This is a genomic window from Legionella lansingensis, assembly GCF_900187355.1.
In the GTDB taxonomy this organism is placed as follows: Bacteria; Pseudomonadota; Gammaproteobacteria; order Legionellales; family Legionellaceae; genus Tatlockia; species Tatlockia lansingensis.
The window spans coordinates 487844-545514 of sequence record NZ_LT906451.1 but is presented as its reverse complement, the minus strand read 5'-3'; the positions used below and the strand labels follow the sequence as shown (position 1 = coordinate 545514).

Below are 57671 nucleotides of genomic sequence, written 5' to 3'. Positions count from 1 at the left end.
GCCTGGAATGGCTTTTGCATTTCGGTTACTAATGCAGTCCAACTTTTAAAATAATCCTTATTCATTATTACCTCCATTTATGTTGCGTTGCACTATTATCAGCCTAGCTTATTAATTCAAATTTTGCGAATTAAATTCCAATTTACCTATTTATATTCTTACTCTAATTTCATTGCAGGCAAAAAATCAACTAGGGAACGTCCCTAAAGTTTCTCTAACATTTCTTGCAGATACTTCACTGGCTGGACATCTATATTCATTGTTTGCTTGGGTGCATTTGCAAAAGGGACAATAGCTCTTTTAAAACCATGTTTAGCGGCTTCGCGCAAACGCTCTTGACCACTTTGCACGGGTCTTATTTCTCCAGCTAATCCGACCTCCCCAAAAATAATTGTTTCTCGATCAAAGATCCGATTGCGCAAGCTGGAAACAACTGCGGCTAGCAAAGCCAGATCACTTCCAGTTTCTGTGACTTTAACCCCACCGACAACATTAATGAAAATGTCCTGATCAAACGTTGCCACACCACCGTGCCGATGTAATACAGCGAGCAAAATGGCAAGGCGATTATGTTCCAGACCAGCAGTAATTCGCTTGGCCTGCTGACCATGTGCTTCATCGACCAAAGCCTGTACTTCAACAAGCATTGGCCTTGATCCTTCCCACGTTACCATGATCACACTTCCTGCTGTGGCTTCTGGTTGGCGTGATAAAAAGATTGCCGATGGGTTAGCCACTTCTTTTAATCCTCGATCGGTCATCGCAAAAACACCCAGTTCATTGACTGCGCCAAATCGATTTTTTATCGCCCGAATGGCACGAAAGCGACTGTCATTTTGACCTTCAAAATATAAAACACTATCTACCATGTGTTCTAACACCCGCGGACCTGCCAATGCCCCTTCTTTAGTTACATGGCCCACAATAAATACAGCGATCTGAGTCATTTTGGCAAAACGCACAAGCTGTGCCGCCGATTCTCGTACCTGTCCCACTCCACCAGGAGCAGAACTCAAGCTTTCAGTGAAGATGGTTTGTACTGAGTCAATGACCATAACACGCGGTTTCTCTTTATGTGCGTGAGCAATAATGGCTTCCACTTGGGTTTCAGCAAGTAGGCGTAAGCTTGCAACAGGCAATTGCAAACGCTTTGCCCGTAAGGCAACTTGCTGTAAAGACTCTTCGCCTGTCACATAGAGTACTTTCTGTTCCTGAGACATGCTGGCTAAAGTCTGCAATAATAAAGTGGATTTTCCTACCCCTGGATCCCCACCAATTAAAACAACTGACCCTTCAACAAGCCCTCCTCCTAAAACTCGATTTAATTCCGACAGGCCACAATCCATACGGGCTTCCCGCTCTAATACCACATCTTCTAAAGACGTTACAGCTGTTCGCTGATTGGCGTAATGTCCCAAGCGGGAACCGCGATCTCCGAGATCTGAGCGTTCTTCATTGACAGAATTCCAGGAGCCGCACTGCGTGCATTGACCAGCCCATTGTGAAAAAACGGCAGCGCATTGACTACAAATGAATTGTATTTTTGTTTTCATGACTTTACTCTTAGCCTGGGAATACAGCTAGACTTTTACCTATAGATCCTGCATGAATCCCTATCTATCTGCAAGTTTAAAAAAGAGGATAATCGTTAATGAGTCAAACAGCAGCTTTTCAGTGGGCAGTCATTGGTGCAGGACCAGCAGGTATTGCTGCGGTGGGAAAGCTACTGGATTACGGTATTTTACCTGGTCATATCTTATGGATTGACCCCTTATTTAAAGTCGGGGATCTTGGGCAATTCTGGTGTAATGTTTCAAGCAATACCACTGTAAAACGTTTTCTCGATTTTTTGAATGCCGCTCAATCCTTTGCTTATCAAGATGCTCCGGTAAATTTTACATTAAACCACTGTCATCTTGAGGATACCTGTACACTAAGTGAAATTGTCGCTCCCCTGCAATGGGTTAGCGATCATTTAAGTAAGAAAATTATTGCTAAGCGCACCATGATTCATAGCATGGCATTGTCAGAACGTTGTTGGTCATTATACTCTGACTCCCAGGTTTTTAAGGCCAGAAATGTCATTTTAGCCACAGGGGCAGTACCATCCAGTCTTAATTATCCTGGTATTGACGTTATCCCCCTTGAAATCGCTATAGATAAAGCACGCTTACAAACCGCTATTAATACTAGCCACACCTATGCAGTTTTTGGCTCCTCTCATTCAGCCATTATGATTGTCCGTTACCTAGTGGAGTTAGGTGTGAAAAGGATAATAAATTTTTATCGTTCCCCCTGCCGCTACGCAATTGATATGGGAGATTGGTTTTTGTTTGATAACACTGGACTTAAAGGTCAAACAGCTACCTGGGCCAGGAACCATATTGATGGTGTGTTGCCAGCAAACCTCGTACGTTACAATGCAACAGAAGTGAACCTCGCGCGATTTTTGCCAGAGTGTCACAAAGTCATTTATGCTGTAGGTTTTGAACCCCGGAAAAATATTACCATTGGTGATTACGAAAATATTAACCATAATCCTCATCTCGGAATTATAGGACCCGGACTGTTTGGCCTAGGAATCGGTTATCCAGAGTTAAAAGCAGATCCTTATGGCAATGTGGAGTCGCAAGTCGGTTTATGGAAATTTATGGTTTATTTAACCAGGGTGATGCCCCTATGGTTTAAATACCACGCTTGATAATCGCTTAATCAGTTGTTTGAAAATTGACTCCCAAAGGGTATACTACGTGATTTCTCCACACCAGGTTCATATTATGACCAAGGCTATTCATTTTGAAACATCCATGGCAGAACTTGAAGAAATAGTCATGCAATTGGAAAAAGGCGAACTAACGCTCGAGGAGTCATTAAAACAATTCGAAAAAGGCATCACGCTAGCACGTAAGTGTCAGCAAGTTTTAAGCGAGGCAGAACAAAAAATCGAATTGCTGGCCAATTCAGATACTAAAAGCAGTGAAACCTCTGATGATTAATGAAAATATTGCTCGCTACCTGACTCATCATGAAGCCATTCTTCATGCCCTTGTTGTTAATGCTGACATCCCAGCACAACGCATCAAAGAGGCAATGCTCTATGCATTATTTCCTGGTGGTAAACGATTAAGACCCATGTTGGTTTACTTGTGTGGAGAAATCACTGAGGTCAAACAATCAAGCTTGGACGTTATAGCGGCAGCGCTGGAACTCATTCATTGCTATTCATTGGTTCATGATGACCTGCCTTCCATGGATAATGATGATTTTAGACGTGGGAAACCCAGCTGTCATAAAGCATTTGATGAAGCAACAGCTATCTTGGTAGGGGATGGTATGCAAGCTCTAGCTGTTGATCTCTTGCTTAACGAACTACCCAAATTTTTGCATTTACCGCAAGTCCTTAACATCACTCACGAATTAGTCAAAGCCAGTGGTCCAGGAGGCATGGTAAGCGGCCAAAGTTTGGATCTTTCAGAACTATCAGGTACTATCATCACAGAATCAGAACTACGTGTGATTCACCATCTTAAAACAGGTAAATTAATTTCTGCCTGCTTTAACATGGTTCTGGCAGCCAGTCATGCATCGACAACCGTTGTGGATGCTTTGCGCAATTTTGCCGCCCATTTAGGCTTGGTTTTTCAAATGCAAGATGATTATCTCGATCATTACATGGATCCAGGCGTATTAGGTAAAGGTCGTGCTTCTGATGCCGCAAATCAAAAATGTACATTTGCCAATCTTTATAGTAAACGTGCTCTGTTTAATCTCATTGACAACTACTTTCAACGAGCTAAAGACGCACTTCTCCCTTTAGGACCACAAGCTCAGGATCTATTAGAACTAACAAATTATTTGCAACGACGCAGTCACCCATAACGGATAATACAATACCCTCCTTCAGGAGATCCTGAGCACAGCCAAGGTTCTCCCGAATCTTGAGAATGATTCTAGATAGGGGGCTACTCAGCGGGCAATATCTTCAACTTGCTTCAGCTCCAGAGAGGTGAGCTCAAAGTCTTCTAAGTTCAGGTCTTGATGCATATGTTGCTTATTCGTGGTACCTGTCAATGGCAATATTCCTATTTGCTGAGCAAAACGAAAAATAATTTGTGGTATCGTTTTATTATATTTTTGCATCAATGATTCCATAAATGAGCTTAAAAGATAGGATTGATTAGCTGTTAACAGTGAGAATCCCTGATAAATTATACCTCGCTCGTTGCAAAAATTTCGTATTTCTTTGTTCCATTCCTCAACGGCAAAACAGCGATTTTGCACAAACGTAGGCTTAACTGTTGCACCCTGGTATAAGCTTTCCAGCTGAGAAATATTTACATTTGAAATTCCAAGAAAATTCACCTTTTTTTCATGAAATAAATTTTCCATAGCATGCCATACTTCCCAATCTGCCTCGGCAAGTCCTATAGAAAAATAGGGGCCATGAAGAATATAAGAATCAATATAATCTGTATGTAGATGCTTTAATGAACTTTCAAATGACTGAAAGACCTGATCTTTAAAAGGATCAGATTCGTTATAGGGCTTTCGCCGATCTTGACCTTGAGCGAAAGTAAATTTTGTTTGCAGAAATAGATCTGCTCTTGTTTTGCCGCTTATACCCAAGAACTCTCTTATTCCAAGACCCACACCTTCTTCAAAATAGTGTTTGCGTTGATTAGCCGTGTCGATACCTGTAAAGCCTGTGTTCAGCGCCTGAAAAGTAAGTTTTTGAGTGGCTTCTTCTTTCCATGCTGTACCATAAAGAATAGGAGGAATACCGAGCCTTGTTAGCGTTTTCTTAAAACTCTCTGTCATCATTCCTCCTTGCAATATTGAATCATCAGTTCCTGAAGTTGATCAGTTTGTGTTGTTGACATTCCGCCAATAACCACCGCACATTATCCATCACCTTCTTCCATTCCACCATTCCTTTTTGTCAGCAAACTTTCATTGCCGTTATCCCACATAGACTGGATTGTCTGTTCGCAGAAAAATCTGGGTAAAATAAATTTTTCCTCTACTGTCACGAGCAAGACCTATTCCAGTTAAATTATAATGCCCCAGGATATTACGACGATGTCCTGGGCTGGTTAGCCAATTTTTTACAACATCTTTAGCATCTTTGTAGGCATAAGCCACGTTTTCTGATCCACCGCGACATTGTTTGATCGTGGTAAATAAGCGTTTTATACGTTTATCGAAATCTTTGTGGCCAAAAGAGATTTTATGAGTAGCCATTTCTCGACTATGTATTTCAGCCTCTTTTGACATGAGATTATTCATCTTAAGTGGGGGTAACCCTCGCTGAGCACGGTATTCATTAACATAGACCAAGATTGCTTTCTGCATCGGCGAACCGATGGCAACACTACTATTATTGGTGTTTGCAGCAGCAGATTGAACTAAAATAACAAAGAATACCACCCAAAGACCATATAAAATTGAATTGCATTTTTTCATTTTTTTACCTTTATCAAAGAATCAGAACTCTAATTTTTCGCGAGTATATTGTACAAAAATTTTCTGTTTGTCCAAATATTATGGGAAATGTCAAAACAGGGTCACTTTATGTAATGGTGGACCCATTCCCCTAACAATCGGCTTTGAAAAGGACGTTGTGCACCGACGAAGACTTCGCTTAATCTCTATGATAGTTCGCTGAAAACTCACTGCTTGCGAGAACATGATATTGCATAGCATCTACAACCTCATCCTTTGTCGCTGAAGCATTTAAAGGAAGCATTTGATCGAGTGCATATAACTTGAAAAAATAACGATGGGTTTCACCAGCAGGCGGACAAGGGCCTCGATACCCCATAATCCCCCAGCTATTTCTCGTACTGATAGCCCCTGCAGGTAACAGTCCCTCTGTTAAATTTCTGTTCTCTGCAGGTATATTAAATACCAGCCAATGAATCCATTTTTGACTGGATGCATCGGGATCCTCAATGATTAGAACAAACGATTTTGTATTTTCTGGAGGGTTCTGCCAGAACAAAGCGGGCGAGATATCTGCGCCATCACAGGTATATTTTTCTGGGATAAAGGTATTTGGTTCGAAAACAGGACTTGCCACCATAAAACCTTTACTAACTTCTGCAAAGCTTAATTGGCTCATAAAAAAACACAACAGTATAACAAGCCCTTTTTTCATCACCATACTCCCGTACTGCCAAATAAGAAGACTCAAATACAATAGTTCAGAAAAAATTACCCCACTTTTATAGTTTAGCCGCTAGATTATATTTTTTCCGAAGAATCAACTAGGGACGTTCCCTATACAAAGACTTCATACTTCATCTCGACCGTTAGAGTGGGTAATAACTAACCACCTCCCGTTAATCTATACTTAGCGTGGAAAGCGTGTATCGCATAATCTTTCTAGGGAGTAATTGCATGCCTTTTAGGGGCTTTTACATAGGAACTTCTGGATGGAGTTTTAAAGGCTGGATAGGTGATTTTTATCCAGATAAAATTATTGCCCGAGAGATGCTTGGCCACTATGCAAATTTTTTTGAAACCGTTGAACTGAATACGAGTTTTTATGGTACCCCAAGGAAGAAAACCATTGAATCCTGGTATGAAGCTACACCGGATAATTTTATTTTCTCCTGCAAAGCCAGCCGTTATATAACTCATCTGAAAAGACTAAAAAATACTAAGGAAAGCCTCACCTATTTATTAAAGGCATTAGAACCTTTTGGAAAAAAACTTGGCCCTATTTTGTTTCAGTTGCCTCCAAGATGGCCTGTTGATATCGAACGATTGCAGAATTTCGTCAAATTATTGCCGCAAGATCATTACTACACCTTTGAATTTAGGGACAAAAGTTGGCTCTGCCAATCTGTGTACGATGTCCTGCATCGTCATAAAATTGCTTTATGTTTTTATGATTATAAAGGCTATCAATCACCTGAATTGATTACGAGTAACTTTATTTATATCCGTCTCCATGGGCCAGAATCGCAACCCTATCAAGGTCATTACAACAGGGAATTGCTATCAGACTATGCGGATAAATTTATCCATTGGCAAGAAGAAGCTAAGCCCGTTTTTTGCTATTTTGATAATGACGAAAAAGTTTGTGCTCCCCATGACGCTATGGTCTTGATTCAAGAACTGAGTGTCCGTGTTTAAGATCAATTTCGGGCTCTGTCGCACAAATGAAACTCGATTAATAATACAATGCAATTTGAGATGGATATTTATCGAGATTCGTTATAAACATTTTTAGCGGTGCTTATCTCAAATTTAAAAAGGGTTTGGAGTCAATTTAAACGGGGTATTATAACGAGATTGAAGTGACTTCTCATATTCATCAAAACTGGCATAAGTTCGACATGACGGGAACTTATCCTGCAGAAGCTTTTCCACAGAACTGCTCGAAGCTGACAGCACTAATGGCACTGCTATACTCATAAATTCTGAACGAGTTATATTTAGATGAGAAACATCATGGACAGTAGAGCCCATCCCACCTATACTAATGCTATAAGCGAGAAGTTTATTAGTCGAAGTATCTTCCCAGGTGGTCAAAAATATGGGCGGTTTTTTATTTTTATCCTCTTCTTCTTTAACCTTTTCATCAACTGTGACTTGCTTTTTCTGTGGAGGACGAACTAATTCACTATTTTTATTTGAGATCGAATAAGTTTTTTGTCTTATTTGAGGATGGATATCCATAAGCTTGGTAGTTAGTAATTCCTCCTTGAAGGTATTCTCAGCTTTCAAGTCAGCTATTTTATTTGCATAGTCTTCACGGATTTTTTTAGCTTTTTCTGAATCTATTTCTTTAGGCATGATTGCACCTCTAACATATCGATTAATTATAACACAAGTTAAGGGAGAGAAATCCTCATTAATTAATCAGGGCAAGCTAAATTAAAGCGATTTTTCCTACTGAGCCTCAATTTCTACCTAGCAGATAAGAACTGATGGACCCGGCATCGCAGTTTTTGATAATGCATTCCTTGCCAATAGACTCTCTGACATCCCTGGCAGCGCATGAAATGCTGGTGATATTTAAATGTGAGAGGCAATAAATGTTTGGCAACCTCTTTTTTATTAACAGACTCAAGCAAACCATTGCACTCCAAACAACGCGTAAAGGGTTTGCATTGTTGGTAAAGATCAAATCGTCTTAATACTTCCCCAACTTGCTTGTCAGGATCATGATTGCGAATCCAGTAACCATGAGTGATTTTTTTATTCTTAAGCAACCCCACATCACGAGTTAATACGATTCGTTTTTCCTCTTGGCTGCGCATCACAATTGCAGCATCGGTAAAATGATTCTCATACACTACATCAAAGCCCAACAAACGCAAATGCTTTGCAAGTTTTCCAAAGTGTACGTCTAAAATGAAAGCTATTTTTCTTAATGGCTCAGGACGAATGCAAGCCATTTCACTAATGTCTAATGTTTCAAATACAGGATAAACAGATACCCAATCCCCTGCATGGATCTGATAAGTCAAATCAACCGATTGGTGATTAACTAAAATGAGGTCGATTTCCGTGTGAGGAACACCTACAGATTCAATAACATCTTTAATGGCGGTTTTAGAGGCAACCGTATGCAAAAAACATTTTTTGCGTTTTTCTATGGGGAGAAAATCATTCAATTCCTCATAGAATCGTAAATGGATATTCACTGATTTTTTATGAATGAGTATCATGTATAATTTAACAAACCAAGTTAAGTTCAGTATTTTGTGCTTGTTAACTTTCTTCCTTTGCATTTGAACGCAAACCAAGACCAGGAGTACCGATGTTAGTTTTTTCCACCTCCTCTTCTTTGCTTTCCAACTCTGCATCAGGTTTATAATGGATCGCCTGACCATAACGTTTGAAAGTGATAATGATGCCGTAAAGATTAGAGAATTCTTGGTAGAAACCCGCAGCACAAGATGAATGTTCTCCTTCACTTTTTTGTTTGGTAATAATATGCAAATCATCTACTAACATATTATTCCGTTTGTATTCTCCTTGCATGTTATCTCTCATAATGCTTTCTATTATGTACAATGACATAGTCTCTAGATTATTTTTGTATGACTTATTCACTGGGCGCGTATACCCTAACTTATTATTCAAGTACTTAACCATCTCCAGAATCGGTTTATTTAACTGTGTTCCTAGCATATCTTCACTAAGCCCCAGTATAGGATGGTCAAATAAGACGGCCTGTTTAGCCAAAGCTTCCATTTTAGTTAGAGTTTCATCACTGATGTAGTATGCACTTTCTAATAACTGTGCGTAAAACGTCTCTCCTTTACATGCCTGGATCAGTGCCTCTTTTATTTGCGGAAATTGACATAACCTTTGCATGTCGCTAGCAGAAAAAATGGTATTACGCTCTAAATCAATATCCTCGAAATACAAATTTTTTTCCCTAAAATCATCATGAGCTTCCGTATTTTTATAATCACATAAAATACCTTTTGCCCCTTGTATGAATCCAGGGGTAGAAGAGAGGAGTGCTTTACGACTTGTAAGACGGGAAATAATATCATCGACGTCGTAAGCATAGCCGCTTTCTGAAATAAATAATTTATCTTTTGGAATAAATTTTAATTCGGCCTCATTTTTAATTTTAACTTTTGAATTCGATGAAAATTCTCCCACAGGAAGCTTGACTTCCTTATCTGATGGTTCTTTTTTTGTTTTATTTTCTCCGCCCCTATTTTTAAAAAAACCAAAAATGCGCCGCATATAGCACCTTCGATTGCTGCAATTTTAAATCGTTATTTGTAAAATATAGCAAAATAAGAACAAATCATTTATTTAATGAGAAAAGGACAACTTAAATTCTTCACTAAACCACTGCTCACACATTTTTTGAGTGGTTGATTTGCGAGTAAAAAAACAGTCCACCAAATTGGTTTCTCGCAGTGTATTAATCTCTTTTTGATGCCTTTCATGCCAGTTAGCAATATCTGAAATAAATGTTGCGAAGCCTACCATGCATGGACCCGATTTTTCATTATAAAGTGTTTTTAGTAATTCGAATTTAGTCTGGGTATCTGGACTATTGGGGGCAATGCGTAACATCTCTTCCATTCGTCGGTAAAGATCATTTAGCACGCGCCGTTGAAAAGCAGGTAGGTTTTTAAAAGACGTTGGCGGGGGTGGTAAGATGTAAAAAGGTAGTTCAGGATCAGGATGAACAAGACAATAAGCCTGGTCATCGTCCCCTAATAAAAATGGTTTTCCATCATTAGCAACTAAGAATGTTTCAAGAGGTAAGTTACAAAAAAACGTCCTGGAGATATCATGAGTCACTTGTTCATCGTTACAGACGTATTTGATTAAATCAATGGCGGTATGACGGCAAGTATTTGAGAGATTAAGGACTTGCCCCCTAGCGATAATCTTGGTAGCACAAGCATTCTTCTCGTCTGATTTACTCGCTAGGACTTTTTTTCCTGTAAATTCAAGTTCTCCTTCCTCACCAGGCTTATAGCACTCAAAAGAGTCTTCAGTCTCAATTTCCTCAAGCAAAGCAACAAATTGTAAATATTGCTGGTAACTAATGGCATGAGCAGCGTAACTTATACTACTCTCCCAACCATCTGGCCTTGCAATCCCTTCATCTTCAATCTGTGCTTGTGCTTGAAAAAAAACAGCATTACAAAGCGCTTTAGGAATTAGGCATTTTCCCTTTTGCGGCTTAAATACCTTACCTACCCTGGCCAACAGATGAATTTTGCCTTTTTGTTTTATCCCTGCGAAAACAAAACTATGCCCCTCCTGTTTCGCTATCGCGATAAAAAATTCGTCTGATTGATCAATTTTTATCGTCACCATAAAAGCTGAAGGATTACTTAAAATGTAAAAGGTGTTTAAATATAACATGAGATGATCAATAAGAGGTTAACTCTTATGCATTAAATCGTTACAAAAATGTAAATATCTGTAAAATCTAGGAGCTTTAATATTGGGTTAATTATTTTGTATTACTATTCCACATTGTTTAAAATTTGACCTTGGAGAACATGCATATAATCGTCATTGACATCTCAGGGAAGACGAATGTAATCAAGGCAAGCATAACAAGCAATTCACATGAATTTCAGACTTTCATTGCGAATAGAAACCATGCTGGCGATCGTATCATCATTATTGAAAATGAAAATGCCATTAATGATTCAGATTTAATGGATATTGTCAGTAAGGAGTTAAACAATTTATCCGAGCAGTATCAAATTAAGCAAGTGAATCAATACGTGCGCATCTATAGACCCTGGAATGATCCGGGTCAAGGATATTATTTCACCCTGTCTCTAGAATCAGACCCTGATTCTGAAATCGAAGTACCATTTGAATATATGGATATAAAGGATGTAGGAAATCCTAATTACTGGAGTATTCAAGATAAATTCTATGCAATGTATGATTCATCTTCAGCGATTATACAAAAAACGCTATTACAGTGTGCTTCATACAGGAAGTTAAGGGAGCGCTGGAATGATAATGTTGTGAATGGGGAAAAGCTATTTCGCTCAGCAGAAAGGTATCACTTGTATGACCAACGTTTCAGTGAATTATATCATGCAATCAGCAACAATGATGCGTGCCTTTCTGATAAAGGTCTGATGACTTCAATCAAAACATATCATAGCCGCTGGGGCCATACCATAGCCGTGAAAGATCCTTCCATGACAGCTCAATTGTATGTAGACATTGAAAATCAACACCATATCAATCAATCGGAAGAAAATTATTTATACTTTAGAAGCGAGGTAAAACACCATAACAGTCAATTGCTCTTAGCTTATATAAGAACATTTGCAACCGAATATCATAGTAAATATGGGGAGCGATTAGAACCAGCGCAATGCGTACCCATTGATTTCGATTTTCTTGAATTAAAATCTATTTTGAATTCGAATATAAAGATGGTTAGTGTTCTTGAAGAGAAGGGAGTGTCTGAGTTGACTACCAGAGATCATTATATCCTGGTTTTCGAAAGTGCAAATGAAGCATCGGCCATGCTTGAAAAAATCCAAAAACTTGGATTATTACCAACTCCGCATAAAATGTATCATCGAATCAATCAATTCACCGATAATTATTCTCTAATGCCACTCGCAGATAGACATGGAAAAAGTATATATAGGGACGTTCAGCCGCCAGAGTTTGGTTCCTTGGAGGAACTAATAAATTGCACCGTTTATCAAAAATACAAGAAACTTGCCTTGATAAACAATCCCGAGTTGCCGTTTTTATCCATCCATGTCAATGCAATTACCAGCATGCTTGAAGCGCTGAATCATCATCTCAAAAATCAATCTGTAGCAAGCCATAGAATTAAGTTATTGAAACACAGTTATTCGTTTATTTTTGAGCATATGATGTTTGCCACGTTATATTTCAAGGATCATCGCAGATGGGTCAACACTTATGAATGGTTAATGGAAGAAATAACCTTTATTCTCGCTGTACTGGAGCCTTATGGTTTGGATGATTTCCAGTCTATTATGCGTGATAACATGAGACACTGTCACTCTGATCCAGCCCTTTTGCTCCATGTTAATCAGAATGAAATTGCCTATCACTTCGGATTGTATAACTCGGGCATGCGGGCATGCTTTGAAGCCTTATCAGCAGCAAGAGAGACTGGGGGGTCAAATGCTCCAGTCGTGGTTTATTTAGATAACATCTATTATGAAACCGCTGAAGCATTGAGATTATTTCATGCCGAAAAATGCTCATATCGGGTTCAAGGTAAAATCAATAACCCAGATGCAGATATTTATGTTATGAATATGGAGGCTTCTCTTGCAGAAAATGAAGAAAATATCTACTCCATTGATGTCAATCAGTTTATAGATGAACTATTTTTAAGTAGAGCGAATAGCTTGCCTGTAACGTTGATTCTTGATTCAACCTTGGTCGACATTGGCGGTCAGAAAGTCACAAACATATTGCTACAACAGAAGAATAAAATCATGGATGGCTCACTCAATTTAGTATTCGTGCATAGTCTGCAAAAATATGGCATGTTAGGTTCAGACAAAGTCGAAGCAGGTATGGTGTGGGCTGTTAATAATCCACAATTTTTTTCAAAGTATAATACCGTGATTTCAAGTACTGAACGTCAAAATCAGTATTTTGACAGGCAATTAGTCTGCCATATTGCGAAGCATGCTTATCAGTCACTCAGACAGGCCATGTTAACCAGTTTTAAAAATGGTCACATCATTCGTGACATTTTGCGGCACAATCAGCATAGTTATGCTATTGACGAATTAGACGATTCACCCTTTTATTTCAGTAAAACGGCTGCACAAAATACCAATCCCTATCGATATTTCTTGTGTAGAAGCAGTTTTGGATTTCCGCATACGGTAGCTACAAGGATCTCAAATACGACTGGAACGACTTTTTTTTGTGACCGCATTGCAGCCGGCATGGAAGGTGAATCAAAGCTTAACTTGTTAACCGGTATGGCTGATTATCCGCATAAAGGCAGAGCTGCGTTGATAGACCTCATCGAGTCACTCTGTATTCCCGAATTAAAATATACGGATAAGGATTCGTTTTCTCATTTATTAGAGGACGTTGTCAATGTAATCAGTGAGCCGCGATTTCGTAGTCTTTTGTGCAAGCAATATTATAAGGTAATCGTATGCATTAACGGCATTATTGAGTACGATGATGCTGTGGATAGTTTGCCGCATAAAACGCATTTATTTAACTTATTGAATATTGTATTACGTATTCATGCTGTGCCCCTTCCTCCCGAAATATATAACAAACTTCACTGTGAAATGAATGAAATTAAAACTCGAACGCTAGATGGAATTCATCGTAAATTAGTTTCTTTTTCATCTTTACCTTTATCAAGATTCATCCAGGTTAACAAAAATAGAATAGATATTAATATAATCTACCTGGACGGATTGCAACAAATATTGACTTCATATATTAATGAGCAGAACCAAACGATCATACACTCTGCTTTAAATGCGATTGATGATTATCTTTTAACGCAGGCTCACGCCAAATTACAGAGACTACCCAAAAAAATGGATCTTGCATTCAAAATCTGCGATTCGATAAGCGTTATCTGTACAGAAAAGCACTTGCATGATGATTTGAAAATGAAACTAGCCAAAATTAAGCGATCCAGTGTAGAAGAGCGGAATCCATCCATTATTGTTGTTGGAAACCCATGTCAAGGCCACAATTTAAATCGTACGGTGCATGTTTTTTTTGACAAGCTTGCCGATGCCACGCACTTTGTTAAAATGGCGGGTTTTGAAAATGGCGACACTAAACCTGCAGACCTGGTTGATGCAAACCGTAGATATTCAAGAGATCCTATTATCGCAAGCATGTATGCTCGCTATGTGATCAGTATATCCATAGAAAAATACGTAGACTTGTTTTTACAAGATGCTAATCAACCCAAGGAAAAGCGAATCCTGCCAGTGCATAATTCAAAGAAAATACTCACCCATTGCCAGGAAGCAAAGCAGTATTACAAGAATACGATGGCTCGTAATGAGCAGTCAGTGTGCAATAATACCGCATTCAGAATGAGTTGAGCATAATGCGCACTGTTGCTAACCGCAAAGGCCGTTTCTCTTATTAAAACTTAATTCAGAAACAAGCAATAACATCACAAATTATTAGATAATCTGTTGATTAGTTAGTCATTAAAGGTTAACAATGGGGCATGGAAAATTGCATTTTGGACGCTCATGCTTATTTACAAAGGTAAGGAATTAAAAAAATTTCAGGACAAGGTCGGAGGAAAGAATAAACACGAGGTGGATGGCTTTTATCGAACCTCTGATGGCGAAGAGTACTTCATTAAAAAACCGCAAGATCCCAAAGAACTTTTTGCCGAGCTATTCGCAGGATTTTTATTAGAAGAATTTAAACGTCGCGGCCTAATTCCTAAAATTTATCACAACTCATTTGTCTGCGCTGATGTCATCCCACTTGAAGATGGTTCGTATGGTCTCATCCAACCTAAAATCAAATTTACAGAACTACATAAAATTATCGGAACCGGCAATCGCAATGGTTCTGATCGCAGTCCATTTTGGGAAATGCTCTTCGGTCCAGATCATTATTTGTTGCTTACCAAACTAGAGAATTACTTTGGTCTTTCTATGGTGTTAATGTTCTCATTGCTCATTGGCGACTACAGCGTTCATAGTGGGAACGTCGTTCACCTTGAGCCCCAGGAAGGAGCGATTCAGTTTGCACGCATTGATCTGGGAGCAGCATTTCGCAATTTTGGCTACCCAGAGAATAATGAAAATCTTTTCCATCCTAAGGAATATCAAGGGTTGTTTAATATAGCAGGTTTTACTAAGGGTTACTTTTCTAATTACAGGAAAATCACTGGCCTCTTCTCGGCTATCGCAGGTAAAGCAAAAGCTCTGATTCCAGTAGTTGATGATGAATTATTAAAAGAGATTGTTTCAACGGTACTAAAAAAAATGCCTGCTAACCTTATCGACGATAGGACCAGAGAAGACTTGAGCGTATACCTTGGTATCCCATCTTTTTGTAAAGTAGGGTTGGGTAGCAATCTTAATCATGAGCCATTCTGTACGGATTTCGTTAATGTGCTAACCTTGCGATTAGCCAAACTTGCTAAACTTCGTGACTTATCACCCAAGCAGAACAACCTCTATCGTTCCATAAGCTCAGAGAATCTAACTCAATATATGGATCTGTCCGTCCACACAGATTTACCCTTTCCAGACCAATTAGACATTTGGCTACAGGGATTAGGACATTGTCAAGGAGATTTTTTTGACAAAATTAATCTTGCTGAATTGATAAAACAATTTCATTTTTTTAAGGATGTATTAATTAAACAGGCAGAACTGCTTGATCACCAGACATCTTTGCTTAACAAGGAGAACAACCATGCAGAGGCTATTAATGAGAGCGAATTATTACACCAACTGTTTACCTTAAACACTGATGGCACTCCCGCTTTTAATGGCCCACTGAGTAGGAGTATGCAAAAACCAATTGCCACGCATTGGAATGACGTTGAAAAAGTATTGGCTGTAAGTTTCAATGTCATTGTTACCATACGTGTTGCACAAGAGACAGAAGATACATCTATTGAGCACGCAAAAGAATACGCCTTTAAAACGCTTCTTTCAGCGCTCAAGGAACACTTGACTACCTTCCATGAGGTTTATAAATCCTTAATGAAACAATTTGATGTGCTTTCCCATTCCTCGTCTACAACGAGACCAAAGAATAAAAAGCAACAAAAAATAGAAGAAAGCAAAATCAGCGCTCACATCCCTTTAACAGACAAAATAGATAATCAATCCTCTGAACTTGTGGTAGCTCGTGGGATTCTACAGGAGCAAATTTCTCTTTTGCAGGAGAGAATGAAGCAAGACATCATGCTGAAAGACGCCCTTCTTAACACAAAGAAAATGCAACTATCATCAACTTTAATAAGAGACTTACTTGCTCTTAAGGAGTTTTATGATAAAAAAATTGCACTTAACACGGATGATGGACTGGGGAGGGATTATAATCATTCTTTAGATAAATTTTATCGGCAAATGTTGCATACGCGTCTTTCAGAAACCCCACTAAGAACCCAAGCAAAACTGATGCTAAAATTCGCGTATCAAGAGTTTGAGACCAGTCATGACAAGGCTGTACTCTTGGCTGATGCCTTGAGGATGATTGGCATTTTATTTGACGGTCTAGGCCTTGTTGCCGGTTTAGGACATAAAGCCTTTGATAAAAATTTTTTCTTTAATTCAGCTTTGACACCTAGAGAACCAGAACCATCTCAAGTCAGGGTAGTTAACAAAGAAAGCCTGTTGGATCCAATCAAAAAGCCTATGTAGTTAAGCACTATTTAATCGTTATTATTCGCAAAATCATGAGAGGAAGGTATAATCATCTTCTTCCAATAAACATCCACAGATGACCGTCATCGGGTTTAACATGGATCCCATCACACAGGGTGCCTTAGGAGCTGCTTGTTCTCAAGCGATCTTACATCGCTATGACAAGAAAAATGCTTGGCTTGTTGGTTTGCTTGCAGGGATGGCCGCCGATCTTGATGTCTTCATTCGCTCTGTGAAAGATCCATTACTATTTTTTATCTATCATCGCCATTTCACCCATTCCCTAAGTTTTATACCTATCGGCGCATCACTGGTAACTTTGATCTTAATCCTATTTGAACGTTTCCGCAGAACTTGGCGGCTAACCTTTTTAGCGGCTCTCATAGGCTATAGTACACATGGATTGTTAGATAGCTGCACGAATTACGGCACACTGCTGTATTGGCCCTTTTCAGATAAGCGCGTGAGCTGGGATTTCCTTTCTATCATCGATCCTTTTATTACCCTCCCTTTGTTTTTAGGAATTATTTGGACAATGATTAATGATGATAGGAAAGGGGTATTTTTTGGACTAATGTTTGCAGGTTCTCTCTCGTTATTTAATTATTTTCAGCATCACCATGCAGTCCTTGCTGTGGAAGCTTTTACGCAACAGAACCATTTGCAGCTTACACGTCTACGAGTGTTTCCAAAGATGGCTAGTTCTATCGCATGGCGAGGCATTGCGATGGAGAACCATGATTTCCTGGCATTCAATATTCTCGTTCCTTTTCCTTTCAAGCAGCAAACCAAAGTGACTCTGGTAGCCAGGTATCCATTATTACAACCTGCGATCACCCCTAACTACGTTAAAGACTCTCCTTCACTGATGCGAGATTTAGCTATTTTTACTTGGTTTTCTGATGGTTATTCCATTTTGGCAAATCCAGAGCCATTGACCCTTGTCGATGGACGTTTTCTCATGGACGACGCTGCCAAAATTGCGCTTTGGGGATTTCAGTTCTTGCCAAAACAAGAGCATGTCAAGCGAATTAACTTTATTAGAATTGGACAACAAAAATGACGATAGCCTTACTTGCCACAGGGGATGAAATCATTCATGGTGATGTATTAAACACAGACAGTCACGATCTTGCACATGCGTTACATTCCGAAGGCTTACCTTTAGGTTTGCAAGTGGCCTGTAGTGATATAGAAAATGACATCCACGAATGCCTTTCGTTCTTGGCCAGCACGCATGACATTATTATTCTTATTGGTGGGCTTGGACCAACTTCTGATGACAGAACACGTTTTGCCCTGAAACGTTTTCTAAAAACCGAGCTTATTGAATTTCCAGAGGCCATGCAACACATCCAGAATCGATTACGGCTTTATGATCGAGAATTAACTCCAGGAAATAAGCAACAAGCTCTTTTCCCTTCCGGTGCGACACTCTTACCCAATCCTAACGGCACAGCAATGGGATGCTACTATAAATTAGACGAAAAAATATTCATCCTTTTACCAGGACCGCCTAGGGAATGTCTTCCTATGTTCAACAATCATGTGCTTCCCTTACTGCAAAATGTGCAACCTCGTGATAAGACGATTTATAAGTGGCGATTATTTGGTGTAGCAGAAGGTCAGATTGCACACGAACTTGATGCAGCATTGGCCGATATCGATTGTGAAACCGGTTATCGTCTCGACGTACCATACGTTGAATTTAAGGTACGATGTAAAGAACACCTGATCTCAAAGGTCAAGCAAAGAATTGAACCGCTCATTGCACCTCACCTGATTGCAACAGTAGAGAAAAAAGCCTCTGAGCAATTGCAGGAAAAAATCCTGCAGCTAAAACAACCCATTTCTATCATTGATGAAGCAACAGGCGGGCTGCTACAAACAATTATTCAAACACCGAATAATTTTTCCTTATTAAAATTCAATAACTGTGACAACGACGCTGTTCTTCGCTTCCATTTACAAGGACTTAAGGAATATTGGAGCCAGGAACCACCAATGGGAAAAACAACGCTATCGATTGCCTACAATATGGACGATAAAAAAGGCACAGAGGTGCATGAAATCCCTTATCGTAGCGCCTATGTCATCCACTTGGCAGCGGAATGGTTAAGCTTCCGTCTCTTTCATCTCATCAATCAATTGCATCAATGAGTGACATAATTGCTGCGTCCCTTCCCCACTAATAGCAGAAATCGGGAAAACTTTGCCTCGCCAATGCAGGCCATCAATGATGGCTTGTATGGTTTTTTCTCGTTCTTTTTCATTAAAGAGGTCGATTTTATTCAGAACCAGCCACCGTGGCTTGTTAAGTAATTCAGGATCAAATTCTTCTAACTCCTTAAGAATAGCTTGCGCTGATCGAACCGGGTCACTCTCATCAACAGGTGCAATATCAATGACATGCAACAATACACAAGTTCGTGACAAATGTTTTAAAAAACGGTGACCTAAACCAGCTCCTTCCGCAGCCCCTTCAATCAGACCAGGAATATCTGCCATAACAAAGCTCTTATGTGAGGAAACCCTGACAACCCCTAATGCAGGATGCAAGGTGGTAAAGGGATAATCCGCCACTTTGGGTTTAGCACTAGACACCGCACGAATGAGGGTAGATTTTCCTGCATTCGGTAAACCAAGCAAGCCAACATCCGCTAATACGCGTAGCTCCAAGCGTAGATGACGAGACTCACCTAACGTACCGGGTGTTGTTTGTCGAGGAGCACGATTAACACTGCTTTTAAACCGAGCATTGCCCAAGCCATGAAAACCTCCTTGGGCCACCAGCAAACGCTCCGAAGCTTCGCCAATATCGCCCAGAAGCTCTCCACTATCAGCATCAAATACCACAGTACCCACCGGTACGAGAATAGTTAAATCATCGCCTTTTTTTCCTGTACAATTACCTCCCATGCCCGGTTGACCATTCGCAGCCTTATAATGACGTTGATAACGGAAATCGACCAAAGTATTAAGATCCACGCTGGCTTCAAGAAACACACTGCCACCATCACCGCCATCACCACCATCTGGACCACCGCGAGGTACATATTTTTCGCGTCTAAAACTTAGGCAACCATGGCCGCCGTTGCCAGCTTCTACCTTAATGACTGCTTCATCGACGAATTTCATGATTAATCACCTAAAAAAAAGCCCCGAATACGGGGCTGCAAATATTTAACACCTAATTCGCTTTATTCTTTAATCGCTTCAATGTTAACAAATTTACGGTTTTTACTACCTTTAACAGAGAATTGTACAATCCCAGAAACCAATGCATACAACGTATGGTCGCGGCCACAACCGACACCTTGACCTGCATGAAAACGAGTTCCTCGTTGACGCACAATGATCTCGCCAGCGTTTACCATTTGACCACCATAACGTTTGACACCAAGATACTTGGGATTCGAGTCGCGGCCGTTTCGAGTACTACCACCTGCTTTTTTATGAGCCATTTCTATCTCCCCTTCTACTTACTTATCGCAGTAATTTTTACTTGCGTGTAATGTTGTCGATGACCCATTTGCTTCATATGGTGCTTACGACGACGGAATTTAATAATTTTGATTTTCTTATGACGGCCATGAGCCATAACTTCGGCCTTGACTACTGCATTTTTAACCAATGGTGCTCCGCAAGTAAATTTATCACCATCAGCAATCATCATCACTTCAGAAAAGCTTACTTCGTTGCCGACATCAGCGGGCAGCAGTTCTAATTTAATGATGTCGCCTTCTTTTACGCGGTACTGCTTACCGCCCGTCTTAATCACAGCATACATAGCTATTCTCCAACGCGCCTCAAACGGCTTTCACAAATTCGATAAAGTGGCATATTCTATGAAATTACCGCAACGACTTCAAGTTGATTTTAAATTATACGTAGGTTGGGTCAAGGCCCAACCTACTTTTACCCGGTTAGCGAATTAACAAATTGAACAGTTAACACAGAAAAAAACAACATTTGTTACCACGTGAAGTATATTATATACTATGCCGCCCTTTCCTGCTTTTAGGGTGTTTGTCCTGGTCGCGGGCCAGACACGGGGTCTTATTTAATTATGGAGACGAGTAATGTCAACAATTGTGTTAGAAGCTGAAGTAAGAAAAGATGTGGGGAAAGGTGCGAGCCGCCGCCTGCGTCGTCTTGAAGACAAAGTACCAGCCGTTTTGTACGGTGGTGATAAGGCACCCAAATCCATTCATTTGTTACACAACAAAGTGGTCAAGGCTTTGGAAAATGAAAGCATTTATTCAAGTGTTTTTGATCTAAAAGTTGATGGTAAAGTCGAGCATGTCATCCTTAAAGATTTGCAACGCCATCCATACAAGCCTGTCATTTTACACATGGATTTGCAACGGGTATCTGCAAAAGATGTCTTGGTTAAGAACATCCCTATTCATTTTATTAATGAACAAACTTCTAAAGGGGTGAAAGCTGGTGGTATTATCACTCATACTATGACGCAAGTCGAAGTTCGCTGCAAAGTAAAAGATCTACCTGAGTTTATTGAAGTAGATATGAGTGATGTGGGCTTAGATGACGTTATCCATCTGTCTGATTTGAAACTCCCTAAAGGAGTGCAGTTCGCAGTGGATATAACGGATGGTAGCCATAATTTACCAGTAGTGAGTATCCACACGCCTCGAGTGGTAGCTATTGAAGAAGAAGAGGTTGCTGCCGCTGCTGAAGTAGAGGAGTCAGAAGAGGTAGAAGAGGAAAAAGAAGAAGGTCCTGAACAAGATAAACAAGAATAAATAATCAGGCGGGGATTCCCGCCTGATTATCTTTCATAAGTGAACGACTATTTAATAAAGCACCCATGGCCATTAAACTTATTATCGGGTTGCGTAATCCCGGCTCAGCTTATGAACACACAAGACACAATGCTGGTGGATGGTTCGTACAAGCTCTAGCTCAACGTCATGGTGCAGCGTTTAAAGTTGATAAGAAATTTCATGCAGAGTTAGCAAATTTTGAAATTAAGGGCCTTCCTTGTAAAGCATTGCTACCTTTGACATTCATGAATCATAGCGGCTTGCCTGCAAGAGAGGTTAGTCAGTTTTATCATATTGATGCCCATGAAATTTTAGTGGTGCACGATGAACTGGATTTGCCAACTGGTCGCATAAAAATTAAGACTGGTGGAGGTCACGGCGGACATAATGGTCTACGTGATCTTATTAACCATTTAGGAAATTCAGATTTCCACCGTTTACGAATTGGTATCGGTCATCCTGGACACAAAGACATGGTGCTAAATTATGTTTTGGGAAAACCCTCTGCCCAAGATCGTCAATTAATATTTGATGCCATCGACAGAGGTATTGCCGTTATGCCAACTATATTAGCTGGTAATATTGCAGGAGCAATGAACTTATTGCATAGCTAAAGCATGTAAGATTACGAATAGAGGTACGTTATGGGATTTAAATGTGGGATAGTGGGCTTACCCAATGTGGGTAAATCTACCTTATTCAATGCCTTAACCAAGGCTGGTATTGAAGCGTCTAACTATCCATTCTGTACCATTGAACCCAATGTAGGTATTGTTACCGTTCCTGATCCAAGACTAGATGCCTTAGCAGAGATAGTAAAACCACAACAAGTGGTTCCAGCGACAATGCAGTTTGTTGATATCGCTGGTTTAGTTAAAGGGGCTTCCAGTGGTGAAGGATTAGGCAACCAATTCTTAGCAAACATCCGCGAAACAGATGCAATAGCTCATGTGGTTCGCTGTTTCGAAAATACCGACATCGTTCATGTTGAGGGTAAGGTTGATCCCTTAAGCGATATTGAAGTGATCAATACAGAGTTAGCTTTGGCTGATATGGAAACGGTCGAAAAAGCACTGAATAAAGCAGGTAAGAACAGCAAAAGTGGCAATAAGGAAGCCATTTTTGAGAAACAAACTCTGGAAAAAGTCAAAGCGCATTTAGACGAAGGGAATCCTGTACGCACCCTTGGCCTAACGGCAGAAGAAGAAAACATCGTGCGTCGACTATTTTTACTCACGGCCAAACCTGTGCTCTACATTGCTAATGTGGATGATACTGGTTATAGCAATAATCCTCTTTTAGACAAAGTAACAGAACTCGCGCATCAGGAGAAAGCCAGTATTGTTGCAATATCCGCTGCCACTGAAGCTGAGCTAATGGATCTCGATGAAGAAGAACGCAAGGAGTTCATGGCTGATCTAGGTCTTAGTGAGCCAGGGTTAAATCGTGTGATCCGCGTAGGCTATGAATTATTAGGATTACAAACTTATTTTACCGCGGGAATCAAAGAAGTTCGCGCCTGGACCATTCGCAAAGGATCCACTGCACCGCAAGCAGCCGCTGTAATCCATACTGATTTTGAGAAGGGCTTTATCCGCGCTGAGGTGATATCTTATGACGCATTCATTGCCCACCATGGCGAACAGGGTGCTAAAGAGGCAGGGAAATTGCGATTGGAAGGCAAAGATTATATCGTCGCTGACGGCGATGTTATGCATTTTCGTTTTAATGTTTGATTCTGGAAAATGTCATCTTGACATTATGCCAAGCCCCCCTTAGCATGCATAAATTCCATATCAGGGGATAACGTATGACAGTTACCCGTTTAAGAGCTTTGGTCAATGCTGATTTTGATGCAGTCAATACGTTGATTATTGACAAAATTCAATCTCAAGTCGGTCTAATCGATGATTTAGCGCATCATATTGTCCAAAGTGGTGGTAAGCGTTTGCGACCCCTTTTAGTCCTGTTGTCTAGTCACGCCTGTGGCTATAAAGGACAAGATCATATTACTCTTGCCGCCATGGTGGAGTTTTTTCATACAGCGACTTTATTACACGATGATGTTGTTGATGAGTCGACTCTACGCCGCGGACGCGAGACAGCCAATGAAATCTGGGGTAGTAAAGCGAGTATCTTGGTTGGAGATTATTTGTTTACCCAGTCCGTGCAACTGATGGTCAGCGTTGATAATCCGCAAATTTTGCGCCTATTAGCTGACACATCTCACGAAATAAGCTGTGGTGAAGTAAAGCAATTGGTTAACCGCCATAATTTTGATCTATCCATTGAAGAATATCTTGATGTTATTCGTGCTAAAACAGCATTGTTATTTGCAGCCTCAGCAGCAATAGGAGCCTACTTGAGTCGTGTGGGGGAAGATCTTGCCAAACGTTTATATGAATACGGACTACATCTTGGTAATGCCTTTCAGTTAATTGATGATGCCTTGGATTATTGTTCTGATGCTAAAACGATTGGTAAAAACATAGGCGACGACTTAGCAGACGGCAAAGCAACATTGCCTTTAATTCACGCGCTAAAAACAGGAACCCCAACTCAGCAGCAACTGATTAAAGACAGTATCAAGGAAGGCAATCTACAAAATTTAGATGCAATTTTAGCAGTAATTGAGGAAACAAAAGCACTGGAATTTACACGTAATTATGCTGCGCTAGAAGTAGACCGCGCCTTGACTGCTCTGGAATCGTTACCCAATTCAGTTTATAAAAAAGCACTTACAGAACTTGCACAATTTGCTATAAAACGTGATCATTAGCGTGGTTGACATTCGCCTCAACTAATCGGAGTGTAGCTCAGCCTGGTAGAGCACTGCCTTCGGGAGGCAGGGGTCGCAGGTTCAATTCCTGTCACTCCGACCAGTAAAATCGGTTTAAGGCATAATCGTTAATTTAATTACTTAATAAAAATGCTTCTTCGACGTGTTGCGACGTCTTATCCATTCAATATTTCAATTGATTGGAATTGAAATATTGAATTTATTAATGAAAAATTTAAGCTTTTAATCTATGCCCTTCTTCTACTCGTAATAAATCCTGATCCGATACATGACATAATTGTTCTACAAGATTTAGGATTTCAGTTGATTTTGATTCCATATTTTGTTGTTGGAAAATATTAAAAAATTGCTTGATATCCGCAGAAGTTTCAGCTAATCCACCACTTATTCGATCTATTTTTTCATTGGTTATACTATGAAGATTATGAGACAAAAACTCAATCAAAGCATTTACTGCACCCAATTCTCTATCGATCCCCTCTTTGTATTTTGAATTCTGATTGTAAATAAACGTTCTCTTAAGAGATTCCAAATTTTTCGTAATGTTACATAGTTTATCAAGGAAATAACCCGCGCGTAGTGTGGCAAAATCTTCAGAATTTAAAGTTAGATGTGGTGATGATAAATATTCGCGTGCTTGACTTGAACCTAACATAGCGGCCTTAATTAAAAAATTTTTCTCTTGCTGATAATTTTTTTCATTAAAATATATTGATGCCGTATCAAAAAATAATTGCTGAAGAACATCATGATATTGCTCTTCTTTAGAAGGTATTTCAAATGTGCTCTCTAGTAAGTTTGCAACTTTTTTAGGATCAGGGATTCGCACACCTGCTATTATTAATATTTTTATAATTTCTTTACTTCCTCCTGATACTGCCAAGTCTAGGGGTGTTATTCCTTTAATTCCTCCAAAGCTTCTATTAACATCAACACCTAAATTTATAAGATGTTGCAATATAATTGGATCTTTTTCTTTAATCACATCAGGTAAAATACTTGTTATATCCGCACCGTAATTAGCAAGAACGGTAATCATATCAATTTGTTTATTTCTCACTGCTTGAATAAGTAAGGACTCGCCATATCTCAATATCGTATCTTTATCGAGATCTATACTGGCTTTAAGTAGGGTTTCAAAAGCTAAGAGATCACCATCCTCTATTGCATGGATAATAGAAAGTTGTTTATATGTGCCTTTTGATTTAAGAGGCAAATCATCTACAAGTAATCTAACTATATTTCTGTGTTGATGATGACTCAAAACAAAGCCATTAAGTTCTTTGAGAGGAGGTAAGTTATCAAAGAAATCGCCAGCTTTATTAATCATTGATTGAATTTTTTGCGCTTGTTTTTCAATGGGTTGATTGCCCTTAAGTAAATCGTTAATTTCTTTAATGATCAATTGCGCTATTGGTTCATTTCTTTTCTTATTTGCTTTGATATAAGCTAGCAAATCTCCTAGTTCTTTTTCTAATGGTATTATTGCAGCTAAATCTTCTTCATCTTTATAATAGGTACTAACATTAAACGTTAGCTTATCATGAGCACCCAGATTAAAAGATTTCCTGAAAATAAATTTAGCTAATTCTTTAGCATCATCAAAAGTTCTTTCATCTATATTAGGATCATATACTACATACTGTCCTCGTTCATTTTTGAATAAACCTATAGCATGCGTTGGTGAACCTATTATATAAAATTTGCCCAGCTCAATATTTTTTTTAATTAACTTATTTAAATTATGTTGGGTCACTACGAGAGTTGTTGAAGAGACATATTTTACTGGAAAAGCAATGCTCATCTTTACATGCGACCTAGCTCCATATTCACGCTTTCCGGTCGCAGGATCAATCTTCTCTTGTAAGGCATTGATCTTCTTTGCAAATTTCAAATAACTTAAGAGATTAGATAATTTAGACTCAGACAGTAGGATAGTTTCTAAACTATAATTTTCATATTCTTCAACTGTCTCTCTTGAAGGAAATTTTGCAAAAAAGCGTTCTGATGATCCCCTCTTAAATGTTTTTTCAAACCATTTACAGACTAAACCTGCACAGACGCCCGCCTCACTTAAAGGCTCTACACTTTCCACCATTTTTCTAAGATCTAAAAACTCTTTTTTACCAATCGCCTCTTCTAATTCTTTTAGCCGATCTGGATTACTTACAGCCGCATTAAACTCAGCCTTAAGCCATTTAAGAAGATTATTTATATTCTCAATTAATTCAGTTTGATCTTTATCTTCCAACATAATTTGCGCATCAATTAAATACTTACAAATACAGTCTCTCTATTTACAATTATAGTGATTACTTCCAAATCAACTATAAATCTATACGGTTGTTTTCTGTTGAAAATAATCCCAGATGAAGCATTTCTTACTTTTGTAAGAAAAAAATGATGAAAAGCACGAATATGGATAATGTCTTTAACCTGTTAAATAAGTTATCCAGATCTTGGGGGCCAGCTTGAATTTGCACTCAATCCTTAGTACGTGTCGGCAATTAAATACAATCCCTATCAGTAAGATCCAGAAGATATTCAATTTATAAATCAAGCTGATGAGTATGATAAATGCAACGCCATAATTGATTGAAGATTAGATAGCAAACGATCAATCGAGTCTGACCCCATTATCATATTGCGTTTGAAACTTAGCCTAATTCTACATATTCTTCAGGAATTGAACATTAAATGATAGATTTTATAATTCCTCCATCTCCGCGCAGAGTTGCTCCATTTGTGCAAGACGAGAGTGGACTAGATAAATATACCGCTAAATTAGCAACTTCTTCAGGTAAAGCGAACCGATTAATCAATGATCCTGTCCTTACTTTTAAGAAATACTCTTTTTCTACCTGATTTTTGGGTATTTTCCATTCTTTTGCTAGATTAGAAATAAATTTTTCAATACCCGGCGTTCTTGTCGGACCCGCTAGAATGGAATTAACAGTTACTTGAGAGTTTTTTGTTAATTTTGCTAATCCACTAGCAAGTGCTATCTGCATTGTTTTGGTCACTCCATAATGAATCATTTCTTTGGGAATCATTATTCCAGATTCGCTTGATATAAAAATAATGCGTCCCCAATTTTTTTGTAACATGGTTTTAAGATAATGTCGTGACAATCGTATGCCACTCATTACATTGATTTCAATTGTCCTACTCCAGTCTTCATCTTTTAAGGAAAAAAAATCTTGTGGCTCATAAATACCAAGATTATTTATCAAGATATCTATTTTAGGAAGTTGTTCTATGACGGACTGAGCACCTGTAATTGTGGATAGATCAGCCGAAATACCATAAATTTTTAATTTATCTTTTTTAATAGTATGTAAGGCTTGATCCACTAAGGTTTGGCTTGGACCATTTATATAGGTTTTCGCTCCTTCCTTTGCTAATCCTAATGCAATTGAAAAGCCAATACCTGACGTAGATCCGCTAACAAACGCTGTTTTTTCCGTAAGTTTTAAATCCATATTTTATCCTTAATAAGCTAAAAAGGATTTGCATTTTTTATACCAGGAATTAATGAGATTAAAACTCTGAGTGATCCCAACACACAAGAGTTTTTAATGTTTCGTTAGCTTTTACCCCAAATTAAATATCCAGTCAGCTCATAATTTGCAATAAAAACAATCAAATAGATTTAATATTGTGCAAAATTTGATATTTATGCCTACATTTAAATGGATGGAATAGTAATCGGTTTCGAATGCAGCAAGGGTACAAACATTACATATAAAAATCAGACCTCACAAAGAGTATTTGTACAAACCTGTCATTTGCAAATAGATACTAGGGACAATCAGGAATGAAAAATCCTATTTTTTACAACTTAGGAAAAGTCATTTATTCACTACGATGGTACATCATCGTGTTATGGGTGCTTATTATCTTAGCTTGTGTACCCTTTCTCCCCCATATTGTAAGTCCGTTTAAGACAACTGGTTTCATCGACGAAAGTTCAGAAAGTGCGAAGACAGAACAGTATTTAAATAAAACATTGGAATACAATACCAATAAATTTATCATCATTTATACAAGTCCAAAGCTTCTGGCAACGAATCGCTTATTTATAAAAAAAATAAAGCAATCCTTAGAACCATTAAAAGCATTTCCACTCAAGCATGAAATTCTCCTTCCGTCCGATAATAAAAAGCAAATCTCGAAAGATAAACATACAGCCTATGTTGTTGTGCTAGTTAAGGGTAATGAACCACTTAACTCGACGACATTAGATAAGTTCGAGAAAGCAATTAAGAAACCAGCAAATATGACGGTTGAGATTGGAGGGGAATCGATTTTCGTGAGAGATGTCAATAAACAAACGCAAGAGGATCTTTTTAAAGCCGATCTTATTGCAGCACCAGTGGCCATCATTACGCTGATTTTTGTTTTTGGCTCCATCGTTGCCGCTTTACTGCCAATCATTTTGGGTGGAGGATGTGCATTAATGATCCTGACCACGCTCTTTTTTATAGGACATATATGCACCCTTTCGATTTTCACATTAAATATCGCTTTGCTGCTAGGACTTTGTCTGAGCCTAGATTACTCATTATTCATCGTAAGCCGATTCCGAGATGAATTGCATCATGGAAATACTATTGCTGAAGCCATAGCCACCACGGAAGCAACCGCAGGTAAAGCCATCTTTTTTAGTGGATTAGCCGTTTTTGTAAGTCTCAGTGCCTTATTCTTGTTTCCCATCAATATATTATTTTCTATGGCAATAGGCGGATTAACGGCTGTGGTGATGGCAGTAGCTACAGCCATTATTCTGTTGCCAGCTATCCTCTCTGTGCTTAAAAATCGCATAAACTTACTGTCATTGAACTTTATCAAAGAAAGCAAGATATATCGTTTTAATGTGTGGCATTGGATCGCCGAAAAAGTGGTTAGGCGCCCGCTGCTCTTTTTCTTCCCCATTCTTATCTTCTTGCTACTGCTTGGTTATCCGTTTTTACACGCCAAATTCGGTGTATCTGACTATAAGATCCTTCCTGAGAATTCAGAGCATAGAGATTTTTTTGATACGTATGCTGAAAAGTTTAATATCAATGCATTAACCCCTATTCTGGTTCTAATTCAAACTCCGCATAGCTATATTTTATCCAGGAAAAACCTTTACAATCTGTATGATTTAGCCAAGAAGCTTAAAGCAGACCCTGAGATTGATCAAATTAACAGTATCGTTACTACGGATTCCAAATTAACCAAAAAGCAATATTATACGTTGTATCATTTGCGCAAAAAATTGATGAGTAGCAATGTAAAGCAATTATTAGCCACGACCACAAATTACTCATTTACAGTAATGAGCATCATTAGTAAGCATGAAATAAATTCCCCACAAACCAAAGAGTTAATTACAAGCCTACACAAAATGAAAGTGCCCTCTGGAATGAATGTAAAGTTAACCGGAACCCCGGTGATCAATACGGAAGTGCTTAGCAGTATTGCTCGTATTCTCCCATGGGCTATTCTTTGGATTATTGTTTTCACCTATCTCATCTTATTAATTTTATTACGCTCGGTATTTTTGCCTATTAAAGCGATTTTAATGAATCTATTAAGTCTTTGTGCTTGTTATGGGGCATTGGTCTTGGTCTTTCAGGATGGATATTTGTCGCAGTTGCTTAACTTTGAGCCCCAAGGGATGCTTGATATTAGCTTGCTAGTTATCATTTTTTGTGCCTTGTTCGGATTTTCGATGGATTATGAAGTATTCTTGCTCACGCGGATAAAAGAGTTCTATGAAGCAAACGGCGTGAACAACAACAGTATTGTTTTTGGTATCGAAAAAAGTAGCCGTATCATTACAAGTGCGGCGCTTATAGTGATTTTTATTTGCGGCTCATTTTTGGTAGCAGATGTATTGATGGTCAAAGCCTTTGGCCTTGGAATTGCTGTAGCTATTTTTGTGGACGCTTTCTTAATACGTACACTCTTAGTGCCCTCAACAATGGCTCTTCTGAAAGAATGGAATTGGTATTTACCCAAATGGCTGGATAGACTTCTTCCCAAAATATAACTAATAATTAATATACTTGTGTGAAAGACTAGGAGATTTTAATAAAGGAAAGTAATAAACGGCTTGAGATGGAAAATTCAGCAACGCTCCATGAACTGTTTGAGATACAAGCCAAACAAAGGCCTCAGCATACAGCAGTTATTTTTGGGAGCTTATCCCTAACTTATGATCAGTTAAATCAGAAGGCAAATCAGCTGGCGCATTATTTGCGCGAAATGGGCGTAAAACCAGATACCACAGTTGCCTTATGTATGGAGCGATCAATCGAGCTTTTGATCGTTATTCTTGGAATTTTGAAAGCAGGAGGCGCCTATATCCCATTAGATCCCTCCTATCCCGAAGAGCGATTATTATTTATCTTAAAGGAAGGTGTTACTCCAATTCTAATCACAACGAGTAAGTGGCAAGAAAAACTTTGTTGTTATGAGGGGCAGTTATTACTATTTGATGAAAAGAAGAAACTAGAAAAACAAAAAACACATAATCTTGATCCTACAGTAACTCCTCGCCACTTAGCTTATGTCATTTATACCTCAGGCTCCACAGGCACGCCCAAGGGAGTTATGGTTGAACATAGGGGGATTGTCAACTATTCTCTCTGGTTCGCCAACTACTGTGATTGTCAAGCACAACAACGCATTGATTTTTCCTCCAATCCGGCCTTCGATTTTGCAGTGACAACATCCATCGTCCCGCTTGTATTAGGTTTAACTGTTATCATTTGTGAAGATAAGATAAAAAAAGACCCGCGGCAGTACCTAAAATACCTTGTGCGCAGCAAAGTCAATTTCATTAAACTAACGCCTAGCTATTTTAAGGTATTGTTATACGAAGCAGAGAATGGATCCGTTGAGCTGCCTCATTTAGAAAAAATCATGTTAGCTGGAGAAAGCTTATCTACGGTTGATTGTGCCTCTTGGTTGGCGATTTACCCATCACATATATTATTTAACGAATACGGACCTACCGAAACCAGTGTTGCGGTTTGTCTTTATCGCATTGATAGTAGAAATATTAGTCGTCTGGGAGCAAATGTTCCTGTTGGGAATCTCATTCCCAATAGTCAATCCTATATTCTTGACGCGAATGGTATCCCAGTAGCTGATGGCGAAGTTGGTGAGTTATATCTTGGGGGAAGTTGTTTGGCAAGAGGCTATTTGAACAACCCGGAGTTAACGCAGCAATCGTTCATTAAAGATCCTTTCAGTAAAGATAAGGATGCAAGATTGTATAAAACCGGAGACTTATGCCGGCGCCTTGCAAAGGGAGAAATTGAATATGTAGGCAGAATTGATCATCAATTAAAAATACGCGGCTACCGAGTAGAACCTGGTGAAGTTGAAGGTCGTTTGGCTGCGCATCCTGACCTAAAAGCCGCGGCAGTGCTTGCTTTTGAACAAAAGAATAAGGAAAAAAGACTGGTAGCCTATTATGTTCTTAAAGAGCAAAATAGTGCTGTGAGTGTCGGTGAGCTTCGCCAATATTTGAAGCGTTATTTGCCAGATTACATGGTACCAACCACTTTTGTAAGGATGGAGAGTTTTCCTTTAAATGCGAATGAAAAGTTAGATCGCCTTGCATTGCCTGCTCCTCAGTTTACTGCGAGTCAGCATTATTTGCCCCCCAATACCTCTTTGGAAAAAATGCTTGCACACGTTTGGCTAGAAGAGCTTGAGATAAAACCGATAGGACTTAACGATGATTTCTTTGAGCTAGGAGGACATTCTTTATCTGCAGCGCGAATGATTTCGAAAATAAATTATACATTAAACAAGGAAGTCACTTTACATGATTTTTATCAGACTCCAACGATTGCTTATCTGGTCACTCTCATTAAAAAAGCAAAGACCATAAAAAAACGTCAAAAATCTTTAACCAAAGCGTTAAGTGAGGTAACTCAGCTCCCTCTAAATGATTTTCAGTTCTTGTTATGGTTAACAGATACCTTTGAGCCAAGGGCAAGAAAATTAACTATTTTTACCAGAAAGCGTCTTAAGGGGCATCTTAATCTGGCTGCTTTGACATCAGCATTTGCAGCTGTATTAAAAAAACATGAGGCATTATCCTACCACGTAAGTAAATTTCGCCCTGTTCAATATTTTAAAAAACATCGATCAGTGGAAATTATTGAAGAAAATCTCCAATCTTTATCGGAGGAAAAAAGTGAGTGGGTTGTGGAGAACTCTCTTCGTGAGTTAAGAACGTATCATTCCTGGCCAAAAGATGAGCCCCAGGTCATCATTCGATTGTTTTATCTAAAGAATGAGGTCACAGAATTGCAATTATGCCTACCTCATATTATTTCCGATGATGTTTCCCCAGAAATACTATTATCGGATCTATCCCAATTTTATCTCTCAGCTAGTGATATCAAGGTGGAAAAAGACATCGCTTATAGACAGTATATATTTGACGAGCAATCTCATATTCAGAACCATTTAAATCGTGACATGGCTTTTTGGGGTGAGTATCTGAAGGATGCAAGCTTATTTGCTTTCCCACCGGAATATATCGTTAAAAACATGCGAGAGCTACAACTGACTTATTCAACCTACACGGAAATCCCGGAAGAAGACCTGAATAATTTCAAACGCTTCTGTGCACATCATCATATCAGTATCCTTGATGGTTTATGTGCGGTTCTCCTATTGGCTCTGCTTCATTGCTGTCATGAGTCTCAGACAGCCTTCCCGTTTATTTGCATAAACAGAGTAAAATCCACTCGTGAAAAACAAGAGTACGATAAAACCATTGGTTGCTTTCTCAGACTTGAGCCTATTAAATTGGCTCTTAACAAGGAGGCTACTTTAGCTGAGTTGTGTCAGCAGGTCCATGATTCTGTTATCGATACAGGTCCCTACCAAGGATGTCCAAATTTGGTGAAACTTGCGAGTATAGCTACGTTTCGGCAGAAAAAAAAGATGATTAAAACCTATTTAGTTAAATGGCTTACTTGGTTGTACACTACCGTATTCCGTTTAAAATTAAGCCCTAAAGTCCTTAGCCTAAGTGGGCGGTTAAATTCAAATAAGGGAAATAATTTTCTTATTAATATTAATGTTCAAAATAGTCTTCTGAGAAATACTAAGTGCAGGGATAAATCGACTCTTTTTGGATTTGAGACAGAAAATACAAGACATGATGAGTATGATTTATTGCAAATAGATCATTTATTTGATGTATGCTTTTTACGAATGCCTGACTCGGATAGCCCCTTTTTAATCCTATCTGCAAATTTGGAACCGACTTTTCGAGAAAGAATAGCTAAAGAAATGCTCTGCATAATGAGTAGGGGCTATGTCATTCCCGCGTAGGCGGGAATCTATTCCAGGATGGCGCAAGACTTGAACTAGGATGGATCCCGCCTATGCGGGGATGACACAGATTAATGAAAAGTCTCAAATTAAATAGCTTTTTTTATTCCTCAAGAAATTAGTTTCTGATAAAGTCTTGTAGGGAAAATTTAATAAGGACCAAGGATGATAAGAAAAATCTTTATTGTTGTTTTTACGTATTGCGTTGCTCTCCCTGCTTTTGCTTGTCCTAATGCATTACCAACAAATCACCCTAGTTTCTGTGCTTCTTTCAAAACAGCAGCTACTTGCTATTGCGTTTCTTCAGGGCTACCTGCTGGCATGTGTCAGGATATGAATGCACTTTACTCGCGTATGATCAGTGTATTTGGATCACTGCAAAAAGCATGTGAATCTCAACGTTATACAACCCCCCAGGATTGTATGGATAATTGGAATTGCTATCTTTACGGTGGTGTAGATTCTCGTCAGAGACTATGTAGTGGTACTAGGGCAGCCTGCCAATAATTAATCCAGCATTTATCTATCGGTCTTGACTCTCTGTTAAGAGATGTCAAGACGTAATTGAGTGTGTTTTATGGTAATTGATAAAAAATTAATTTTACTCATCTTGTTGCAATTATTTTGTTATTCCATTGCTTGTCAAGCAGGTTCACAAGGAAATGCTAAATCTTGCCATCCCTTTTATATCGGAGTTATGGGTGGTTATGGTTCCACTACCTGGACAGGATTAGTGCCAACAGAAGAAAATCAAAATCTGGCCTTAAGTATATCCACTCCTATTGAAGTGAGAGAAGGAGGTGGTGTTTGGGGAGTTTTAGCCGGGTATGAATTTACGCCTTATTTTGCGCTAGAATTTAATTATTTGCGCTACCCAGATGCGGAAGTTTCGTTTGATCCTGTAAGTTTGTTTAGTTTTATGAACAACCAGGAAACATTAAGAACCAAGACAGAAACCTTGGACTTAAAGGGAAAAATCATGTTGGTCATTCCAACCACTCATCTTAGGCTGTATTCCAGCGCCGGGGCAGCAGGAATTCATCGAAACGATATCCTAATCGATGATTGGCGATTAAGCCCAGCCTTTGGCGTTGGATTAAATTATCGTTTTAACGAACATTTTATGGGTGAACTCGGGGGAAATTACACCGCGGGTTATGGTGAAGCTCAATTAAATCCATCTGACACTTATTTCCCTTTTCTTTATTCGTTGGTTTTGCGCCTCGCCTATCGTTTTTAATTTCAGTGTGTTCTCATTGCCAAACTCTCATGAGATTGAGTTAATGAGCATATAAGAAATTAGTATATCCTGCATACAAACAATCAATTTCTATTGCAGATTGGTTGGTTTATTATCATAGATTACATTAACCAGAAAGGAGCAAAGATGCCAAAAAAAGATAAAGCAAAAAGAGCACATCGTTTTTTTACACGGGCAGCTGTAGGTACCACCCAAGGGATAATAGAATGTCCTATTTCAATGAATAAGAAAGCCTATAGTATCATTAGAGAAAAATTTTGTTTTAATGAAATAGTCTTGGCTCATGAGTTATTTTCTCTAGCACTCCTTGAACCAGCATTTGCAGTCTTTGGAGTATTTTGGGGGGCTGTCAGAGGGATGCAAGAAGGTATAAAAAATCGGGATGAACATTTAGGAGCTGCCATTAGAAAAACGCATACAGAATTCTTCACTTTTGACTCCGTATGCGCATCATCTCATAACGAATTATCTAAAACAGAAATCATGGACAAAGCTGAACGAGCTGGTGTCAGCGTGAGAAAACTTTATCCTAATGGATGACTCATCCAACAGATGAAAAAATGATGTTATTAGGGCTTATTGTTGTTTATAACAAATTGCTCCTCATAGAATTGTAGAGGGATCTTCCTTAAGTCATTGGGATTTAAAGATGGCTCAAAATAGCTTAGAAGCACCTCATTGATTATCATGTTTAGAATGCAAAAAACCCAAAAAAGGAACAAGAAAGTGGGGTAAGTGGTGTCTAATTTTAAAGCTAAACCGCCAGCCATTGCTAGACCTATGAAACAGGCAAGAGCATGTCTAGTGTTTTTATCATAGTAAAAGTCACCATTTTTTTCCTTTTCCCATCGCATGTCCCGCCTTAGTTTTCTTATTTGTTTTTCTTTAAAGTCTCTGTAATCAGAGGATTGTTCTCGAAGATGCCTGTACTTATTGTGTGAGAAAAAACTGGCATCGGAGCTAACATTTTTAAATCGCTCGCAGGACAAAGCTACTGAGGTCATATCATTTGGTTTAAGCACCGCCTCTCTATGCTTATTGGCAACATTAAAGATACTCAATACCATTTCATCAGGTAATTGATTAAAGGGATTTTCATTCCGAACATTTTGGGTTCTCTTGCGCATCGTCCACATCCTTATGTTTTATTGGTGCAGCAAATTATATCTGCGTATGTTGTCATCAATACATATGAACAACTTCGGTTGCAGTTGAGGACTGATTTATTGTACATTCTTCATCAAATTGAGCAATTTCATTGCAGAATAGATCGATGTTTTCAACTAAGTCATTAAACTGCGCTTCTACTGGATTTTTTTGTACAGAATATACACCGTAAGAAAATAAGCCTAGGCATACACCAGGAATTCCAATGCTTGCAAGTGCAACTGCCAGAGTGTCAGTAAAGTAGGTTGCTGTTAAGAAACCAAAATACCAGGCTCCAAATGTTGCTCCAATAGCTAAAGCGGCACTTAATACAAGGATGTATAGACATGCCTGTGCAAGCCTATAGCTTACAGTCGCTAAGTCTGTAGGAGTATGGATGGTTGCAGGAATACTTAGAAGATTGGTTTGGAGGTCTCTACAGATCTCTATAATTTTATCATTATTTTCCGTTAGATTTTTTGTTGATGTTTCTGAGGTTAACGTCATGAGATTTGTTGTATTACGAATAATCAAGTTTAATTGTTTCTTACAATAAGGATCATCCGTTAATGTAAGTATATTTTGACATTTAGATATTACATTAGCGCCAAGTGCCTTGATCTCTTTTATATTTCGATTGTCTTTTCTACTACTTTTAGCATTCAAAAACCAATACTTTGATACCCGTGCTTCTACTCCCTGTACCATATTTGACTCCATTATTAAAATGCGGAGTATAGTGAGGAAAATGGAGCCTGTCTATCCACAAACTAGCGTCCAAACCATTGTAATAAAAATTCTAAAGAGAAATTTTAGAAACTTGGGCCATTATTATTAATGTTAGGATCGGTTACTCTTCTTAAAGGAGGTAATTCGCCACCAGTCATAAAGAAAAGATGGATTGAGTCTTTTAAATTATCGCGATCATACGCCTCTTTTGCAGCATATTTGTCCTCAATTGTGCTGATCAGGTTCTTAAATTGGGTACTGTGATTATCTGCGACATCTGCGACGACATTATTGGGGCTATCTACAATAGGATAGATTGCCTCCAGCAATTGCATGTAATCATACTTCAATACGCCACCGAATCGATTGATTAACTGTGATTTCCTTGCTTGCTCTTTAAAGCTTTTGCCTTCACTATCTTTATTAGAAGAGACTGCTTGTAAACCACCCATTAATTTAATAATTTCACATGCATTTTTAATTTTATTTTCGGTCAGGTATCTAATATCCGTGCTATGCATTAAGAGAAAATGTGATGCCCGCTCTGAAATAAGAGCATGGTGAGCCAGCAGAAATTGGCATAATTTGACGTCTAGATTTTTGCAGGCCAATTCAAAAGGCAATTCGTGGTGATGATTAACTGGATAATCAAATGTAACTTGGTGAGCAACCAAAATCTCCAGCATGTTGTAGTCAATATGTTTTTTATTTAAAACGATTGCAAGAGGAGATTCATAAGTTGGTGGTGTGTATTGATTTATGAGTTCCGGATTTGCAATCAATATTCCTTTGACAGTTTCATACTCACCTTTCGATACCGCTTGGTTCAATAGATACAGTGCTAGTTCCATGAGAATCACCTGCTATAAAACAATTTATTGTAACAATGGAGCATCTTAACACGGGGGCTGTATAAATCACAACATACTTGTTCATTTATTTGTCTTAAATAATCTTCAGTCAGTTGAGCTGAAATTTAATATTTCTTAGAAACAATAAATTTAATAGTTTCTTAATGTTTTCTCTCTATTATCACCAATGTGAAATAAAAATTATCAGAGTGAGCAATATTTTAGAGGTCGATATGAAAAGCTTAGATGAGATGGTGAATAATCTGAAGAATATATCAAAAGATACCGCAGAAAAAGTTATTAAAGCATCCAACAAAACTATCGAAAAAATTGAAGAGGTAACAAATCAATTCAAAGTAAAAAATACGATCGATACCCAACGGATTGTAAATGATTACATTAAAGATTTACGTTTCTCTCGGTTTAAACATATTTATGAAGCCATCGGAGAAGCTCCTAAAGCTGAACAGGTACTATTAAAATCACTTTTTTTAAAAGGGCTTTTAACTCACAACAAAGCGTTACTTGAAGAAATCATACGACGAGTTGGGTTATTACCTTATCGTGATGATTTAGAGATGCTTGGGGCTTTTAGCAAGGATAGAAACCAACCACTCTCTAGCGAACTTTTGGAATTTGTCCAAAAAATGCTTGCAACGGAAAGTGAAAAACCACTGCTCTCCATTCTTATGAATGCATTTCAGTCTATTCCTGAGCTATCCCTTGACAGCAATACCGGTACATTAAGCATGAAAACAAAAAAAGCTTTGTTACCGCTGCTCATTGCAAAAGTGGATACAAGCACTGCAGGCTCTATTAAATCACAATTAACCGATATCTCATTTGATGCCTTATTACCAGCATTTAGACCATCGATTGGTGATATTAGTTATATGAAGACATGCATAAATACGAAAAAATATTTATCGCTTATTGGTAATAAAACTGACATTTCAGAGTTTTTGCTATTAACTATCGGCTTTTTCACTTCTCAAAACATTGGAGATGAGAAATTCCTACAAGAATTATCAGCAAACTACCTGTTTGTTAAGTATGACGTATGTCTTGAAAAAATAATGAAAAAATTAAGCGAAAAACCAATAATAGCGCAACTGGGAGCACTGGGAGTCCAAAAAATAATCCAAGCTTCTCAAAACCTCAAACCCTTTAACTCTAAGCAAAATGATCCAAGACGATTTTTTGAAACTCGTCTTGCCCAGTATATTAACGGACTTTCCCATTCGGAAATAACGCTTGATACACGTGCAAGTAATACAGAGATGGAACCTGAAGATGAAGAATTGAGAGAAAACACACTTAAGGCATGCAATAAGATTCTTCAATTCTTTTTAGGTATGAATGGAAAAGTGGATAATCCACGAGAGATGGAACAAAAAATCAGTATTTTTGCTAATGGTTATAAAGACACCACTAAATTTTCAACCATTGAAATAGAATTTATTACAGGTGTATTACATCATGCTGAAGCACATAAAGGACGTGACCGCCTTGCATTAGATGCATCGACAAAGGTTAAAGAAAGAAAATTCGAGACTGACGCTGAAAAAGTAGGCTCTGATGTATGGAATTCTAGTGGGGGTGTCATGCGTGGCTGCTCATCAGTCTTTTATGATGCACAGCGCGAACCAATGCGTAATATGCTCGTGGATGCATCAACTGTTGAATCGGATAAAAAAGATGGGAAACAATGGTTTTGGAATAAAAATCGCCAGTATTCTGCTTATGTGGGTTCTATTTCTGGCCACACGTGTAATATCGTAGGTATGCTGGCGAAGTATATGAAACATCATGCGCAAGATCCTGGTTTGCAAAACGATGTCAATCTTTTTCTTGTGCAGACGGTAGGTGTTTATGCCAAACGGGGTTTTCATGCGATGCTTGAAGTTATTGATGTTCTCCATGATCCTTACGTGCAGAAAATCTTCGAACAGTATGGCATTAAAATTGATCTTTATGCCTACTTTAAAGATAACCCAGAGAGTGCCGGTTTCCTGCGGTACGCGATGAATGATGCTGCTACCTATACTCAGGTTCTTGTTAATAAAACACATATTAAGGAAGCACTCGAATCACATTCTCTTTTTAACAAAAGAGATAGAGAAAGCAGCAACGGAGAGAATAGTGATGCTCTCACTTCACAAGATGGATGTCATTATGTGTGATTACCGATTGCGTCAGATTTTGGAGCCGAGAGTAACACCTGGTGTATTATCAGGTGAGGATTTGGAGTTGGTCTGCTTATTAAAAAATCCCAAACCACTTTCTTTTATCTCTTGAAGCGCTTTTTCATCATGAATAGTCACTTTTAAAGTATCACCAAACTCATCAGTAAATGCTGATGAGTTCACGTATTCGGCCAATTTAAGTTTAAACATGATAAGACTTGCTTTAAGTTCCTCTTCACCCCATTTTATCGCATGTTGGTTAATAGGATGCGTTTGGGTTTTTGCAATTAAATCAAACATCAAACCCGGTTCAGGTCCTCTTAGAGGAACACCGGGAATATATTCTTCCTTAGGGTCGCCTCTCCCCCACATATGCAAATGCAACATGCTAGGTTCTTCTTCATTTCCATGAAGCGTCACTCCAGTCGTTTTATCAAACGTATGTGAGTTATTCCCAAGTTGCGAAAATTGCACAATGAGTCCTAATTTTTCATACACTTGCGTCATCACCGTAGCAACATCATTTAATCCACGTTGTTCAGAGACTGTGTAGGGACGATTCAATGCCGACGAAAGGGCTGAGTTCCCTTCATTCAGATAGCGAATGATTGTACGATAACCTCTACAATCAGTGGGATTAAGAATAACGGAATAATGATATTTGTCACGGACGGTAATAACAGCAATTGAAGTACCTGCTCGAGTGAAATCAATTGACCAGTGACTGGGGGGGTATTCGTGTTTAAAATATTCTTTTCTTTCTTTCATTACAACCTCATTGCTGGTTCCATTTTTTTGTGCCCAGCATGTTCCTGATACTAGGAGGATAAAAAATAAGATCAAATCAAGTATGTATGCTTGTTTCATATAGTCCTTCGCTATTCCTTGCATGAGATATTAGCAACTCGTGATAAGTTCCAAGCCACCCGTGTAAGGTTTTAAAGCATCTGGAATACGAATATTACCATCTTTATCTTGATAATTCTCCATAATGGCAACCAAGGTACGACCAATGGCAAGGCCAGAACCATTTAACGTGTGAACCAATTCGATTTCTCGCGTATCCTGATGCCTGTATCTGGCTTTCATACGTCTAGCCTGAAAAGCTTCCATATTCGAACAGGAAGAAATTTCTCTGTAAGTATTCTGGCTAGGAAGCCATACTTCCAGATCATACGTTTTAGCTGATCCAGCGCCCATATCTCCTGTACATAAAGTAACAACACGATAAGCTAGATTAAGCCGCTGTAAAATGATTTCGGCATGTTTTGTTAATTGTTCAAGTGCTTCATAAGAAGATTCTGGTGTGGTAATCCAAACCAACTCGACTTTTTCAAACTGATGTTGCCTTATCATCCCCTTGGTGTCCTTACCATAAGACCCGGCTTCACTACGAAAACAAGGAGAATGGCACACATAACGTATGGGTAAAACATCTGCAGCCAAGATGGTATCTCGCACTGTATTGGTCACAGGAATTTCGGCAGTGGAGGTTAGGTAATAATTTTCGTCCCCCTTTAGCTTAAACAAATCAGCCTCAAATTTTGGCAGTTGACCTGTGCCTAATAAACTATCTGCATTGATAATATAAGGGACATAAATTTCCTGGTAACCGTGCTCTTGTGTATGAATGTCCAGCATAAATTGAATCAGGGCACGATGAAGTCTGGCTATCTGTGCTTTCATCACCACAAAACGACTGCCAGTTATCTTCGCTGCAAGAGCGAAATCCAATTGTCCAAGCGCTTCACCAAGTTCATCATGCGATTTAATAGGAAAATCAAAAGTCGGAATGGTTCCCCACCGTCGGATCTCTAGATTGTCATGTTCATCTTCCCCTACTGGAACAGATGAATGAGGCAAATTGGGGAGGGTCATTATGATTGCTTCTAATTCTTGCAAAACGTTTTCAAGTTCGGATTTTTTGCTATCAAGCTCTTGCCCCAGTCGATTAACTTCTTCTCGCATTGAATCAATATTTTCACCCCGGGCCTTTGCTTGACCGATGGCTTTTGATCGTTGATTGCGTTCATTTTGCAATGCTTGAGTGGCTACTTGCAGGGCTTTTCTACGCTCTTCCAGTACTATAAAAGCATCAACATTAAAGTGGAAGCCGCGTTTCAGCAATTGCTTGGCAACTTGTTGGGGATGATCACGCAATAATTGAGAATCTAACATAGCCTACCTTATACCAAAGTTCCTATAAAACGACCACAGTGCATACCAATAAAAGCCATTACTAAAGCACCAACATTATTGCAGAACACATTAGCCAACGCCGCAACCGTCTTACCGTCTTGATAAAGCACCCAAGTTTCCCAAGAAAAACTGGAAAATGTCGTATAGGCTCCCAAAAAACCGACAACCAGGAATAAACGCCAGTATTCCGTTTCAGCAAACCGCTCTATGATAAGCACCATAATAAAGCCTGCCAAAAAAGACCCTAGACAATTAACGACTAACGTTCCATAAGGGTAGCTGAACCCCAATAGTCTTTGCATAAGTCCTACAGTGGCGAACCGTGCCAAAGCCCCCATAGCTCCACCAGCAATGATGACAAGTATCGAACCTAACATGACTAACGCACGATTCCTCTAGCTGATTGATTTAAGGCATCAATCATGGGAAGCACTTCTGGACAATCATTCTGCATCATCTCTAATTCCGCCACAGCTTGCTGGACAGTTAAGCCTTTGCGGAAAATAATCTTGTAGGCACGGCGAAGCTGATCAATGGTGGCAGAAGAAAATCCACGTCGCCTTAAACCAACCGTGTTGATCCCACAGGCAGCGGTTGTATGACCAGAGATCATTACATAAGGTAATACGTCTTTACTGACATAACTGGCCCGAGCAATAAATGCATAGGCTCCAATATGGCAAAATTGATGTATCCCAGCATAAGGACCAATGATAGCGTAATCATTAATTGTTACATGGCCAGATAAGGCTGCATGATTAACCATAATCGTGTAATTACCCATAGTACAATCATGACCAATATGCGTATAAGCCATCAAATAATTGCCGTCACCTATCCGAGTAACCCCCCCGCCTTTAACAGTACCGCGACTGATCATGCAATATTCACGAATAATATTGTTATCACCGATTTCCAAACGGGTTGGTTCTCCTTTATAAGTAATATCCTGTGGCTCATCACCAACGGAGGCGAATTGAAAGATTTTATTATTCTTACCTATCGTGGTTGGCCCCTGGATCACTACATAAGGCCCAATCCAGGTCCCTTCACCTATTTCTACATTGGCACCAATTAAGCTACCGGGACCTACAACTACCCCTTTGGCTAATTTAGCTGAAGGGTGAATTATTGCTCGTTCATCTATCACTTTTTAATTTCCTTCGATGCACTCATTAAATCTGCAGAGCAGGCAAGCTTATCACCAACAAATGCTTGACCGTGAATGCGCCAAAAATTGCGTTTTTCTCCCAGCAACTTAACTTCTAAACGTAGCTGATCACCTGGGATCACGACTTGTTTAAATCTGGCGTTATCAATACCCGCAAAAAAATATAAAAACTCATGCCCTTCTTTTGGTTTTAGCGATAAGTTGGACAGTATCCCCCCTGCCTGTGCCAAAGCCTCAAGCATCAAAACACCAGGCATAATGGGATTTCCAGGAAAATGTCCCATAAAAAAAGGTTCATTAATCGTTACGTTTTTGATAGCAATCAGATAATCCATCACTTTATAATCCACTACCCGATCAATTAGGATAAATGGATAACGATGTGGTAGTAGGTTGAGGATTTTGTCTATGTTTATGACTTCACTCATGCGTTATTTCTCACTCATTACACTTCTTTTACTTGCTCTAATTTGATGAGGCGGGTAATGTAATCATCAAGCCGGCGGAAACGTGCCACATTGCGACGCCATTGCCGATGCTCACTCACCATGATCCCAGAAGAATATACACCCGGCTTGGTCAAAGACTTATTCACCGTTGACATTCCTGTAATCACCACATCATCTGTCAAATGCACATGCGGAGCGACACAACTCGCTCCTCCTATGATACAATGAGCTCCTAGTTGTGTATTCGCCCCAATAACAGCGCAACCAGCTATTGCCGAATTTGCACCAATGATAACATCATGTGCAATCATGACCAAATTATCGATACGAACTCCTGAACCGATCAAGGTGTCACCCAAAGCGCCTCTTGTAATCACTGAGTTTGCACCAATGTGAACGTGATCAGAGATCCAAGTACCACCAACAGCTGGACCACTCAACCAACGACCTTGTTGCTTAATACCATTAAAAGGAGAAGCCCCTAGTATCACGCCACTTTCCACAATCACTTCTCTACCTAATTTAGTGCCATCATACACATGGACCCCATGTTGAATGACTGTTTTAAAATCGATAAATACATTTGCTTCAAGTACACAATTTGCTCCGATCACCACACCATCACCAAGCACAACGCCTTCCTCGACAGTTGTATTTGCACCAATAGTCACTCCCTCTCCAAGTTGTGCTGATGGTGAAACAAAGGCTGTCGGATGAATACCTGCAGGAGATACTACAGGTGCACTAAACAAGGTTGCGGCAATGCTCATGCTTAATAAAGGATCAGGAACAACAATAGAATTTGCCGGAGAATAAGCAATGTGATTTTCAGTTAGCAAGACTGCACCCGCTTTTGTTTTAGTTAACATTTCTAGCAAAAAGGGGTGATCAAAATAGGACAGATCCGTCTTGCGTGCTCGACTTAGAGAAGCAATGCCCTGGATGGGCTGCTCGGGATTCCCATGCAAAACCCCATCCAGGTGGTGGGCAACTTCAGCAAGAGTGTACACGCGACTTACTAAGATTAATGAATTTCTTTGATAACACTCTCAGTAATATCTAGCTTGGCGATACTGAAGGGAGCAGCATCTTTTTGTAAGACTAGATCATATTTTTCAACCTCAGCCACTTTGTTAATCGCTTTACGGATCTTAGTGTAAAGTTCTTCCATGGCTTCATTGTGCGCAGTGCTTAATTCTTGCTGATACTGTTGACCTTCTCTTTCAAAGGTTCTTTGGGTAGCAATAATTTTCTTCTCCATTTCCTTTTTCTGAGCTTGGCTCATAACAGCACTTTCACGCTTGAGCTTCTCCATATCTTTTTTTAGACCCTCTTCCATAGCCACAAGTTTATCGCGGCGGGGTTTAAAATCTTTTTCTAATTTTGCTTGTATGGCTTTCATTTGGCTTGAGGTTTGCATAATTTTTTGCAAGTCCACAATACCTATTTTGGCCCAATCAGCAAATGCATTGGCACCGCCCAAAATCAGTGCAAAAGCAACCAAAAACCCACTCACACGCTTCATTATTTAATCTCCTAATTAAAAGTCTCAGATGCTAGCATAATTCCATCCAGGTTGCGATAAGCAAGCACAATTAATTATTTGATCTAGAAAAAGAGAATGTTCATCAAACGGTGTCATCCCCCGCGTAGGCGAGGATCTATCCTGATTAAAGCCTTGTGCTATTCCAGAATAGATTCCCGCTTACGCGGGAATGAACAGTTTAGTAAACAGTTTCAGAAAAGCGGTTATAAACTACGCAGCTGCTTTTCTAGGTTTAAAAACCAGATGACAAGGTAAACTGGAAGATTTGTTGATTATCAAGTGGTTGTTTATTCAAGGGTTTAGCAACGCTGAAAGCCAATGGTCCAAAGGGTGACCGCCATTCAACACCAACCCCTGCTGAATAACGCAATGGACCGCCGCCCAAACCGGTAAGAGCCGGAGGTATACCATCAGCAAACACATTACCGGCATCCGCAAAAATTGTCGTTCTCATATTATCTCGACTTAATGGATAGGGCAAAATAATACCAGCAGTACCATTAACTAAGAAGTTTGCTCCAAGAGCTCGGCCAAAGTTATCTTGTGGACCTAAAGAATAACTCTGATAACCTCGCACTTGGCCTGGAGATGCGATACCACCCGCGTAATAGTTTTCGAAGAACGGCAAGCCATCGCCATTAAACATATTTCCATAACCAACATTACCCAATAAGGAGAAAATAAACCCATGGGTCAGCGGTTGATACCAGTGCGCCATGTAATTGGTCTTGTAATAGGATAGAGAATTTGAGGAAGCAGGTAGCGCGATAAGAGCACTTGCTTGCTGATTCAATCCTCTCGTGGGGAATGGAACTTTATCATAGCTATTGCGATTCCAGCCCATCGTCAAACGAATTTCATGAAAATCACGTCCATATTGATTCACAAAATTTTGAATCGGTATGACGGCACCAGCCGATTTGATCAGTAGATCCTGATAACCATAGCCAAATTGAAAACTGCTTTTCTCAGATAGCAGCATGTTGTAATTAACATCAAAACCAAAACGATCGGAAGAAAAAGCAGAAACATCTAATTTTTTCGGATCAATCGTTTGAAAATAAAAATTCAAACCGCGTCCAATCCCCGTATTCGTATAAAAAGGATTATAATAACTTACTGAGTAATCTTGTCCCCAATAGCTGGCATTAAAACCAAGACCTAAAGAGCGGCCAGTTCCCATAAAGTTATGCTGATTAAAGGCAGCATTAAACTGCGGTCCATTTGTACCATAGCCAAGCGATGCCGTTGCTTCTGCCGAAGGAGCTTCCTCAACCTCAACATCCAAATCAACCTGGTTGTTCGTCCCAGGTACTGGAGTAGTTTTGATATTAACATTTTTCAAATAGCCAAGAAGACGCAATTGCCTTTCAGATTCTTTAATATTATGCAGTGATAATATCGACCCCTCATCCTGACGAATAACACTGCGTAGTACATAATCTCCTGTTTTGGTATTGCCCCGGAAATTAATGCGGCGAACATAAACATGACGGCCCGGTTCAACAATAAAAGTAATAAAGACAGTTTTATTTTCTTCATCAATTCGAGGTTCTGCATTAATTGCTGGGAAACCATAACCAAGATCACCTAAGGCTAGGCCGATGGCAGAAATACTCTCTGTTACTTTTTTACGCGAGAATACATCGCCCTGTTTTACTTGAATCAAGGAATCAATTTTTTCTTTCGGTAAAACGGTCTTCCCTACCACGTTATAACCTGAGAAACGGTATTGTGGTCCTTCATCCAGATGGATATTGATATACACATCTTTTTTATCAGGAGACAATAATACTTGTGAGGAAACGATCCTGAATTTCAAATAGCCACGGTCAAGATAAAATGAACGTATTGCTTCTAAAGAAGCATCCATCGCCGATTTCGAGTACTGATCCTTTTTTGTGAAGTAAGTAAAGATGTTGCTTTCTGTTAAAGACATCTCTTGCATTAATTCATGTTTAGAAAAATCATGATTACCAATGAATTTAACTTCTTTAATACGAGAAACACGGCCCTCAGAAATATTAATCGTTATAGCCACACGATTTTCAGTTAAAGGGGTGACTGTTGTTTCGATACGAGCATTATATTTGCCCCGGGCATTGTAAGCTTGTTTGAGTTCATTTTCTAAACGTTCAAGAGAAGCACGCTGAAAAACCCTGCCTTTAACCAGTCCCATTTGCTTCAGCAAATCCTTAAGCCTGTCAGCAGGGAGCTCTTTATTACCCGTCATTGTGATTGAACCAATCGTTGCACGCTCAACAACATTGACAATTAACGTATTGCCTTGTCGTTCTAATGACACGGATTGGAAAAAGCCGGTATCGTATAAGGCTCTGATGATTTGAGCTGTAGAGCCAGGACTAACTTCCTCACCAACTTGAACGGGTAGATAATTTAATACCGTACCCGTACTAATGCGTTGTAAACCAGTAATTTTGATATCGCGAACAATGAACCCTTCTGCAGCCTGAGCATAAACAGACCAAGTTAACATTGTCGAACAACAAACACCCAATACAATTTTTTTACTGACATTCTTCATTATTATTTTACGTCCAGGACCACGGGAATAAATTCTGGAAATAAATCCCAGCGAGAATATAAATTGTCACCCCTTTTATAGGAACTGACTAACCCTGTCAAGAAATCCATCCATCAAAATTTGTTATTTTTAGGCCAGATCGAATAGGAAAAATAGTGTTTTCACCCTTATGTAAAGTAACTATGCGAATAAAATCAAAATGCTAAGTTTCTTAATCATATCCTCTCTTAGTTTTCTCAATAGGTTCGAACAATATGTACTTTTAAGAACCTTTGAAATCGATCTTCTAGTTTTGTAATTTGACGAAGCAAAAAACCGAATTACCGTGGCTTGACCACGGCATCCAGCGGCTCTTCATGAACTATGGATACCGTGGTCAAGCCACGGTAATTCGATGCTCTAAGTTAAGCAACAAAACTCGAAGATCGGATTTCAAAGGTTTTGAAAATATCTTTTGCGCCGAACTTATAAGAAGTTACTTCTTCACCCGATCAACCGCGCCAAATCATTACTTAATGCCAAAATTGTTAATGCCACTAAAAAAATTAAACCTAAATAAATGCCCACTGATTTCATTTCGTCAGAAAGTGGCTGGCCGCCTCTAACAATTTCCAATAAACAATACATTAAATGTCCTCCATCCAGCAGAGGAATAGGTAATAAGTTTAACACTCCTAAACTGATACTAACCAAAGCTAGAAATGATAAATAGTAAGCCAAGCCACTGCGTCCCGACTCTCCAGCCCCTTGAGCAATACCAACAGGACCACTGATGCTTTTTAACCCCAGTTTACCAGTAGCAAAACGCCAAATTAAAGAGAACGTAGCCCCAGTAAGATCAATGGTTTGTGTAAAAGCTGTGCCGAGTGCAGTGATTGGCCCCTGACGTTGAAGACGTAACCATTGGGGAGGCCAGTTAACTTTTTGTGAGCGAACACCTAGAAAACCTTCCTCATTATTGTCTCCAGCTTTTGCGCCGATTTGCACTCGCACGTCATAGGCTCTTCCTTGTCGTGAAATCGATAAGAGCAAAGATTCATTAGGGTGTTGTCTTACATAATTTACCAATTCAAACCAATCATCCAAGGGTTTGTTATTTATGTGTTTAATAATATCCCCGGTTCGCAAACCGGCTTTTTGAGCTGGAGAATTTCCGACTACCTCTCCCACAATCGGCGGAACACTAGGAATAAATGGGACTATTCCCAAGCTACCCAGAGGGTCTGGATTATTTGCGTCCAACGTCCAATGCTCTAATGGCAAAGACAATTCTTTGACCTTACCATTAGCAAGTGACTTAACGGTGATGGTTACTGTTTCAGAGCTACCAAGTAGAGGCATGAGTGCAAATTGAAAATCACGCCAGCTTGCTACCTCTTTGTTATTCAAACTTAGGATTTCTTGTTTTGCTTCCAAGCCTGCGATCGCGGCTATACTATTAGCCCGAACGTTATCTATCATCGGCGCTAAAGAGTAAATACCAATGATCAAGACTAACCACAAAGCGAGAAAAGCAAAAAGAAAATTAAACATCGGTCCAGCGACAACAATGGCAATCCGGGCCCAAACGGATTTATTGTTGAATGCAAGATGTCGTTCATTTTCAGGAACTTCGGCCTCATTCTCATCCAGCATCTTGACGTAGCCGCCCAAGGGAAAAAGTGACCAGGCATACTCTGTCCCCTTTTTATCATGCCAACGAGCCAACACTTTTCCAAAGCCAAAAGAAAAACGTAGAACTTTAACACCACACAAACGAGCAACGATAAAATGACCGTACTCATGCACGGTAATTAGCAATAATAAGGCAAGAAAAAAATAAAATAAGGTTAGAAGCATATTACAATCCAGGTGCCCAAAATTGTAAGCCACAATAAAATAGAGGGGAGGCGGCAATCATACTGTCCAAGCGATCAAGGACTCCCCCATGGCCAGGCAATAAATGTCCGGTATCTTTTAGTTTAGCTCTTCTTTTAAGAATACTAATAAATAAATCACCCAGTATGGAAATCAGTGCCGTAGCAAAAGCAAGAACAAACCAATTGACAGTCGCTTGAGGGTGAAAATAAAAATAGCCTCCCAACGACACGAACAAAGAAAGCATAAGACCACCCACAGAACCTTCTATTGTCTTTCCGGGGCTTACAGCAGGTATAAGCTTATGACGCCCCCACTGTCTGCCGATTAAATAAGCTCCTATATCAGCGGCCCAAATCAAAAGAAGAAAGTAAAGGATTAAAGCCTTCCCTTGGTTTAGATAATGAATGCTTATCATGCTTTGAGCAAAGACAGGTAATACAATTACACCAGCCACAACAACGACCCAGCGGAAACCCCATACGTCTTGCGATTTGGGGAAGAACAGCACAGCAACCAAGATCAGAACCCAGAGCAATAAATTAACCATTAGCCAATAGAGAAAACCATATTGCACCAACCAGGTCAAACCCAATATCAGGATAATAAAACTAAATTTCATCCACAAAGACTGTAGAGGAACTAACGGTAACCATTCAAGTGCACAACCAACAAGTATAATTAAAATTAAACTAGCAAATATCGGGTTCGTGGCATAGTAAAGGAACAAGAGAACTAAAGGCACTAAAACTAAGGTGGTTAAAAGCCGTTGTCTAAACATGTTTTGCCTTATTTAATTGCTGGGATGTTTTACCGTAACGCCGTTCTCGCAGGCTGAAACTAGTCAATGCTTTTTTAAATTCTTCGGCAGTAAAATCAGGCCACTGGATATCCGTAAAATACAGTTCCGTATAAGCTAATTGCCAAAGAAAAAAATTACTGATTCTTTGCTCACCACTGGTACGTATAAACAAATCAGGATCCGGCAAATCATGCGTGCTAAGAGCATTCCCTATTAACGATTCATCTATGTCTTCGAGCTTTAATTGCCCTGCGCAAACCTGTTTCGCAATTGCTTTCACCGCCTGAACAATATCCCATTTACCACCATAGTTGACAACAACATTAAGAATTAAACGATTATTATTCGTCGTAAGTTTTTCTGCAGACTGCATCTGTTCTTGTAATTTTTGTGATAAGCCTGTTCTATCTCCAGTAAAACGTAAACAGACACCATGCTGATGCAATTCTTGCACTTCATGACCCAGAGCTTCTATAAAAAGCTGCATGAGAAATTCAACTTCATTTTCCGGCCGCGACCAATTTTCACTACTAAAAGCAAACAAGCTCAATATGGGTATTTGCGTTTGCAAACAACAACGAATCACTGTTTTTACCGTCTCAACGCCAGCGCGATGTCCTTCAACTCTAAGCAATCCACGATTTTGTGCCCAACGTCCATTCCCATCCATTATGATAGCAATGTGTTTAGGTAATATATCATTCAACCCATTTCACCCGATTTTTACAAAATGGGTGATAGTCTAACCGCTTTGCAACAAAATATTAAGTACTGCACTGTACTCAATCTTCAAGCTTTCTAATTCGACAAATCAAAAAATACTTGGAGATCGAGTATAAACTATCAAAACAAGTATATAATCACCTTTTTCTTAAATGAGATTTTGATGGACAGAAAAAAACCACTTGTTTTAATCATTCTTGACGGTTGGGGGTATCGAAAAGACATTGCTCATAATGCAATCGCTTTGGCACACACTCCGCAATGGGATGAATGGTGGTCAACCTATCCTCATATCTTACTGGAGGCCTCAGGCCAGCAAGTCGGCTTACCCGACGCACAAATGGGAAACTCAGAAGTCGGACACATGCATATCGGAGCGGGTCGTGTTATCCCACAAGATTTCACCCGTATTAATGACGCAATTAACAGTGGTGAATATGAGAAAAATCCAGTACTGCTTAAGCTCATTGAAGACGTCAAAAGCGCAGGCAAATGTTTACATGTTATGGGCTTACTCTCTCCAGGTGGCGTTCACAGCCATGAGAAGCATCTATTTGCCTTTTTAGCTTTATGCCATCATGTTGAGTTTCGCAACGTTTGTTTGCATTTATTTCTTGATGGTCGTGACACACCACCTCAAAGCGCCTTACGCAGTTTAAAACAGCTCAATCAAGAACTAGCCAAACATCCTGTAGGCACAATAAACTCTATCACTGGACGCTATTTTGCTATGGACCGCGATCAACGTTGGGAAAGAATTGCACCTGTTTATCGCCTACTAACAGAAGGACAAGACAGTTTTCACTTTGAAACTGCAGAAGCTGCGATTCATGCATTTTATGCGGAGAAAAAATTTGATGAATTTATTCCTCCTACCCTCATTGGACAAGGTCGACCCATTGAAGATGGAGATTCGATCTTCTTTTTCAACTTTCGTGCCGACCGCGCGCGCCAGTTGACACAAGCTTTTTTAAATGAATCGTTTGAGGGGTTCATCCGTCCAAGACAGCCTTTATTAGCACATTTTGTCAGTATGACTCGATATTCAAAACATTTAGCAACGGAATGTGCTTTCCCACCAATGACCTTACGCAACACGCTAGGGGAAGTCCTTGCCAATGCTGATTTAAGTCAATTGCGTATCGCCGAGACGGAGAAATATGCTCATGTTACCTTTTTCTTCAATGGCGGCTCAGAACATGTTTTTGCCAACGAAGACAGGCTCCTCATTCCATCTCCGCTGGTAGCCACCTATGATTTACTGCCGGAGATGAGCGCGCCGGAAGTGACACATGCTTTAGTAGATGCCATTCGCAGCGATGCTTATGATGTGATTATTTGCAATTATGCCAATGCTGATATGGTAGGACATACTGGCGATTTTGCTGCCACTGTAAAAGCAGTGGAGTGCCTGGATAAATGCATGCATGACATTGGGCAAGCTGTTCTGGAAAAAAATGGGGCAATGTTAATAACAGCCGATCATGGGAATGCTGAGGCTATGTTTGATGAGTCAACTTCCCAAGCACATACAGCCCACACATCTCAACCTGTGCCACTACTCTTTATTGGCGGCAACTGGTATTTCACCCATGAAACAGGGAGCTTGATTGATGTTGCTCCAACCATGCTGGCCTTATTAGGGATTGAGCAGCCTAAAGAAATGACCGGCGTTGCATTATTGGCAGAGAATCCATGATATTACACGCGATCTTGAAGTTTTTTAGCCTGATCGCGCTCTTTGTTCTCTTAACCACCGAGTTACGAGCTGAGAGTACAGCGATTACGCAAACCAAAACCAAACTGAGAAAATTGGACGTTCAAATCAATCAGCTGAAGCAGACCTTGGCTCATGCCCATGATAAACGCAGCATCCTGAATTCGGAACTTGCCAGCACTGAAAAACAGATTGGGGAAGGTATACGTCAATTACAAACGATTCAAAAAGATATGCAATCAAAGCAGCAAAAAATTAATATTTTAGAACAGAAACTTAATGAGCTGAATAAACAATTGGCTGCTCAGCAGCACTTGCTTGCTGAACACGTACGTACACGTTATAAAATGGGTGAATATCAACCGCTTAAGTGGTTGCTCAATCAGGACGAACCTTATGCTGTTAGCCGCTTACTCACCTTCTATCAATATGTGATTCAATCAAGACAACATATTATCGATCAAATCGATGCCACCAAGCGCGATATTACCTTAAACCAAAACGCATTAAAAACAGAGCTCATCGAGCAAAAAGAGCTACAGTACAAGCTTAGTGTCCATCAAAGACAACTAGAACGCGGTAAACGTTATCATACTGCAGTCATCCAATCATTAAATAGTGAAATTCAAACAAAACAACATACGTTAGCTGAATACGAACAAAACAAGGCCAACCTTACTCATTTATTAAAAACCTTAGCCGTGCAAAGTGTCCAGATGCAGGCAACAAGACCTTTTAGTCAGATGCGTAGGAAATTACCCAGACCAATACAGGGAGGAAGAAACGCTTTCCAACGAATGAATCAAGGCGTGACATTTTTTGCCGCTGAAGGAACTCCAGTCACTGCCGTCTACCCTGGGAAAGTCGTGTTTAGCGATTGGTTGAATGGCTATGGACTCTTATTAATCATTGATCATGGCCAAGGCTTTATGACGCTATACGCACACAATCAATCCTTATTTAAATCAAAGGGAAGCAGTGTTCTACAGGGAGAGCAAGTTGCCACAGTAGGCCATAGCGGCGGACTCAAACAAAACGGACTATACTTCGAAGTAAGACATCGTGGAAAAGCGATTTCAGCGCTTGAGTGGTTGTCTTAGAGGAAATTAATAGATTCGCTAGCAGATGATCAAGGACCACAGTTGATGTAACACAAACACCCCCAAAGGACCGGGAAGACCGGGAATCAATAGTTAGTTATTTTAAATCGATAGCAGAATTTATTAACCAAACTCTTAATTAGGCCTTGGCATTTATATTGCTACATGTACCTATACCCGGAGCTGGCCGCTTGTTGCGCGCCAACCTACCAAGGAGAACAGTATGCACAACAAACGGTTTTATTATAAAGCGCTTGTCGCTTTACTAACGACCGCTTTCCTTTTTCCTTCGGCAGCATTTACTGCTGTTGAAGAAACAACCACACCTGAAGATACAGCCACTAAAAGAATTCCAATGGAGGACGTCCAGCGATTTTCTAATGCCATTGGTCAAATCAAAAAGTACTACGTAAAACCAGTGGATGACAAGGAATTATTTGATAATGCTATCCGTGGAATGCTAAATGGTCTTGATCCGCATTCAACTTACCTGGATGAAGATTCCTTTAAAGAATTACAAACATCCACCAGTGGTGAGTTTGGTGGTTTAGGTATCGAAGTCACCATGGAAGAAGGCGTTGTTAAAGTCGTGACGCCTTTGGTGGATACGCCCGCTTGGAAAGCAGGGATCAAGGCAGGCGATTACATCATTAAGCTCGGGACAAAATCTGTGCAAGGGATCACTTTAAAAGAAGCCGTTGATCTTATGCGAGGTAAAGAAGGAACTACCCTTGATTTAACTATTTTGCGCAAAGGCGAAAGCAAACCACTTAGTTTTTCTGTGGTTCGTGAAAAGATTTTAGTAAAAAGTGTAAAGAGCAAGTTACTTGATGATGGCTATGGTTACATCCGCTTGACACAATTTCAAGCAATGACCGGTGATGATATGGAGAGAGCGCTTGCTCAGCTTAAGCAACAGGCTGGAGGTAAATTAAAAGGCCTTATCCTTGATTTACGCAATAACCCTGGCGGCTTATTGGACTCAGCCATTCAAGTCTCTGATGCTTTTCTTGATGCAGGCAAAAGTGGTAAACCTGAATTGATTGTTTATACTCAAGGCCGTTTACCTGGTTCAAAATTCACGGCCCTAGCCAACCCTGGTGACATCCTTGATAACGCTCCTTTGGTAGTTTTGATTAACAATGGTTCAGCTTCTGCTTCTGAAATTGTAGCCGGCGCTCTGAAAGATAATAAACGGGCGATTATTCTTGGCACCCAAAGCTTTGGTAAAGGCTCTGTACAAACCGTACTGCCGCTCGATGATAAACGCGGCATTAAATTAACGACAGCCCTGTACTACACACCAGCAGGCACCTCTATTCAAGCAAAGGGCATTACACCTGATATTGTGGTTGAGGAAATATCTGTACCCAAAGCGGATAATAAGGCAGGCGCTTTTGCCGGTTTTAGTGAGGCAGATTTAAATGGTCACTTACTTAATGGTGAAACTGAAAAACAAGGCAATCATCTTGCAGTAAAAGATGATGAGGATTTACTGCATGAGGATTATCAATTATATGCTGCACTGACAATCCTAAAAGGCCTTGCAGTTGCGAAACGATAATGAGCAGGCCACAGGCATTATACCTGTGGCCTTCCTTAGCTTAATGATCAAAATTTATTCTTATTGCATAAATAAGTTAGACTCTTGGCACTGTTTTATGAGATAATCGCCCTCTAAACGATCGGCTGTTTCTGAGTTTTTATGCGTTTCTTTAAATTTACCATTTTTTTATTTTTCCTCGGTTGGCAATCCCTCGTTCTTGCAGACATTAATCACTATTTTAACGACATTAAAAATGATCCCAATGCCTTGTATACTTTTTTGAAACAAATGCCTAAAGGAGGCGAACTGCATTATCACCTAGCTGGGGGAGCCTACCCTGAAAAGATGCTTACGATCGCGGCTCGCGAAAATTACTGTTTGGATAAAGGGACTTTTGCGGTAAGCAAAAGGATTGAAGAATGTCAGAGTATTAACGTTCAAGAACTCATGAATCAACCAACTCTTTATGATAAAACAATTCAAGCCTGGTCAATGAAGAATTTTAACCCTGGCAATGAATCAGGTCACGACCATTTTTTTAACAGCTTTTCTAAATTCATGCCCGTAGTACTTGGCTATAGCCCGGAATTACTAGCCGACATCATGCAACGCGCAGCTAATCAGCATGAACAATATTTAGAAATTATGATATTACCCGATAATGCACGCTCTTCTTTTTTTGGAACCCCTGATCTACTGAAAAATACTTACGCTAACGCACAAAAAAAATTACTCGCAGATAAAGCTTTTCAGGAAAATATTAAATTTACCATCGATGAAAGCGCTGATCTGTTGAAAAAAACCAGGAAAAAACTGGGCTGTACTCAATCTCCAAATCAGGAGGTTTGCCAACTAACAGTAAGGTTTCAGTACTATGTCTTGCGTGAGCAGCCACTTGAAAAAGTGTTCGCTCAAGCCCTCAATGCCTTTGCAGCCGCGTCCAACTCTAAAGATATCGTGGCGGTCAATCTTGTGCAGCCAGAAGATGGAATCATTTCCTTGCGCGATTATCATCAACAAATGCAAATCTTTGCTTTTTTGCGTAAAGCCTACCCTGCAGTCCATCTTAGTTTACATGCTGGAGAATTAGCACCTAGTTTTGTTGAACCTAATGATTTGAATTTTCATATTAATGAGGCCGTTCATATTGCCCATGCAGAAAGAATAGGACATGGTACAGCTATCGCATACGAAGATAACTCCGAGGATCTCTTAAGAACCATGGCTACCAAGCAAATCCCCATTGAAATCAATTTAACCAGTAACCGAGAAATCCTTGGCTGCTATGGTAAAGCCCATCCTCTACGTTATTACCTGACACATAACGTTCCGGTGGTTCTATCTACTGATGATGAAGGCATTCTGCGTACGGATCTTACTCGCGAATATGTTGAAGCTGTTTTAAATCATGATATTGACTACCCTACCTTAAAACTAATCAATCGCAATGCACTCACTTATAGTTTCTTGCCTGGGAAAAGTCTATGGGCAGATCCTAAAGAGGCTAAACCCATCTCTGAGTGCGCTAACTTCCAAAGCCAAAGCTGCCTACAATTCATTAAAAACAATGAAAAAGCAAAATTGCAATGGCAGTTGGAAGAAAAGCTAAGTGAATTTGAAAAAACCTATTTAAGCAAAGCGCCCCACTAAAATGGATACCGTGGTCAAGTCACGGTAATTCGAGACACTAAAATCTTTAATTTAATGGCAGTAACCAGGATAGCGCGCATTTATTTACTCATGCTTGGCAAACGATCAGCTGCAAAATCATCATCACCCGTTACATCTACCCACTCGCCTTCTATCTCTGCTTTTTCAGGGATAGCATCATCACCGTTTAAATCAGACTTATTTTGTGGAGATAAAGCAACCTCAAACAAATGCTCACCAGAATCATCGCCCGTTATATCTATCCACTCATCTATCTCTTCTTTTCCAGAGACAGTAGTAACGTTTAAATCAGACTTACTTTGTGGGAATAAAGTTGCACCAAATTCAAACAACTTCTCTCCGAGATGCCTTACCAGGCGTCTAGAGGACATA

51 protein-coding genes and 1 tRNA gene (2 of these 52 running past the window's edge) are annotated in these 57671 nt (G+C 39.4%); 23 read left to right on the top strand and 29 right to left on the bottom strand.

Annotation, left to right across the window (positions count from 1 at the left end):
* Both CKV79_RS13895 and radA read right to left on the bottom strand, forming a co-directional pair.
* Positions 1-65: the 5' end (the start) of a hypothetical protein gene (locus CKV79_RS13895; protein ID WP_193787155.1), read on the bottom strand. It extends 832 nt beyond the left edge of the window; the window shows 65 of its 897 coding nt (coding positions 1-65); the start codon lies at positions 63-65; its stop codon lies off the left edge, out of view.
* Between the two features lie 138 nt (positions 66-203).
* On the bottom strand, positions 204-1553 hold the full coding sequence (radA, locus tag CKV79_RS02610) for a DNA repair protein RadA (RefSeq protein WP_028372209.1): 1350 nt from the start codon (positions 1551-1553) through the stop codon (positions 204-206).
* 98 nt (positions 1554-1651) lie between these two features.
* On the opposite strand from radA, the gene CKV79_RS02605 reads away from it, so the two are divergent.
* The 3 genes from CKV79_RS02605 to CKV79_RS02595 all read left to right on the top strand — a co-directional run bounded on the left by CKV79_RS02605 (position 1652) and on the right by CKV79_RS02595 (position 3879).
* On the top strand, positions 1652-2701 hold the full coding sequence (locus tag CKV79_RS02605) for an FAD-dependent oxidoreductase (RefSeq protein WP_028372208.1): 1050 nt from the start codon (positions 1652-1654) through the stop codon (positions 2699-2701).
* A gap of 76 nt (positions 2702-2777) precedes the next feature.
* On the top strand, positions 2778-2996 hold the full coding sequence (locus CKV79_RS02600; protein ID WP_028372207.1) for an exodeoxyribonuclease VII small subunit: 219 nt from the start codon (positions 2778-2780) through the stop codon (positions 2994-2996).
* Positions 2989-3879, top strand: a complete 891-nt coding sequence (locus CKV79_RS02595) for a polyprenyl synthetase family protein (protein ID WP_028372206.1) — start codon at positions 2989-2991, stop codon at positions 3877-3879. Before CKV79_RS02600 ends, CKV79_RS02595 begins: the two co-directional genes overlap by 8 nt.
* 87 nt (positions 3880-3966) lie before the next feature.
* Here CKV79_RS02595 and CKV79_RS02590 read toward each other — a convergent pair whose 3' ends face one another.
* From CKV79_RS02590 to CKV79_RS02580, 3 genes are all read right to left on the bottom strand, one after another.
* A complete protein-coding gene (locus tag CKV79_RS02590; protein WP_028372205.1) occupies positions 3967-4818 on the bottom strand; it encodes an aldo/keto reductase family protein in 852 nt (283 codons plus the stop codon).
* A gap of 141 nt (positions 4819-4959) precedes the next feature.
* Entirely contained in the window at positions 4960-5463 is a 504-nt protein-coding gene (locus CKV79_RS02585; RefSeq protein WP_095141702.1) for a CAP domain-containing protein, read from the bottom strand.
* Positions 5464-5641: 178 nt separating this feature from the next.
* Positions 5642-6157, bottom strand: coding sequence for a YbhB/YbcL family Raf kinase inhibitor-like protein (locus CKV79_RS02580; RefSeq protein ID WP_081778017.1), 516 nt, complete (start codon positions 6155-6157; stop codon positions 5642-5644).
* Between the two features lie 242 nt (positions 6158-6399).
* Here CKV79_RS02580 and CKV79_RS02575 point away from each other — a divergent pair, with 242 nt between their 5' ends.
* The gene (locus CKV79_RS02575; RefSeq protein ID WP_028372203.1) at positions 6400-7140 is read left to right on the top strand and encodes a DUF72 domain-containing protein; all 741 of its coding nucleotides are present in this window, start codon (positions 6400-6402) and stop codon (positions 7138-7140) included.
* A gap of 114 nt (positions 7141-7254) precedes the next feature.
* Here CKV79_RS02575 and CKV79_RS02570 read toward each other — a convergent pair whose 3' ends face one another.
* From CKV79_RS02570 to CKV79_RS02555, 4 genes are all read right to left on the bottom strand, one after another.
* A complete protein-coding gene (locus CKV79_RS02570) occupies positions 7255-7803 on the bottom strand; it encodes a hypothetical protein (protein WP_028372202.1) in 549 nt (182 codons plus the stop codon).
* A gap of 113 nt (positions 7804-7916) precedes the next feature.
* Entirely contained in the window at positions 7917-8744 is an 828-nt protein-coding gene (locus tag CKV79_RS02565) for a Mut7-C ubiquitin/RNAse domain-containing protein (RefSeq protein ID WP_231950187.1), read from the bottom strand.
* Positions 8725-9717 carry a hypothetical protein gene (locus CKV79_RS02560; protein WP_028372201.1) on the bottom strand — a complete coding sequence of 331 codons (993 nt, stop codon included), beginning with the start codon at positions 9715-9717 and terminating at the stop codon, positions 8725-8727. The genes CKV79_RS02565 and CKV79_RS02560 overlap by 20 nt, the downstream gene beginning before the upstream one ends.
* A 72-nt stretch (positions 9718-9789) precedes the next feature.
* Positions 9790-10860 (bottom strand): hypothetical protein, encoded by a 1071-nt coding sequence (locus CKV79_RS02555; RefSeq protein ID WP_028372200.1) that lies wholly within the window; start codon positions 10858-10860, stop codon positions 9790-9792.
* Positions 10861-11000: 140 nt separating this feature from the next.
* Between CKV79_RS02555 and CKV79_RS02550 the strand changes: the two genes are divergently transcribed.
* The 4 genes from CKV79_RS02550 (at position 11001) to CKV79_RS02535 (ending at position 19019) form a co-directional block, all read left to right on the top strand.
* Entirely contained in the window at positions 11001-14558 is a 3558-nt protein-coding gene (locus CKV79_RS02550) for a hypothetical protein (protein ID WP_028372199.1), read from the top strand.
* Between the two features lie 156 nt (positions 14559-14714).
* Positions 14715-16856 (top strand): hypothetical protein, encoded by a 2142-nt coding sequence (locus CKV79_RS02545; protein ID WP_051546035.1) that lies wholly within the window; start codon positions 14715-14717, stop codon positions 16854-16856.
* A 100-nt stretch (positions 16857-16956) separates the two neighbouring features.
* A complete protein-coding gene (locus CKV79_RS02540; protein ID WP_028372198.1) occupies positions 16957-17922 on the top strand; it encodes a metal-dependent hydrolase in 966 nt (321 codons plus the stop codon).
* Complete coding sequence (locus tag CKV79_RS02535) at positions 17919-19019, top strand: competence/damage-inducible protein A (RefSeq protein ID WP_028372197.1); 1101 nt, start codon at positions 17919-17921, stop codon at positions 19017-19019. Before CKV79_RS02540 ends, CKV79_RS02535 begins: the two co-directional genes overlap by 4 nt.
* On the opposite strand, the gene cgtA is transcribed toward CKV79_RS02535, so the two are convergent.
* From cgtA to rplU, 3 genes are all read right to left on the bottom strand, one after another.
* Positions 18975-19997 carry an Obg family GTPase CgtA gene (gene cgtA, locus CKV79_RS02530; RefSeq protein WP_028372196.1) on the bottom strand — a complete coding sequence of 341 codons (1023 nt, stop codon included), beginning with the start codon at positions 19995-19997 and terminating at the stop codon, positions 18975-18977. The genes CKV79_RS02535 and cgtA overlap by 45 nt on opposite strands.
* A 62-nt stretch (positions 19998-20059) precedes the next feature.
* Entirely contained in the window at positions 20060-20323 is a 264-nt protein-coding gene (rpmA, locus tag CKV79_RS02525) for a 50S ribosomal protein L27 (protein ID WP_028372195.1), read from the bottom strand.
* Positions 20324-20337: 14 nt separating this feature from the next.
* Positions 20338-20649 carry a 50S ribosomal protein L21 gene (gene rplU, locus CKV79_RS02520; protein ID WP_028372194.1) on the bottom strand — a complete coding sequence of 104 codons (312 nt, stop codon included), beginning with the start codon at positions 20647-20649 and terminating at the stop codon, positions 20338-20340.
* Between the two features lie 292 nt (positions 20650-20941).
* On the opposite strand from rplU, the gene CKV79_RS02515 reads away from it, so the two are divergent.
* The 5 genes from CKV79_RS02515 (at position 20942) to CKV79_RS02495 (ending at position 24528) form a co-directional block, all read left to right on the top strand.
* A complete protein-coding gene (locus CKV79_RS02515) occupies positions 20942-21625 on the top strand; it encodes a 50S ribosomal protein L25/general stress protein Ctc (protein ID WP_028372193.1) in 684 nt (227 codons plus the stop codon).
* Positions 21626-21690: 65 nt separating this feature from the next.
* Positions 21691-22260 carry an aminoacyl-tRNA hydrolase gene (gene pth / locus CKV79_RS02510; RefSeq protein ID WP_028372192.1) on the top strand — a complete coding sequence of 190 codons (570 nt, stop codon included), beginning with the start codon at positions 21691-21693 and terminating at the stop codon, positions 22258-22260.
* A 30-nt stretch (positions 22261-22290) separates the two neighbouring features.
* Entirely contained in the window at positions 22291-23382 is a 1092-nt protein-coding gene (gene ychF / locus CKV79_RS02505; RefSeq protein WP_028372191.1) for a redox-regulated ATPase YchF, read from the top strand.
* 74 nt (positions 23383-23456) lie between these two features.
* Entirely contained in the window at positions 23457-24425 is a 969-nt protein-coding gene (locus tag CKV79_RS02500) for a polyprenyl synthetase family protein (protein ID WP_028372190.1), read from the top strand.
* A gap of 26 nt (positions 24426-24451) precedes the next feature.
* Positions 24452-24528: transfer RNA gene (locus CKV79_RS02495), tRNA-Pro, on the top strand.
* Positions 24529-24660: 132 nt separating this feature from the next.
* Here CKV79_RS02495 and CKV79_RS02490 read toward each other — a convergent pair.
* Entirely contained in the window at positions 24661-26700 is a 2040-nt protein-coding gene (locus CKV79_RS02490; RefSeq protein ID WP_028372189.1) for an ankyrin repeat domain-containing protein, read from the bottom strand.
* A gap of 439 nt (positions 26701-27139) precedes the next feature.
* On the bottom strand, positions 27140-27928 hold the full coding sequence (locus CKV79_RS02485) for an SDR family NAD(P)-dependent oxidoreductase (RefSeq protein WP_028372188.1): 789 nt from the start codon (positions 27926-27928) through the stop codon (positions 27140-27142).
* 335 nt (positions 27929-28263) lie between these two features.
* Here CKV79_RS02485 and CKV79_RS02480 point away from each other — a divergent pair, with 335 nt between their 5' ends.
* From CKV79_RS02480 to CKV79_RS02460, 5 genes are all read left to right on the top strand, one after another.
* Positions 28264-30486 (top strand): MMPL family transporter, encoded by a 2223-nt coding sequence (locus CKV79_RS02480; protein WP_028372187.1) that lies wholly within the window; start codon positions 28264-28266, stop codon positions 30484-30486.
* A gap of 68 nt (positions 30487-30554) precedes the next feature.
* Positions 30555-33800: a non-ribosomal peptide synthetase gene (locus tag CKV79_RS02475; protein WP_035914750.1), complete on the top strand. Its 3246-nt coding sequence runs from the start codon at positions 30555-30557 to the stop codon at positions 33798-33800.
* Positions 33801-33965: 165 nt separating this feature from the next.
* A complete protein-coding gene (locus tag CKV79_RS02470) occupies positions 33966-34307 on the top strand; it encodes a hypothetical protein (RefSeq protein WP_028372185.1) in 342 nt (113 codons plus the stop codon).
* Between the two features lie 70 nt (positions 34308-34377).
* Positions 34378-35040 (top strand): outer membrane beta-barrel protein, encoded by a 663-nt coding sequence (locus CKV79_RS02465; RefSeq protein ID WP_035914747.1) that lies wholly within the window; start codon positions 34378-34380, stop codon positions 35038-35040.
* A gap of 147 nt (positions 35041-35187) precedes the next feature.
* Entirely contained in the window at positions 35188-35601 is a 414-nt protein-coding gene (locus CKV79_RS02460; protein WP_028372183.1) for a hypothetical protein, read from the top strand.
* 29 nt (positions 35602-35630) lie between these two features.
* Here CKV79_RS02460 and CKV79_RS02455 read toward each other — a convergent pair whose 3' ends face one another.
* From CKV79_RS02455 to ankJ, 3 genes are all read right to left on the bottom strand, one after another.
* Complete coding sequence (locus tag CKV79_RS02455; RefSeq protein ID WP_035914745.1) at positions 35631-36188, bottom strand: hypothetical protein; 558 nt, start codon at positions 36186-36188, stop codon at positions 35631-35633.
* Between the two features lie 55 nt (positions 36189-36243).
* Positions 36244-36915, bottom strand: coding sequence for a hypothetical protein (locus CKV79_RS02450; RefSeq protein ID WP_028372181.1), 672 nt, complete (start codon positions 36913-36915; stop codon positions 36244-36246).
* Positions 36916-37019: 104 nt separating this feature from the next.
* Positions 37020-37787 (bottom strand): Dot/Icm T4SS effector AnkJ/LegA11, encoded by a 768-nt coding sequence (gene ankJ / locus CKV79_RS02445; RefSeq protein ID WP_035914743.1) that lies wholly within the window; start codon positions 37785-37787, stop codon positions 37020-37022.
* Positions 37788-38020: 233 nt separating this feature from the next.
* Here ankJ and ceg14 point away from each other — a divergent pair, with 233 nt between their 5' ends.
* On the top strand, positions 38021-39970 hold the full coding sequence (gene ceg14 / locus CKV79_RS02440) for a Dot/Icm T4SS effector Ceg14/sidL (RefSeq protein WP_051546034.1): 1950 nt from the start codon (positions 38021-38023) through the stop codon (positions 39968-39970).
* 12 nt (positions 39971-39982) lie between these two features.
* Here the strand turns inward: ceg14 and CKV79_RS02435 are convergent, their stop codons facing one another.
* From CKV79_RS02435 to CKV79_RS02385, 11 genes are all read right to left on the bottom strand, one after another.
* Positions 39983-40741, bottom strand: coding sequence for a hypothetical protein (locus tag CKV79_RS02435; RefSeq protein WP_035914783.1), 759 nt, complete (start codon positions 40739-40741; stop codon positions 39983-39985).
* 129 nt (positions 40742-40870) lie between these two features.
* Positions 40871-42151 carry a serine--tRNA ligase gene (serS, locus tag CKV79_RS02430; protein ID WP_028372178.1) on the bottom strand — a complete coding sequence of 427 codons (1281 nt, stop codon included), beginning with the start codon at positions 42149-42151 and terminating at the stop codon, positions 40871-40873.
* Between the two features lie 8 nt (positions 42152-42159).
* Positions 42160-42549, bottom strand: coding sequence for a fluoride efflux transporter CrcB (crcB, locus tag CKV79_RS02425; RefSeq protein WP_028372177.1), 390 nt, complete (start codon positions 42547-42549; stop codon positions 42160-42162).
* A 2-nt stretch (positions 42550-42551) separates the two neighbouring features.
* Complete coding sequence (lpxA, locus tag CKV79_RS02420; protein WP_028372176.1) at positions 42552-43322, bottom strand: acyl-ACP--UDP-N-acetylglucosamine O-acyltransferase; 771 nt, start codon at positions 43320-43322, stop codon at positions 42552-42554.
* On the bottom strand, positions 43319-43771 hold the full coding sequence (gene fabZ / locus CKV79_RS02415; RefSeq protein ID WP_028372175.1) for a 3-hydroxyacyl-ACP dehydratase FabZ: 453 nt from the start codon (positions 43769-43771) through the stop codon (positions 43319-43321). The genes lpxA and fabZ overlap by 4 nt, the downstream gene beginning before the upstream one ends.
* Before the next feature lie 17 nt (positions 43772-43788).
* Positions 43789-44802: a UDP-3-O-(3-hydroxymyristoyl)glucosamine N-acyltransferase gene (gene lpxD, locus CKV79_RS02410; protein WP_028372174.1), complete on the bottom strand. Its 1014-nt coding sequence runs from the start codon at positions 44800-44802 to the stop codon at positions 43789-43791.
* A 14-nt stretch (positions 44803-44816) separates the two neighbouring features.
* Positions 44817-45317, bottom strand: a complete 501-nt coding sequence (locus CKV79_RS02405; protein ID WP_028372173.1) for an OmpH family outer membrane protein — start codon at positions 45315-45317, stop codon at positions 44817-44819.
* A gap of 253 nt (positions 45318-45570) precedes the next feature.
* Positions 45571-47883 carry an outer membrane protein assembly factor BamA gene (gene bamA / locus CKV79_RS02400; RefSeq protein WP_028372172.1) on the bottom strand — a complete coding sequence of 771 codons (2313 nt, stop codon included), beginning with the start codon at positions 47881-47883 and terminating at the stop codon, positions 45571-45573.
* A gap of 483 nt (positions 47884-48366) precedes the next feature.
* Positions 48367-49722 (bottom strand): RIP metalloprotease RseP, encoded by a 1356-nt coding sequence (gene rseP / locus CKV79_RS02395; RefSeq protein ID WP_028372171.1) that lies wholly within the window; start codon positions 49720-49722, stop codon positions 48367-48369.
* Position 49723: 1 nt separating this feature from the next.
* Positions 49724-50521: a phosphatidate cytidylyltransferase gene (locus CKV79_RS02390; RefSeq protein ID WP_028372170.1), complete on the bottom strand. Its 798-nt coding sequence runs from the start codon at positions 50519-50521 to the stop codon at positions 49724-49726.
* Positions 50514-51248, bottom strand: a complete 735-nt coding sequence (locus tag CKV79_RS02385; protein WP_028372169.1) for an isoprenyl transferase — start codon at positions 51246-51248, stop codon at positions 50514-50516. Before CKV79_RS02385 ends, CKV79_RS02390 begins: the two co-directional genes overlap by 8 nt.
* A 180-nt stretch (positions 51249-51428) precedes the next feature.
* On the opposite strand from CKV79_RS02385, the gene gpmI reads away from it, so the two are divergent.
* From gpmI to CKV79_RS02365, 4 genes are all read left to right on the top strand, one after another.
* Entirely contained in the window at positions 51429-52964 is a 1536-nt protein-coding gene (gene gpmI, locus CKV79_RS02380) for a 2,3-bisphosphoglycerate-independent phosphoglycerate mutase (protein ID WP_028372168.1), read from the top strand.
* The gene (locus CKV79_RS02375) at positions 52961-54082 is read left to right on the top strand and encodes a murein hydrolase activator EnvC family protein (RefSeq protein WP_028372167.1); all 1122 of its coding nucleotides are present in this window, start codon (positions 52961-52963) and stop codon (positions 54080-54082) included. The genes gpmI and CKV79_RS02375 overlap by 4 nt, the downstream gene beginning before the upstream one ends.
* A gap of 223 nt (positions 54083-54305) precedes the next feature.
* Positions 54306-55646: a S41 family peptidase gene (locus CKV79_RS02370; protein WP_028372166.1), complete on the top strand. Its 1341-nt coding sequence runs from the start codon at positions 54306-54308 to the stop codon at positions 55644-55646.
* 141 nt (positions 55647-55787) lie between these two features.
* A complete protein-coding gene (locus CKV79_RS02365; RefSeq protein WP_028372165.1) occupies positions 55788-57278 on the top strand; it encodes an adenosine deaminase family protein in 1491 nt (496 codons plus the stop codon).
* An 80-nt stretch (positions 57279-57358) separates the two neighbouring features.
* Here the strand turns inward: CKV79_RS02365 and CKV79_RS02360 are convergent, their stop codons facing one another.
* Positions 57359-57671, bottom strand: the end of a protein-coding gene (locus CKV79_RS02360; RefSeq protein WP_157737125.1) for an alpha/beta hydrolase. Its footprint extends 725 nt past the window's final position; only the last 313 of its 1038 coding nucleotides appear in the window; the start codon falls outside the window, past its right edge; its stop codon occupies positions 57359-57361.

Coding starts and splice junctions, on each gene's coding strand:
- CKV79_RS02405 (WP_028372173.1), bottom strand. CDS start 45,317: ATGAAGCGTGTGAGTGGGTTTTTGGTTGCTTTTGCACTGATTTTGGGC.
- CKV79_RS02555 (WP_028372200.1), bottom strand. CDS start 10,860: ATGTTATATTTAAACACCTTTTACATTTTAAGTAATCCTTCAGCTTTT.
- CKV79_RS02465 (WP_035914747.1), top strand. CDS start 34,378: ATGGTAATTGATAAAAAATTAATTTTACTCATCTTGTTGCAATTATTT.
- gpmI (WP_028372168.1), top strand. CDS start 51,429: ATGGACAGAAAAAAACCACTTGTTTTAATCATTCTTGACGGTTGGGGG.
- CKV79_RS02550 (WP_028372199.1), top strand. CDS start 11,001: ATGCATATAATCGTCATTGACATCTCAGGGAAGACGAATGTAATCAAG.
- CKV79_RS02580 (WP_081778017.1), bottom strand. CDS start 6,157: ATGAAAAAAGGGCTTGTTATACTGTTGTGTTTTTTTATGAGCCAATTA.
- CKV79_RS02570 (WP_028372202.1), bottom strand. CDS start 7,803: ATGCCTAAAGAAATAGATTCAGAAAAAGCTAAAAAAATCCGTGAAGAC.
- CKV79_RS02565 (WP_231950187.1), bottom strand. CDS start 8,744: ATGCAAAGGAAGAAAGTTAACAAGCACAAAATACTGAACTTAACTTGG.
- serS (WP_028372178.1), bottom strand. CDS start 42,151: ATGTTAGATTCTCAATTATTGCGTGATCATCCCCAACAAGTTGCCAAG.
- CKV79_RS02485 (WP_028372188.1), bottom strand. CDS start 27,928: ATGGATTTAAAACTTACGGAAAAAACAGCGTTTGTTAGCGGATCTACG.
- CKV79_RS02535 (WP_028372197.1), top strand. CDS start 17,919: ATGACGATAGCCTTACTTGCCACAGGGGATGAAATCATTCATGGTGAT.
- CKV79_RS02365 (WP_028372165.1), top strand. CDS start 55,788: ATGCGTTTCTTTAAATTTACCATTTTTTTATTTTTCCTCGGTTGGCAA.
- CKV79_RS02605 (WP_028372208.1), top strand. CDS start 1,652: ATGAGTCAAACAGCAGCTTTTCAGTGGGCAGTCATTGGTGCAGGACCA.
- CKV79_RS02585 (WP_095141702.1), bottom strand. CDS start 5,463: ATGAAAAAATGCAATTCAATTTTATATGGTCTTTGGGTGGTATTCTTT.
- CKV79_RS02515 (WP_028372193.1), top strand. CDS start 20,942: ATGTCAACAATTGTGTTAGAAGCTGAAGTAAGAAAAGATGTGGGGAAA.
- CKV79_RS02575 (WP_028372203.1), top strand. CDS start 6,400: ATGCCTTTTAGGGGCTTTTACATAGGAACTTCTGGATGGAGTTTTAAA.
- radA (WP_028372209.1), bottom strand. CDS start 1,553: ATGAAAACAAAAATACAATTCATTTGTAGTCAATGCGCTGCCGTTTTT.
- rplU (WP_028372194.1), bottom strand. CDS start 20,649: ATGTATGCTGTGATTAAGACGGGCGGTAAGCAGTACCGCGTAAAAGAA.
- CKV79_RS02590 (WP_028372205.1), bottom strand. CDS start 4,818: ATGACAGAGAGTTTTAAGAAAACGCTAACAAGGCTCGGTATTCCTCCT.
- ankJ (WP_035914743.1), bottom strand. CDS start 37,787: ATGGAACTAGCACTGTATCTATTGAACCAAGCGGTATCGAAAGGTGAG.
- CKV79_RS02595 (WP_028372206.1), top strand. CDS start 2,989: ATGATTAATGAAAATATTGCTCGCTACCTGACTCATCATGAAGCCATT.
- CKV79_RS02390 (WP_028372170.1), bottom strand. CDS start 50,521: ATGTTTAGACAACGGCTTTTAACCACCTTAGTTTTAGTGCCTTTAGTT.
- pth (WP_028372192.1), top strand. CDS start 21,691: ATGGCCATTAAACTTATTATCGGGTTGCGTAATCCCGGCTCAGCTTAT.
- CKV79_RS02600 (WP_028372207.1), top strand. CDS start 2,778: ATGACCAAGGCTATTCATTTTGAAACATCCATGGCAGAACTTGAAGAA.
- ceg14 (WP_051546034.1), top strand. CDS start 38,021: ATGAAAAGCTTAGATGAGATGGTGAATAATCTGAAGAATATATCAAAA.
- CKV79_RS02545 (WP_051546035.1), top strand. CDS start 14,715: ATGCTTATTTACAAAGGTAAGGAATTAAAAAAATTTCAGGACAAGGTC.
- rseP (WP_028372171.1), bottom strand. CDS start 49,722: ATGCTTCTAACCTTATTTTATTTTTTTCTTGCCTTATTATTGCTAATT.
- fabZ (WP_028372175.1), bottom strand. CDS start 43,771: ATGAGTGAAGTCATAAACATAGACAAAATCCTCAACCTACTACCACAT.
- CKV79_RS02455 (WP_035914745.1), bottom strand. CDS start 36,188: ATGCGCAAGAGAACCCAAAATGTTCGGAATGAAAATCCCTTTAATCAA.
- rpmA (WP_028372195.1), bottom strand. CDS start 20,323: ATGGCTCATAAAAAAGCAGGTGGTAGTACTCGAAACGGCCGCGACTCG.
- CKV79_RS02540 (WP_028372198.1), top strand. CDS start 16,957: ATGGATCCCATCACACAGGGTGCCTTAGGAGCTGCTTGTTCTCAAGCG.
- CKV79_RS02370 (WP_028372166.1), top strand. CDS start 54,306: ATGCACAACAAACGGTTTTATTATAAAGCGCTTGTCGCTTTACTAACG.
- CKV79_RS02460 (WP_028372183.1), top strand. CDS start 35,188: ATGCCAAAAAAAGATAAAGCAAAAAGAGCACATCGTTTTTTTACACGG.
- CKV79_RS02375 (WP_028372167.1), top strand. CDS start 52,961: ATGATATTACACGCGATCTTGAAGTTTTTTAGCCTGATCGCGCTCTTT.
- CKV79_RS02480 (WP_028372187.1), top strand. CDS start 28,264: ATGAAAAATCCTATTTTTTACAACTTAGGAAAAGTCATTTATTCACTA.
- cgtA (WP_028372196.1), bottom strand. CDS start 19,997: ATGAAATTCGTCGATGAAGCAGTCATTAAGGTAGAAGCTGGCAACGGC.
- CKV79_RS02435 (WP_035914783.1), bottom strand. CDS start 40,741: ATGAAAGAAAGAAAAGAATATTTTAAACACGAATACCCCCCCAGTCAC.
- CKV79_RS02490 (WP_028372189.1), bottom strand. CDS start 26,700: ATGTTGGAAGATAAAGATCAAACTGAATTAATTGAGAATATAAATAAT.
- CKV79_RS02560 (WP_028372201.1), bottom strand. CDS start 9,717: ATGCGGCGCATTTTTGGTTTTTTTAAAAATAGGGGCGGAGAAAATAAA.
- CKV79_RS02475 (WP_035914750.1), top strand. CDS start 30,555: ATGGAAAATTCAGCAACGCTCCATGAACTGTTTGAGATACAAGCCAAA.
- bamA (WP_028372172.1), bottom strand. CDS start 47,883: ATGAAGAATGTCAGTAAAAAAATTGTATTGGGTGTTTGTTGTTCGACA.
- ychF (WP_028372191.1), top strand. CDS start 22,291: ATGGGATTTAAATGTGGGATAGTGGGCTTACCCAATGTGGGTAAATCT.
- CKV79_RS02450 (WP_028372181.1), bottom strand. CDS start 36,915: ATGGTACAGGGAGTAGAAGCACGGGTATCAAAGTATTGGTTTTTGAAT.
- crcB (WP_028372177.1), bottom strand. CDS start 42,549: ATGTTAGGTTCGATACTTGTCATCATTGCTGGTGGAGCTATGGGGGCT.
- CKV79_RS02500 (WP_028372190.1), top strand. CDS start 23,457: ATGACAGTTACCCGTTTAAGAGCTTTGGTCAATGCTGATTTTGATGCA.
- CKV79_RS02470 (WP_028372185.1), top strand. CDS start 33,966: ATGATAAGAAAAATCTTTATTGTTGTTTTTACGTATTGCGTTGCTCTC.